60 protein-coding genes, 3 tRNA genes and 1 pseudogene (2 of these 64 running past the window's edge) are annotated in these 55988 nt (G+C 58.6%); 32 read left to right on the top strand and 32 right to left on the bottom strand.

Translation table 11 applies throughout. From position 1 onward, the window contains the following. Window positions 1-341: the 5' end (the start) of an exodeoxyribonuclease III gene (locus tag KQI82_RS02155; RefSeq protein ID WP_216558066.1), read on the bottom strand. It extends 418 nt beyond the left edge of the window; 341 of the gene's 759 nt are visible here — the first part of the coding sequence; its start codon is at window positions 339-341; its stop codon lies off the left edge, out of view. 138 nt (window positions 342-479) lie between these two features. On the opposite strand from KQI82_RS02155, the gene KQI82_RS02150 reads away from it, so the two are divergent. Both KQI82_RS02150 and KQI82_RS02145 read left to right on the top strand, forming a co-directional pair. After that, a complete protein-coding gene (locus KQI82_RS02150; RefSeq protein WP_216558063.1) occupies window positions 480-1832 on the top strand; it encodes an MATE family efflux transporter in 1353 nt (450 codons plus the stop codon). A gap of 11 nt (window positions 1833-1843) precedes the next feature. Further along, the gene (locus KQI82_RS02145; RefSeq protein ID WP_216558060.1) at window positions 1844-2350 is read left to right on the top strand and encodes a YcxB family protein; all 507 of its coding nucleotides are present in this window, start codon (window positions 1844-1846) and stop codon (window positions 2348-2350) included. Between the two features lie 53 nt (window positions 2351-2403). Here KQI82_RS02145 and KQI82_RS02140 read toward each other — a convergent pair whose 3' ends face one another. After that, entirely contained in the window at window positions 2404-2757 is a 354-nt protein-coding gene (locus tag KQI82_RS02140; protein WP_241426590.1) for an RNHCP domain-containing protein, read from the bottom strand. A 112-nt stretch (window positions 2758-2869) separates the two neighbouring features. Then, on the bottom strand, window positions 2870-3109 hold the full coding sequence (locus tag KQI82_RS02135; protein WP_216558056.1) for a hypothetical protein: 240 nt from the start codon (window positions 3107-3109) through the stop codon (window positions 2870-2872). A gap of 162 nt (window positions 3110-3271) precedes the next feature. On the opposite strand from KQI82_RS02135, the gene KQI82_RS02130 reads away from it, so the two are divergent. From KQI82_RS02130 to KQI82_RS02110, 5 genes are all read left to right on the top strand, one after another. After that, window positions 3272-3601 carry a helix-turn-helix domain-containing protein gene (locus KQI82_RS02130; RefSeq protein ID WP_216558053.1) on the top strand — a complete coding sequence of 110 codons (330 nt, stop codon included), beginning with the start codon at window positions 3272-3274 and terminating at the stop codon, window positions 3599-3601. A 158-nt stretch (window positions 3602-3759) separates the two neighbouring features. Beyond that, entirely contained in the window at window positions 3760-5739 is a 1980-nt protein-coding gene (metG, locus tag KQI82_RS02125) for a methionine--tRNA ligase (protein WP_216558050.1), read from the top strand. 37 nt (window positions 5740-5776) lie between these two features. Continuing rightward, window positions 5777-6403: a DUF4352 domain-containing protein gene (locus tag KQI82_RS02120; RefSeq protein WP_216558047.1), complete on the top strand. Its 627-nt coding sequence runs from the start codon at window positions 5777-5779 to the stop codon at window positions 6401-6403. 123 nt (window positions 6404-6526) lie between these two features. After that, window positions 6527-7309: a TatD family hydrolase gene (locus KQI82_RS02115; RefSeq protein WP_338148932.1), complete on the top strand. Its 783-nt coding sequence runs from the start codon at window positions 6527-6529 to the stop codon at window positions 7307-7309. Window positions 7310-7315: 6 nt separating this feature from the next. Beyond that, window positions 7316-7945: a TatD family nuclease-associated radical SAM protein gene (locus tag KQI82_RS02110; protein ID WP_216558044.1), complete on the top strand. Its 630-nt coding sequence runs from the start codon at window positions 7316-7318 to the stop codon at window positions 7943-7945. Between the two features lie 71 nt (window positions 7946-8016). Here KQI82_RS02110 and KQI82_RS02105 read toward each other — a convergent pair whose 3' ends face one another. Further along, complete coding sequence (locus KQI82_RS02105) at window positions 8017-8712, bottom strand: peptidoglycan DD-metalloendopeptidase family protein (protein WP_216558041.1); 696 nt, start codon at window positions 8710-8712, stop codon at window positions 8017-8019. Window positions 8713-8836: 124 nt separating this feature from the next. Between KQI82_RS02105 and spoIIP the strand changes: the two genes are divergently transcribed. Together spoIIP and KQI82_RS02095 are read left to right on the top strand one after the other, a co-directional pair. After that, complete coding sequence (spoIIP, locus tag KQI82_RS02100; RefSeq protein WP_216558038.1) at window positions 8837-9997, top strand: stage II sporulation protein P; 1161 nt, start codon at window positions 8837-8839, stop codon at window positions 9995-9997. A 189-nt stretch (window positions 9998-10186) separates the two neighbouring features. Continuing rightward, window positions 10187-11707, top strand: coding sequence for a gluzincin family metallopeptidase (locus tag KQI82_RS02095; protein ID WP_216558035.1), 1521 nt, complete (start codon window positions 10187-10189; stop codon window positions 11705-11707). A gap of 178 nt (window positions 11708-11885) precedes the next feature. Here KQI82_RS02095 and prfB read toward each other — a convergent pair whose 3' ends face one another. The 5 genes from prfB to glsA all read right to left on the bottom strand — a co-directional run bounded on the left by prfB (window position 11886) and on the right by glsA (window position 18141). Further along, window positions 11886-13004: a peptide chain release factor 2 gene (prfB, locus tag KQI82_RS02090; RefSeq protein WP_216558033.1), complete on the bottom strand. Its 1119-nt coding sequence runs from the start codon at window positions 13002-13004 to the stop codon at window positions 11886-11888. A gap of 103 nt (window positions 13005-13107) precedes the next feature. Next, window positions 13108-14466 (bottom strand): MATE family efflux transporter, encoded by a 1359-nt coding sequence (locus KQI82_RS02085; RefSeq protein ID WP_216558030.1) that lies wholly within the window; start codon window positions 14464-14466, stop codon window positions 13108-13110. A 33-nt stretch (window positions 14467-14499) separates the two neighbouring features. Further along, window positions 14500-15447: an AEC family transporter gene (locus KQI82_RS02080; RefSeq protein WP_216558027.1), complete on the bottom strand. Its 948-nt coding sequence runs from the start codon at window positions 15445-15447 to the stop codon at window positions 14500-14502. Between the two features lie 188 nt (window positions 15448-15635). Further along, window positions 15636-17063: an alanine/glycine:cation symporter family protein gene (locus KQI82_RS02075; RefSeq protein ID WP_241426589.1), complete on the bottom strand. Its 1428-nt coding sequence runs from the start codon at window positions 17061-17063 to the stop codon at window positions 15636-15638. Window positions 17064-17217: 154 nt separating this feature from the next. Beyond that, window positions 17218-18141, bottom strand: coding sequence for a glutaminase A (gene glsA, locus KQI82_RS02070; RefSeq protein WP_420908120.1), 924 nt, complete (start codon window positions 18139-18141; stop codon window positions 17218-17220). A 303-nt stretch (window positions 18142-18444) separates the two neighbouring features. Between glsA and KQI82_RS02065 the strand changes: the two genes are divergently transcribed. Further along, window positions 18445-19383 carry a LysR family transcriptional regulator gene (locus KQI82_RS02065; protein ID WP_216558021.1) on the top strand — a complete coding sequence of 313 codons (939 nt, stop codon included), beginning with the start codon at window positions 18445-18447 and terminating at the stop codon, window positions 19381-19383. 49 nt (window positions 19384-19432) lie between these two features. Here KQI82_RS02065 and KQI82_RS02060 read toward each other — a convergent pair whose 3' ends face one another. Beyond that, window positions 19433-19870 carry a hypothetical protein gene (locus tag KQI82_RS02060; protein WP_216558018.1) on the bottom strand — a complete coding sequence of 146 codons (438 nt, stop codon included), beginning with the start codon at window positions 19868-19870 and terminating at the stop codon, window positions 19433-19435. 81 nt (window positions 19871-19951) lie between these two features. Then, window positions 19952-20025: transfer RNA gene (locus KQI82_RS02055), tRNA-Gly, on the bottom strand. Window positions 20026-20158: 133 nt separating this feature from the next. Here KQI82_RS02055 and KQI82_RS02050 point away from each other — a divergent pair. The 4 genes from KQI82_RS02050 to hpf all read left to right on the top strand — a co-directional run bounded on the left by KQI82_RS02050 (window position 20159) and on the right by hpf (window position 24230). Then, window positions 20159-21286 carry a D-alanyl-D-alanine carboxypeptidase family protein gene (locus KQI82_RS02050; RefSeq protein ID WP_216558015.1) on the top strand — a complete coding sequence of 376 codons (1128 nt, stop codon included), beginning with the start codon at window positions 20159-20161 and terminating at the stop codon, window positions 21284-21286. A 102-nt stretch (window positions 21287-21388) separates the two neighbouring features. Further along, the gene (locus KQI82_RS02045) at window positions 21389-22717 is read left to right on the top strand and encodes a glucose-6-phosphate isomerase (protein ID WP_216558012.1); all 1329 of its coding nucleotides are present in this window, start codon (window positions 21389-21391) and stop codon (window positions 22715-22717) included. A 177-nt stretch (window positions 22718-22894) separates the two neighbouring features. Beyond that, the gene (locus tag KQI82_RS02040) at window positions 22895-23305 is read left to right on the top strand and encodes a hypothetical protein (RefSeq protein WP_216558010.1); all 411 of its coding nucleotides are present in this window, start codon (window positions 22895-22897) and stop codon (window positions 23303-23305) included. Between the two features lie 379 nt (window positions 23306-23684). Beyond that, on the top strand, window positions 23685-24230 hold the full coding sequence (gene hpf, locus KQI82_RS02035; RefSeq protein WP_216558007.1) for a ribosome hibernation-promoting factor, HPF/YfiA family: 546 nt from the start codon (window positions 23685-23687) through the stop codon (window positions 24228-24230). Between the two features lie 64 nt (window positions 24231-24294). Here the strand turns inward: hpf and KQI82_RS02030 are convergent, their stop codons facing one another. From KQI82_RS02030 to recJ, 16 genes and pseudogenes are all read right to left on the bottom strand, one after another. After that, a complete protein-coding gene (locus KQI82_RS02030) occupies window positions 24295-25146 on the bottom strand; it encodes a hypothetical protein (protein ID WP_216558004.1) in 852 nt (283 codons plus the stop codon). Window positions 25147-25243: 97 nt separating this feature from the next. Then, entirely contained in the window at window positions 25244-25711 is a 468-nt protein-coding gene (locus KQI82_RS02025; protein ID WP_216558000.1) for a S1 RNA-binding domain-containing protein, read from the bottom strand. Between the two features lie 64 nt (window positions 25712-25775). Continuing rightward, window positions 25776-26075: an FtsB family cell division protein gene (locus KQI82_RS15555; protein ID WP_241426588.1), complete on the bottom strand. Its 300-nt coding sequence runs from the start codon at window positions 26073-26075 to the stop codon at window positions 25776-25778. Window positions 26076-26292: 217 nt separating this feature from the next. Further along, window positions 26293-26541: pseudogene (gene yabQ / locus KQI82_RS15930) on the bottom strand (spore cortex biosynthesis protein YabQ); the annotation flags it as partial. Beyond that, on the bottom strand, window positions 26542-26814 hold the full coding sequence (locus tag KQI82_RS02015; RefSeq protein ID WP_216557994.1) for a YabP/YqfC family sporulation protein: 273 nt from the start codon (window positions 26812-26814) through the stop codon (window positions 26542-26544). Window positions 26815-26876: 62 nt separating this feature from the next. After that, on the bottom strand, window positions 26877-27116 hold the full coding sequence (locus KQI82_RS02010) for an RNA-binding S4 domain-containing protein (protein ID WP_216557991.1): 240 nt from the start codon (window positions 27114-27116) through the stop codon (window positions 26877-26879). A gap of 177 nt (window positions 27117-27293) precedes the next feature. After that, window positions 27294-27569 carry an HU family DNA-binding protein gene (locus KQI82_RS02005; protein WP_187332720.1) on the bottom strand — a complete coding sequence of 92 codons (276 nt, stop codon included), beginning with the start codon at window positions 27567-27569 and terminating at the stop codon, window positions 27294-27296. Between the two features lie 77 nt (window positions 27570-27646). Then, a complete protein-coding gene (mazG, locus tag KQI82_RS02000) occupies window positions 27647-28450 on the bottom strand; it encodes a nucleoside triphosphate pyrophosphohydrolase (protein WP_216557988.1) in 804 nt (267 codons plus the stop codon). A 56-nt stretch (window positions 28451-28506) separates the two neighbouring features. Then, window positions 28507-30123 (bottom strand): putative polysaccharide biosynthesis protein, encoded by a 1617-nt coding sequence (locus KQI82_RS01995; protein WP_216557985.1) that lies wholly within the window; start codon window positions 30121-30123, stop codon window positions 28507-28509. Between the two features lie 104 nt (window positions 30124-30227). Further along, complete coding sequence (locus KQI82_RS01990; RefSeq protein WP_216557982.1) at window positions 30228-30638, bottom strand: zinc ribbon domain-containing protein; 411 nt, start codon at window positions 30636-30638, stop codon at window positions 30228-30230. 37 nt (window positions 30639-30675) lie between these two features. Continuing rightward, window positions 30676-31608 (bottom strand): uridine kinase family protein, encoded by a 933-nt coding sequence (locus KQI82_RS01985; protein ID WP_216557979.1) that lies wholly within the window; start codon window positions 31606-31608, stop codon window positions 30676-30678. Window positions 31609-31623: 15 nt separating this feature from the next. Further along, window positions 31624-33117 carry a coproporphyrinogen dehydrogenase HemZ gene (hemZ, locus tag KQI82_RS01980; protein WP_216557976.1) on the bottom strand — a complete coding sequence of 498 codons (1494 nt, stop codon included), beginning with the start codon at window positions 33115-33117 and terminating at the stop codon, window positions 31624-31626. Window positions 33118-33159: 42 nt separating this feature from the next. Then, the gene (locus KQI82_RS01975) at window positions 33160-33783 is read right to left on the bottom strand and encodes an MBL fold metallo-hydrolase (RefSeq protein ID WP_216557973.1); all 624 of its coding nucleotides are present in this window, start codon (window positions 33781-33783) and stop codon (window positions 33160-33162) included. A 17-nt stretch (window positions 33784-33800) separates the two neighbouring features. Continuing rightward, window positions 33801-34250, bottom strand: a complete 450-nt coding sequence (dtd, locus tag KQI82_RS01970; protein WP_216557971.1) for a D-aminoacyl-tRNA deacylase — start codon at window positions 34248-34250, stop codon at window positions 33801-33803. Window positions 34251-34517: 267 nt separating this feature from the next. Beyond that, the gene (locus KQI82_RS01965; RefSeq protein WP_216557968.1) at window positions 34518-36725 is read right to left on the bottom strand and encodes a RelA/SpoT family protein; all 2208 of its coding nucleotides are present in this window, start codon (window positions 36723-36725) and stop codon (window positions 34518-34520) included. 13 nt (window positions 36726-36738) lie between these two features. Then, window positions 36739-38826 (bottom strand): single-stranded-DNA-specific exonuclease RecJ, encoded by a 2088-nt coding sequence (recJ, locus tag KQI82_RS01960; protein ID WP_216557965.1) that lies wholly within the window; start codon window positions 38824-38826, stop codon window positions 36739-36741. Between the two features lie 188 nt (window positions 38827-39014). Between recJ and KQI82_RS01955 the strand changes: the two genes are divergently transcribed. Further along, window positions 39015-40532, top strand: a complete 1518-nt coding sequence (locus KQI82_RS01955; RefSeq protein WP_216557962.1) for an S-layer homology domain-containing protein — start codon at window positions 39015-39017, stop codon at window positions 40530-40532. Window positions 40533-40594: 62 nt separating this feature from the next. Here the strand turns inward: KQI82_RS01955 and gap are convergent, their stop codons facing one another. Beyond that, complete coding sequence (gene gap / locus KQI82_RS01950) at window positions 40595-41617, bottom strand: type I glyceraldehyde-3-phosphate dehydrogenase (RefSeq protein ID WP_216633591.1); 1023 nt, start codon at window positions 41615-41617, stop codon at window positions 40595-40597. A 383-nt stretch (window positions 41618-42000) separates the two neighbouring features. Between gap and KQI82_RS01945 the strand changes: the two genes are divergently transcribed. The 4 genes from KQI82_RS01945 to KQI82_RS01930 all read left to right on the top strand — a co-directional run bounded on the left by KQI82_RS01945 (window position 42001) and on the right by KQI82_RS01930 (window position 44322). Further along, entirely contained in the window at window positions 42001-42804 is an 804-nt protein-coding gene (locus KQI82_RS01945) for a sensor histidine kinase (protein ID WP_216557959.1), read from the top strand. A 35-nt stretch (window positions 42805-42839) separates the two neighbouring features. Further along, complete coding sequence (mnmA, locus tag KQI82_RS01940) at window positions 42840-43898, top strand: tRNA 2-thiouridine(34) synthase MnmA (protein ID WP_216557956.1); 1059 nt, start codon at window positions 42840-42842, stop codon at window positions 43896-43898. Window positions 43899-44127: 229 nt separating this feature from the next. Further along, window positions 44128-44214, top strand: a tRNA-Leu gene (locus KQI82_RS01935). A 32-nt stretch (window positions 44215-44246) separates the two neighbouring features. Continuing rightward, window positions 44247-44322 (top strand) — tRNA-Met (locus KQI82_RS01930). Here KQI82_RS01930 and KQI82_RS01925 read toward each other — a convergent pair. The 4 genes from KQI82_RS01925 to KQI82_RS01910 all read right to left on the bottom strand — a co-directional run bounded on the left by KQI82_RS01925 (window position 44301) and on the right by KQI82_RS01910 (window position 46872). Beyond that, on the bottom strand, window positions 44301-45287 hold the full coding sequence (locus KQI82_RS01925; RefSeq protein WP_216557953.1) for a recombinase family protein: 987 nt from the start codon (window positions 45285-45287) through the stop codon (window positions 44301-44303). The two genes, KQI82_RS01930 and KQI82_RS01925, sit on opposite strands and share 22 nt — an antisense overlap. A gap of 38 nt (window positions 45288-45325) precedes the next feature. Next, entirely contained in the window at window positions 45326-45778 is a 453-nt protein-coding gene (locus tag KQI82_RS01920; protein ID WP_216557950.1) for a recombinase family protein, read from the bottom strand. A 345-nt stretch (window positions 45779-46123) separates the two neighbouring features. Further along, the gene (locus tag KQI82_RS01915) at window positions 46124-46453 is read right to left on the bottom strand and encodes a hypothetical protein (RefSeq protein WP_216557946.1); all 330 of its coding nucleotides are present in this window, start codon (window positions 46451-46453) and stop codon (window positions 46124-46126) included. Window positions 46454-46458: 5 nt separating this feature from the next. Next, window positions 46459-46872 (bottom strand): helix-turn-helix domain-containing protein, encoded by a 414-nt coding sequence (locus KQI82_RS01910; RefSeq protein WP_216557943.1) that lies wholly within the window; start codon window positions 46870-46872, stop codon window positions 46459-46461. 138 nt (window positions 46873-47010) lie between these two features. On the opposite strand from KQI82_RS01910, the gene KQI82_RS01905 reads away from it, so the two are divergent. From KQI82_RS01905 to KQI82_RS01845, 13 genes are all read left to right on the top strand, one after another. After that, a complete protein-coding gene (locus tag KQI82_RS01905) occupies window positions 47011-47205 on the top strand; it encodes a helix-turn-helix domain-containing protein (RefSeq protein ID WP_216557940.1) in 195 nt (64 codons plus the stop codon). Window positions 47206-47225: 20 nt separating this feature from the next. After that, window positions 47226-47423 carry a hypothetical protein gene (locus KQI82_RS01900; RefSeq protein WP_216557937.1) on the top strand — a complete coding sequence of 66 codons (198 nt, stop codon included), beginning with the start codon at window positions 47226-47228 and terminating at the stop codon, window positions 47421-47423. A 15-nt stretch (window positions 47424-47438) separates the two neighbouring features. Further along, complete coding sequence (locus KQI82_RS01895; protein WP_216557935.1) at window positions 47439-47636, top strand: hypothetical protein; 198 nt, start codon at window positions 47439-47441, stop codon at window positions 47634-47636. Continuing rightward, complete coding sequence (locus tag KQI82_RS01890; RefSeq protein ID WP_216557934.1) at window positions 47633-49423, top strand: bifunctional DNA primase/polymerase; 1791 nt, start codon at window positions 47633-47635, stop codon at window positions 49421-49423. The genes KQI82_RS01895 and KQI82_RS01890 overlap by 4 nt, the downstream gene beginning before the upstream one ends. Before the next feature lie 136 nt (window positions 49424-49559). Beyond that, a complete protein-coding gene (locus tag KQI82_RS01885) occupies window positions 49560-49796 on the top strand; it encodes a hypothetical protein (protein WP_216557931.1) in 237 nt (78 codons plus the stop codon). Between the two features lies 1 nt (window position 49797). Further along, the gene (locus KQI82_RS01880; RefSeq protein ID WP_216557929.1) at window positions 49798-50007 is read left to right on the top strand and encodes a hypothetical protein; all 210 of its coding nucleotides are present in this window, start codon (window positions 49798-49800) and stop codon (window positions 50005-50007) included. A 15-nt stretch (window positions 50008-50022) separates the two neighbouring features. Then, on the top strand, window positions 50023-50310 hold the full coding sequence (locus KQI82_RS01875) for a hypothetical protein (protein ID WP_216557927.1): 288 nt from the start codon (window positions 50023-50025) through the stop codon (window positions 50308-50310). A 176-nt stretch (window positions 50311-50486) separates the two neighbouring features. Beyond that, window positions 50487-50903 carry a hypothetical protein gene (locus KQI82_RS01870; protein WP_216557924.1) on the top strand — a complete coding sequence of 139 codons (417 nt, stop codon included), beginning with the start codon at window positions 50487-50489 and terminating at the stop codon, window positions 50901-50903. Between the two features lie 134 nt (window positions 50904-51037). Beyond that, on the top strand, window positions 51038-51775 hold the full coding sequence (locus KQI82_RS01865; protein ID WP_338148931.1) for a hypothetical protein: 738 nt from the start codon (window positions 51038-51040) through the stop codon (window positions 51773-51775). Window positions 51776-51838: 63 nt separating this feature from the next. Then, window positions 51839-52048 carry a hypothetical protein gene (locus tag KQI82_RS01860; protein WP_216557918.1) on the top strand — a complete coding sequence of 70 codons (210 nt, stop codon included), beginning with the start codon at window positions 51839-51841 and terminating at the stop codon, window positions 52046-52048. A gap of 2 nt (window positions 52049-52050) precedes the next feature. After that, entirely contained in the window at window positions 52051-52785 is a 735-nt protein-coding gene (locus tag KQI82_RS01855) for a sigma-70 family RNA polymerase sigma factor (protein ID WP_216557915.1), read from the top strand. A gap of 807 nt (window positions 52786-53592) precedes the next feature. Continuing rightward, window positions 53593-55053: a sigma-54 interaction domain-containing protein gene (locus tag KQI82_RS01850; RefSeq protein ID WP_216557912.1), complete on the top strand. Its 1461-nt coding sequence runs from the start codon at window positions 53593-53595 to the stop codon at window positions 55051-55053. A gap of 303 nt (window positions 55054-55356) precedes the next feature. Continuing rightward, window positions 55357-55988 carry the 5' end (the start) of a glycine/sarcosine/betaine reductase component B subunit gene (locus KQI82_RS01845; protein WP_216557909.1) on the top strand. The gene runs 640 nt beyond the window's last position, so the window shows 632 of its 1272 coding nt (coding positions 1-632); the start codon lies at window positions 55357-55359; its stop codon lies off the right edge, out of view.

The raw sequence follows: 55988 nt of genomic DNA, 5'->3' as shown, positions 1-55988 counted from the left end.
TTGAGGGCGTCCTGAGAGTTGGGCGTGTAGCAGCACACCAGGTAGAACGAGGGGTATTCGGCCGTGAGAACGCGCCCTTCGTGGCGGTGGAGGTCCTCTCCAAAGTCCCGGGTGACGCGCAATGGCTCGGTTTTGGTGAAGATGGCGGTACCGGAGTAGCCCTTTTTATCGGCGCTGTTCCAGTAGCGGTGGTAGCCGGGCAGGTCGAACTCCGCCTGCCCCTCCTGCATTTTCGTCTCCTGCAAACAGATCACATCCGGGTCCGACAGGGTGCAGAAGTCCAAAAAGCCCTTGCCCAGGCAGGCGCGCAGGCCGTTGACATTCCAGGAGATCAGTTTCATTGGGATAAGCCCTCCCTTGGCGTTTTTCTTCATTTTACCCGAAAACGGCCCAAAAAACAATCTCCTCCCTTGCCCAACGGGAAAAAGAAGAGTACACTGTAAGGGAATTTGTACATCGGAAAGAGAAAGGGCGTTTTCATGGAACAATCCGGAATGCGGAACATGACGGAGGGCAGCCCCGCGCGGCACATCTTCTTCTTTGCCCTCCCCATGTTTTTGGGAAGCCTCCTCCAGCAGCTCTACAACATGGTGGACAGCTGGGTGGTGGGCAACTACGTGGGCGACGCCGCCCTGGCCGCGGTGGGCATCGGCTTCCCCGTGATCTTCATGTTCACCTCGCTGTTCACCGGTATGGCCAACGGCGGCACGGTGGTCATCTCCCAGTTTTACGGCGCCGGGAAGATGGATCGGGTCCGGGACGCGGTGGACACGGTCTACACCACCTTTGTGGTCTCCGCCATACCGCTGACGCTGCTGGCCCTAATGCTGGTCAAGCCGCTGCTGAGCCTTTTGCAGGTGGACCCGGCGGCCTACGACGAGGCGTGGCTCTACCTGATGATCGTCTGCGGAGGACTGGTGGGCACCATCGGCTACAACACCAACGCCGGTATTTTGCAGGGCTTGGGAAACAGCCGCACGCCGCTGCTGTTTTTAGCCGTCGCGGCGGTGATGAACATTGTGCTGGACCTGGCCCTTGTGCTGATCTTCCACTGGGGGGTCATGGGCGTGGCGGTAGCCACCATCTTCTCCCAGGCCTTCTCCTGGATCTTCGGCGTGTTCTACATCAACCGGGTCTATCCCCAGATCGGCATCCACCCCTTCTGCTTCCGGTTTGACAGGCAGCTCTTCGCCGACGTGATGCGCATCGGCCTGCCCGCCGGGGTCCAGATGGCCATGGTATCCGTGGGCATGATGATGGTGATGGGCAAGGTCAACACCTATGGCAAGGCCTTCACCGCCGGATACAACGTGGGCAACAAGTTGGACGCGGTGGCCTTTTTGCCGGTGCAGAGCCTGTCCAACGCCGTCACGGCCTACGTGGGCCAGAACATCGGCGCCGGCGCCTCCGAGGGCCGGGTCCACCAGGGCATTCGGGTGACGGTGGCCATGGGCGTGGGCTGGTGCCTGGCCATGCTGGCGCTGCTCATGCCCTTCCGGAGCGAGTTGGTGGGCTTCTTTTCCCCCAGCGCGGAGGTGGTCTCCGCCGGGGCCGTGTACCTCAAGTCCATCCTCCCCTTCTATCCCCTGTTCGCGGTGATGTTCTGCCTCAACAACGCCATGCGGGGCGCCGGGGAGAGCATGTTCCCCCTGATCTGCGTGGTGTTTTCCCTGATCCTGGTCCGGGTGCCGGCGGTGTACCTGCTGGCGGAGCACGCGGGCCGGGAGATGATGTTCTACGGCTTCGGCGTGGGCTGGGCCGTGGGCTTCGCCGTGTCCGTGATCTACTACCTTGCCGGCCGGTGGAAACGCCACGGCAGTCTTGCTTCATAGGAGGAAACCGAATGGTCGTTTCGTTTCAGTATACCAGGGAGGAGTGGGTGCGCTGCCACCGCAAGTACCTCTTCCTCTCCCGGACCCTGACCCAGATCGAGCTGTGGCTGGCGGCGGTGCTGTGCGTGCTGTGTGTGGCGTATCTGGTGTATTTTGGCCCCGCCTGGAAGAGCGTGTCGCTGTGCATCCTGTGCGCGGCTGTGGTGGGTATGTTCTGGTTTATGTATTTCCGCCAGCCCCACAGGATTTATGACAAGACCCCGGGCTTTGACCTGCCCCACGTCCTGGACTTCAACGAGGACGGGGTGGACTACCGGACCGAGGGCTTTGTCACCTCCACGCCATGGGAGAAGTTCGTCACCTATGTGGAGACGGACGAGGCATTTTTCCTTGCGGAGAGCCGCTCCGTCTACACCATGATCCCCAAGCGGGCCCTTGTGAGCGCCGAGGAGAAGAACCTGCGCGGGATATTAAAGGACCATCTGCCCAAGAACCAGTTCCCCAAGGGCAGGAGATAAGGCGGCGGAAACTGAATAAAACAGCAGGCCGCGATTTTTCGCGGCCTGCTGCTTTATTTGTCTGCCATCCGGTCTAAATATTCTATGGGGAAGGGCGGATTGGCCAGGGGCTTGACGGCGATGGACAGCAGCCGGAAGGGGTTGTCGTCCGCCGCCACCCGGTTTGAGTGGAGCACGCCGCACCGGCGGCACCGGTGGATGACGGCCCATTCCCCGTCCTTGCGCACCCATACGCCGATGGGGTCCATCACACCGCCGCAGCGGGAGGCCCGGTCGCCCGGCGTCTCGTCCAGGTGGATGCTGGCAAGGCAGTGGGGGCAGTGATTGCGGTGGGCGGTTCCGGCGCCCTTGGGCGCCGCTGTGCCGCCGCAGACGCGGCAGATAAAGTGGTTTTCTGTGGTTTTCAAGGGAATCCTCCTAAAAGATGGTTTGCTCCAAACGCATCTTGGGGAGGCTTGGCGGGAGCTTATCGCCTGCAAACCTCCCGGCTGGCGGCAAGCTCCGAATTACGATAGAATGTCATACGCTATCTCCTTTGTCTTTGACCCGGTTGTGCGGGTCTAACGGTATGATAGCACAGGAGCCCTTGCGGCGCAAGGGGCGCAGGAAAATCTCCACCTCCGTCCCGTCCCGCAGGGCGATGTAGTAGGCGCGCTTTTTAAAGTCGGCGTCGATGTCCACGATGTCCGTCAGGTCGCTGTCGTTGAGCAGGTCAAAGAGCGTGGTGTAGAGGATGTCCATGCAGCTCAGGTCGTCCATACTGGTCTCTCCTTTTTGTGTGTTTTCTACCCACTTAATATGTTAGCAAAAATAAACCTGGAATCCAGCGCCTATCCGGGGTTTTATCCTCTAATAGATCGTTTACGAAATTTTGCCAGTTTTGTAAAATAGAGTCTATATAGAGAGATAAGTGGTGGGACTGTGGATACCAAAGGCCTGGGAAAAAAACTAAAATCCTATCGGGCAAAGCGCGGTTGGAGCGGCGCGGACTGTGCGGAGCGAATCGGAATCAGCAGTAGGTATTTGTCCGATATTGAGCGCGGTGATAAAGTTCCCACTCTGGAGACCTTTGTGTTGATTCTCAACACCTTACAGGCATCTGCCGATGACGTGCTCCAGGACAGCCTAGTCATTGGCTATGAGCCGAAGAGTAACGAATTGCTGAAACGATTGTATGTTCTTGATATCAACCGGAGAAAACAGGCATTGGAGCTCCTTGAAAGCATACTCTCCTCACTTGAAAAAATTTAGACGCCTCTGAGCTTTCGGCTCAGGGGCGTTTTGCCCAACTGCTTCCGCCCCAACGGAAAGCAAGTTGCAAAATTGGAAGCATTTGTGATATAATACATAGTTACACGAGTCATTACCGGCGCTCTTCCATTCGGAGCGCCGTGAAAAAGGAGAAGCCCATGGAAGAGAAAAAAACATTCTATATCACCACCCCCATTTACTACCCGTCGGACAAGCTTCACATCGGCCACACCTACTGCACCGTGGCCACCGACGCCATGGCACGCTACAAGCGGCTTCAGGGCTATGACGTGATGTTCCTCACCGGCACCGACGAGCACGGCCAGAAGATCGAGGATCGGGCCAGGGCCGCCGGCGTGACGCCCAAGGAGTTTGTGGACGCAATTGTGGAGGGCGGCGGCGGCGTGCTGGATTTGTGGAAGCTGATGAACATCTCCAACGACCGCTTCATCCGCACCACCGACGACTACCACGTGTCCGCCATCCAGAAGATTTTCAAGAAGATGTACGACAACGGCGACATCTACAAGGGCAAGTACGTGGGCAAATACTGCAAGCCCTGCGAGTCCTTCTGGACCGAGTCCCAGCTGGTGGACGGCAAGTGCCCCGACTGCGGCCGGGAGGTGGTGGACGCCGAGGAGGAGGCCTACTTCTTCCGCCTGTCCAAATACGGCGACCGGGTCCGGGACCTGCTGGAGAACACCGACTTCCTCCAGCCCCACAGCCGGGTCAACGAGATGGTGAAAAACTTCATCGACCCCGGATTGGAGGACCTGTGCGTCTCCCGCACCAGCTTCACCTGGGGCATTCCCGTGGACTTTGACCCGGGCCACGTGGTCTATGTGTGGGTGGACGCCCTGTTCAACTACACCACCGCCCTGGGCTTTTTGAACGACGCGTACCACGACTACGACAAGTACTGGCCCGCGGACGTCCACTTTGTGGGCAAGGAGATCGTCCGCTTCCACTCCATCATCTGGCCCGCTATGCTCATGAGCATGGGTATGCCCCTTCCAAAGCACGTGTACGGCCACGGGTGGCTCCTGCTGGAGGGCGGCAAGATGAGCAAGTCCAAGGGCAACGTGGTGGACCCCTATATGCTGGCCCAGCGCTACGGCGTGGACGCGCTGCGCTATTTCCTGCTGCGCTCGTTCCCCTTCGGCTCCGACGGAACCTTCTCCAACGAGCTGCTGATCTCCACCATCAACACGGACCTGGCCAACGACCTGGGGAATCTGGTCTCCCGCACCACCGCCATGGTGGAAAAGTACTTTGCCGGAAACCTGCCCACCAACCACAAGATGGAACCTATGGACCATGAGCTGATGGAGATGGCCGGGTCCCTCCGCCGCCGCTACGAGGAGCAGATGGAGAAGTTCGCCTTCCAGTCCGCCCTTAGCGAGGTGTTCTCCGTGGTGGCCCGGGCCAATAAGTATATTGATGAGACGGCGCCCTGGGTGCTGGCCAGGGACGAGGACAACAACCCCCGCCTGGCCATGGTCATGTACAATCTGCTGGAGACCATCCGCATCTGCGCGGTGCTGCTGACGCCCTTCATGCCGGAGTCCATGGCCAGGGTTTTCGACCAGATCGGCGCTTCCGGCAAGCTGACCACCTGGGAGTCCGCCGGAAGTTGGGGCGTGCTGCCCAAGGACGCCTCCGTCCGCAAGGGCGAGGCCCTGTTCCCCCGCATCGACATGGAAAAGGAGCTGAAGGCATTGGAAGAACTGGAAGAACAGAAAAAAGCGGAGGCGGAGGCCGCCTCCAGGCCCGCGCTGGAGATTGAGCCCCTTGCCGGGGAGAACGTGGACTTTGACACCTTCTGCAAAAGCGATTTCCGGGCGGTGAAGGTGAAGGCCTGCGAGGCGGTGCCCAAGTCCTCCAAGCTGCTGCGCTTCACCTTAGACGACGGCACCGGCACGGACCGCCATATCCTCTCCGGCATCCACAAGTGGTATGAGCCGGAGGACTTGGTGGGCAAGACGCTGGTGGCCATCGTGAACCTGCCGCCCCGCAAGATGATGGGCCTGGAGTCCTGCGGCATGCTGCTCTCCGCCGTCCACACCGAGCGCGGTGAGGAGTGCTTGAACCTGATGATCGTGGACGATAAAATTCCGGCCGGAGCAAAGCTCTGCTAAAAAGAGAAGAGAACTTGAAAAAAGGAAGGAACTGATCATGAAACATCGTGTTGCACTCCTCTTGCTTGCCCTGGCCCTTGCCGTCTCGCTGGCCGGCTGCGGCGGCTCCGGTTCCTCCGGGAACAAGGGTTCCTCCTCCTCCGGCGCGTCCTCCTCCGGCGTCCAGGTGGACCTGCGGGACGGCGTGGAGTATGAAGAGGGCGGCGAGAGCGGTTACCTGGGCGATGTGATGCACACCGCGTTTTTGAACTTTGCCGTCACCGACGCCTACACCTGCCCCACCTATGGCGGCTATACCCCCGCCGAGGGCAATCAGGTGCTGGTGGTTTCCGTCTCCATTTTGAATACCGGCATCTCCAGCCTGCCCATGTTTGACACCGACTTCCAGATTCAGTGGGGCAGCGAGAACGACGAGGACTATGGCTGGCCCATCACCACCTCTGAGGAGCCCTGGGAAAAGCAGCCCCAATCCGGTGAGGCCCTGGACGACAACCAGCTGCCCGGCGAGTATGAGATCGGAATCAATAAAGAGCGCAGCGGCCTGCTGTTCTTTGAGGTGCCCGCCGACAGCAAGGACTTCTCCGTCAGCTTTGAGGAGTTCTTTGAGGATGAGACGGTGGGAGACCTGTATTTCGTGTATTTTACCGCTGAGAAAAAAGCCTGATCGGATCAGCGGTCAAAAAAGAGCGGTTGGTTGGGTCCAGCCGCTCTTTTTGCGCCTTGCGCCGCCGCGGGATTTGGATTATACTGATCCAACAAGGGATGGGCGCGGCGATTGTGCCGCGCCGTGAGAGAGGGGGATTGCCGCCTGTTTGATTCACATGCACACTATGACGACGAAGCCTTTAATGAGGACCGTGACCGGGTGCTGTCCGGACTGGTGAGCCGGGGCGTCACCCATGTGGTGAACCCGGGCTGCACCGTGGCGTCCTCCCGGGCGGCGATTGCGCTGGCGGAGCGCTACGCCCACGTCTACGCCGCCGCGGGCATTCACCCGGAAAACTGCGCCGGCGCCGGCAGGGAGGAGTTTGAACAGATCCGCGCCCTGCTCCGCCATCCAAAGGTGGTGGCGGTGGGCGAAATCGGGCTGGACTACTACTGGAAGGAAAACCCGCCCCGGGATTTCCAGCGCCAGGTGTTCCGCCGCCAGCTGGCCATGGCCGGGGAGGCGGGGCTGCCCGCGATCGTTCACGACCGGGACGCCCACGGCGACACGCTGGCCATTGTTCGGGAGTTCCCCGGGGTGCGGGGTGTGTTCCACTGCTACTCCGGCAGCCTGGAAGACGCCAGGGAGATAGTGAAGGCGGGATGGTATCTGGGCTTCAACGGGGCCATCACCTTCAAAAACGCCCGCAAGGCGCCGGAGGTGGTGACTTGGGCGCCGATAGAGCGCATCCTCATTGAGACGGACTGCCCCTATCTGACGCCGGTGCCCTTCCGGGGCAAGCGGAACGACTCCGGATACCTCCCCTATGTGGCGGAGAAAATCGCCCTGTGGAAGGGCCTCAGTGTGGAGGAGGTGGAGGAGGCCACCACGCGCAACGCCAAAAATTTCTATGGAATTGAGTGATTTGATATGAAAAAAGCAATGACCATCACCTATGAGTACGAGGGAGCGCTGTATGTCAACCTGACCAACCGGTGCGACTGTGCCTGCGTCTTCTGCCTGCGCCACAACGGAAACGACGGCAGCATTTACGCCGACGACCTGTGGCTGGAGCATGAGCCCAGCCGGGAGGAGGCGTTGGAGAGCTTCTTCACCTGGGGCGATCTGACCAAATACCGGGAGATCGTCTTCTGTGGATTCGGCGAGCCCAGCTACCGCATGGACGACATCTGCTGGCTCATCGACCAGTTGCGCGCCAAGGTGCCGGGCCTGCCCCCCACCCGCATCAACACCAACGGCCACGCCAACCTGATCAACGGCCGGGACGTGACGCCGGACCTCCACGGCCGCATGGACACGGTCTCCATCTCCCTTAACGGGGCCGATGAGGAGGAGTATCTGGCCGTCACCCGGCCCCAGAGCGGGAAGGCGGGCTGGGACGCCATGCTGGACTTCACCCGGAAGGCCGCGGCCCAGGTGCCCCACGTGGTCATGACCATCGTGGACAAGGACAAGACCCCGGAGGACATCATAAAGTGCCGGGCGCTGGCGGAGTCCCTTGGGGCCACGCTACGGGTCCGGGCCTACATCCCCGATTGATCGCGCGCTCTGCTTGGATGCGGAAGAATGCATATGAAAAAAGGACTGCGGTCATACCGCAGTCCTTTTTTCTACCGGTTCAAAAACTCCTCCGGGTCGATGGGGACGCCTTCCCGGGTGACGCCGAAATGAAGGTGCGCTCCGGCCTCGGCAATGGCGCTCTCCCCCACACAGCCGATGACCTGGCCGGTGGTCACGCTGTCTCCGGCGCTGACGGTGGGCTGGCCCTGGAGGCAGGCGTAGATGGTCTGATAGCCGCCGCTGTGGGAGAGGACCACAGTGGTGCCCAGGAGGGGGTCGTCGTAGACGGAATCCACCGTGCCCGCGGTGGCGGCCATCACCTGGGTGCCCTTGTCCGCCTGGATGTCCATACCGTTGTGGGTGCGCCAGTCCTCCATGGTTTCATCGTACTGAAGGTCCTCCATGGAGAAGGCCGCCACGGTTTCCCCGGAGACGGGCTTTACCGTCAGCCGGGGCTGCTCCGCGCTTACCTGCACCTCCGGCATCTGTGCCACGGTGACCACATCCGGTTCTTTTTCCGCCACCGGGTCGGAGGGCGGCGCCTCCTGCGTCTGCGGCTCCAGGTCCACCGGCTCCGGATCGCTGACCTCCACCGGCTCCGGAAGTCCCACCGGTTCCACCGGCTCTTCACTGTTTCCGGAAAACAGGACAAAATAGCCCGCCACACCAACTGCGGCCACGCACAGGAGCAGGGCTATGTAGAAGCCCGCTCCGCCAAATACGGATTTTACGCTGCGTTTTCCCATAGTGTTCTCCTTTCGTTCGTTCTTCCGTCAGTATGGCCCCGGGGAGGGAAATTTATACAATCTCCAAAAAATTTTCTGTTCTGGTGGTGGGACAGGCCGCATAGGTTGTCTCAGAGGTGATCCCATGAACAGCAGACGACCGAAAAACACTCAGCGCATCCGGAGAATCCTGGCCATCGGCGCGTGCGCCGCCACGCTCTGGACCGTGGCGGTCACGGCCAACAGCGAGTCCCTTCTGGGCGCGGTCACCGCCCTGCGTACCCAGGGGCCGGTGCAGGCGCTGCGGTGGGAGTTGGGGGACTTTTTCTCCCTGAGCGACCTCTCTCCCGCCACGGTGCTGGCCATTGCCGAGTCGCCCCTGCTCCTCTCCGCCCGGGAGCAGATTCTCCGCCGCCAGGAGAGCGACTCCGGCGAGCAGCCCCAGCCCGCTGACACAGGCACGGAGCCGGTGACGGAGGAGCCCGTGGAGCCGGAAACGCCGCCAGGCGTGGATAACGGCATCCCCGCCCGCACCCTGATTCCCTCCTCACCGGCGGGCTACACGGTGGTGGGCGGCGTGTACATCAGCAATTCCACTGACCACGTCCTGGACACGGCGGAACTGGGCAGCGGGACCTTTGACGCGTCCCTCACCGACGAAGAGCCCCAGATCCTGATCCTGCACACCCACGGTAGTGAAGCCTATACCCTGCCCCCCGGGCAGAGCTACGAGCCCTCGGGCAACCACCGCACCACCGACACCAAGTACAATGTGGTGCGGGTGGGGGATGAGATGGCCGACATATTCGCCGAGGCGGGCATCTCCGTGCTCCATGACAGGACGCTGTACGACTATCCGGAGTACTCCGGCGCCTATGGCCGGGCGCTGACATCCATTGACGCCTACATGGCCCAGTATCCCTCTATCCGATTCATATTGGACGTGCACCGGGACGCCATCGAAGACGGCGCCGGCAACCAGTACAAGGTGGTGTCGGTGGTGGATGACGTGGGTACGGCGGCCCAGGTGTCCATTGTGATGGGCAGCGACGGCTCCGGGCTGCCCCATGACCACTGGATGGAAAACATGAAGCTTGCGGTGGCGGTGCAGCAGAACATCGTGGGCGTCTATCCCACGCTGATGCGCCCTGTGGTGCTGCGCAACTCCCGCTACAACCAGCACGTCACCACCGGCTCCATGCTGGTGGAGATGGGGGCCGCCGGCAATTCCTTGGACGAGGCGCTGCTGGCCGCCCGGCTTTTTACAGAGCAGTTCATCCAGGTGTTGGAGGCCAAAAACAAGTGACGCGGTGCAGCCCGGGCCGCAAAATTTATCATCTTCTGAAGATGTCCGGCTCCGGCAGAGTTTTCTTGCGGAATTGTCCGCCATTTATTTACTATTGGACAAATTGTGTGTATAATGAATGCAAGATCACTTGCGAAAGCTGCGGGCGGGTTTTTCCGGACCCGCCGCAAACTTGAAAGGAGTATGGAAATGACGACACTGACCACCCGGGAGGCGCTGGAGCGCGCCAAGGATCTTCTGCGCCAGAGCAGGATGTATGACCACATCATTGATTTGATGAAGTGGGACAGGATTACATACATGCCCAGCACCGGCCGGGCCTACCGCGCCAACACCAGCGTGTATTTTTCAGACAAGCGGGTTGAGCTGTTTTCCACAAAGGAGTGCCACGAGTTAGCGGATAAATTCCGCTCCCTGGACGCCTCCGACTATGAGACGGACCTGGAGCGGGCCGTTGCCCGCCGTTTCCTCTTCAACTTCAACAACGCCAACGGCACCCCGGCGGAGCTTCAGTCGGAGATCACCCGGGTGCAGTTTGAAAACGACGCCGCCTGGCTGGAGGCCCGCCGTCAGAACGACTACTCCATCTGGAAGCCGGTGCTGAAGAAATATTTCGACCTCAAGTATAAGGCCGCGCAGATCGCCGACCCCAACAAGCACCCCCTCCAGGTGCTGATGAACTTCTACGACGAGGACCTGTCGGTGGATGAGTGCAGCCGCCTCCTTGGAGAGCTGAAGACGGAGATGAGCAAGCTCATGTTCAAGGTGCTCCCCGCCTCCCGGGATGTGGACGACTCCATTCTCAACATCTTCTACCACCGTGAAAAGGATATCGACGAGCTCAGCGCCTACGCCTGCAGCCGCTTTGGCTACACCGCCGACAAGGCCTCCTTTGCCAAGGTGGTCCACGGCTGGTCCGCCATGCTCAGCCCCCGGGACTCCCGCGTGACCGTCAGCAAGTCCGACACGGGCATCGACAACTTCTTCACCTACATCCATGAGATGGGCCACTCCCTTTACAGTTTGGGCTCCAACGACGAGGTGGTGGAGGCCGGCGTCTGGGGCGGCATGAAGGGCAGCGCCCACGAGTCCCAGTCCCGCTTCTATGAAAACGTCATCGGCCGCTCCCCCGAGTACTGGGAGTTCTTCTTCCCCTTCTTCCAGGAGCGCTTCCCGGAGCTGCGCGGCTGGAATGCCAAGGATTTCTTCAAGACCCTCATCAAGGTCAATCCCCAGTTCAAGCGTACCAGCGCCGACGAGCTGACCTACAACCTCCACCCTGTCATCCGCTTTGAGCTGGAGCGCGACCTCTTTGAGGGCAAGCTGAGCTTCGACCGCCTTCCCGAGGCCTGGAACGACAAGTACGAGGAGTCCCTGGGCATTCGTCCCACCAACGATCTGGAGGGCTGCCTCCAGGATATCCACTGGACCGAGGACTTTGGAAAGTTCCAGTCCTACGCCATGGGCAACATCTTCGACGGACAGCTGCTCCAGGGCGTGCTGCGGGATATCCCCGATTTCCATGCGCAGGTGGCGGCCGGCCAGTTTGAGGACATCCACAACTGGATGCACGACAAGGTCCACCAGTTCGGCTTTACCTATCCCACCATGGCGGTGATGGAGCGGGCCACCGGCGAGAAGATCACCAGCAAGTACTACATCGACTACATGAAGAACAAGTACTATTCCATCTACGGCCTTCAGGACTAAAAAAGCGGATCAAGTGTGATGCAAAGCGCCCGCCCAACTTTAAGTTGGGCGGGCGCTTTCAAAGATACCGCGCGGCGCAGCGGGCGTTGGGACAGCCGCACAGAAGCAGCGGCCATTTTTCGCAAACCGGGCGGGACAACAAAAAAGAGGGAAAATCCGTTCTCCCTCTTTCTGTCTGCTATTTTTTCAGCTCGCCGGTGGCTTGGGCGGTCAGGTAGGCGTTGATAAAGCCGTCGATGTCGCCGTCCATCACCGCGTTGATGTTGCCCATCTCATAGCCCGTGCGGGTGTCCTTGGCCAGGGTGTAGGGCATGAACACATAGGAGCGGATCTGGCTGCCCCACTCGATCTTCATCTGCACGCCCTTGATGTCGGAGATCTTCTCCGCATGCTGCTGGGCCTTGAGCTCCATCAGCTTGGCGCGGAGCATCTTCATGCAGTTGTCCCGGTTCTGGAACTGGCTGCGCTCCGTCTGGCAGGCCACCACCACGCCGGTGGGAATGTGGATCAGCCGCACGGCGGAGGAGGTCTTGTTCACGTGCTGGCCGCCTGCGCCGGAGGAGCGGAAGACCTGCATCTCAATCTCCTCGGGCCGGATTTCGATGGTGTTGTCGTCGGGGATTTCCGGCATGACCTCCACCGCGGAAAAGGAGGTCTGGCGGCGGGAGTTGGCGTCGAACGGCGATACGCGGACCAGCCGGTGGACGCCGTTTTCGCTCTTCAAAAAGCCGTAGGCGTTCTCCCCCTCGATGGAGATGGTGGCGGACTTGATGCCCGCCTCGTCTCCGGCCTCATAGTCCAGCGTCTGGTAGGAGAAGCCGTGGCGCTCGGCCCAGCGGGTGTACATGCGGTAGAGCATCTCCGTCCAGTCCTGGGCCTCGGTGCCACCGGCGCCGGCGTGGAGGGTCAAAATGGCGTTGTTGGAGTCGTACTCGCCGGAGAGCAGCGTCTCCAGCCGGGCCTCCTCCACTTTGGTCTCTAATTTGGTGTAGCCGTCGGTCAGCTCCGGAAGAAGGGACTCGTCGTCTTCCTCCAGGGCCATTTCCACCAAGGTCTTCAGGTCCTCCCACTCGCCGATGAGCTTTTCCTGCCGCCCCACCTTGTTCTTGAGCTGCTTGAGCCGCTGCTGCACCTTCTGGGAGCGCTCCAAGTCGTTCCAGAAGCCGTCCTGAGCCGTCTCCTCCTCCAGTCTGGCGATCTCCGCCCGGGCGCCGTCCAGGTCCAGCGCCGCGGAAAGATCGGTGATGACCGGTCCCAAAGCGGTGAGTTTTTGTTTATATTCGTCGTATTCGATCATAGTTGATTTCTCCGTCTATCAGAATTACGTTCGCAAATTTAAATTATATCGGACAGATGGGGCCTTGTAAAGCAAAATTACGCACTTTTTTGAAAAAGTCCATCTATAGGGCCGCCTCCATGCCGTCCAACTCCCGCAGAAATCTGCGCATCATGACGGCGGCGATGACCGCCGAGAGCACGTCGGACACCGGCTGGGCCAGCTGCACACCCAACATTCCCCAGACCGTGGGGAAAATCAAAACCGCGGGAATGAAGAAAATCCCCTGCCGGGACATGGCCAAGAACGTGGCCGGGACGGTGCGGTTGACAACCTGAAGCACCATGTTCCCCATCACAACCCAGCTGTTGACGCAGAGCGTCAGACACTGAAGCCGCAGAGCCGTGGTGCCATAGGCCACCACGGTGGGATCGTCCCGGAATACACCGATGACCGTGGGGGCGAAACAGAGTCCAACGGCCGCAATGACCAAAAGGAAGCCGAAGGAGGTTTTCACGCAGAACCAGTAGGACTCCTTCACCCGGCGGTAGAGCCTGGCGCCAAAGTTGAAGCCGCACACCGGCTGGAGGCCCTGGCCAAAGCCGATGAGGGAGGAGTTGGCAAACTGCATCACCCTGGCCACCACGCCCATGGCGGCAATGGCCGCGTCGCCATAGGGGCCGGCTCCCCAGTTGAGGCACACGGTGGAGAGCCCTCCCAGTCCTTGCCGGGCCAGGGACGGCAGTCCGCCCTGAATAATCTCCTTGAGGTAAAAGGGCGTCAGCTTGGCATTGCGCAGCGAAATGCGCAGGTTGCCGCCCCGGGAGCACTGGAACAACAGCACAAGGAAGCTGACCAGCTGGCTGATGATGGTGGCCAGCGCCGCCCCGGACACGCCCATGTTCAGACCGAAGATGAGCAGCGGGTCCAGCAGGATGTTCAGCACCGCGCCGGCGGTGATGCCCACCATGCCGTAGATCGCGCTGCCCTGGAAGCGCAGCAGGTTGTTGAGCACAAGGGAGGCGCACATGTGGGGCGCGCCGATGAGAATGATGCGCATGTAGCTCATGGCGTAGGGAAGGATGGTTTCCGTGGAACCCAGCAAAATGGCCAGGGGCTCAAGGAACAAAAGGCCCCCGGCCAGAATGACGGAGCCCAGGACAAAGGCGCACACAAAGCCGTTGGCGGCCATGCGGGAGGCCTCCTCAATGTTCTGTTCCCCCATCTCCCGGGAGACATAGTTCCCGGAGCCGTGGCCGCAGAAAAATCCCACCGCCTGGATGATGCTCATGATGGAGAACACCACGCCCACGGCGCCTGTGGCGCTGTTGCTGTTGAGCATACCCACAAAAAAGGTGTCCGCCATGTTGTAAAAGGAGGTGACCAGCATGCTGATGATGCAGGGCGCCGCCATGGAGCAGACCAGGGTAGGGATCGGCGTCTGGGTCATGCGTATGAATTTTGCCTCCTGTTTTTCGTCCATAAAAGCCTCCTTTGCAAGCGCTGGCGCAGTGGATCAGATCAGTCCCAGGTGGGTGAGCGCAACCTCTCCCACGAAAATAGACAGGCAGGAAACGCAGGTGGTGGTGACGATCAAAGAGCTGGCCAGATTGTCGTCGGCGCCCATCATCCGGCTCATGGCAAAGGCGGACACGGCCATGGGCGTGCAGAACATGCACATGATGACGCCCAACTGATAGCCCCGGAACCCCAGCGCCGCCGCAAGAGCCGTCATCACGGCGGGGATCACCGCCTGGCGCAGCAAATTGCCCAGGGCCACCTGGCCTATATATTTGCGGGCATAGGTAAAGTCGAACTTGCCGCCCAGGGCGATGAGGGCAAAGGGCGTGGCGATCTTCCCCACGTCGTTGAACGCCGTGTCGATGGCCGTGGGGAAGCGCAGGCCAAGGAAGTTGCACAAAAGACCCACCAGCGGGCCAATGAGCAGAGGGTTTTTGATCACCCGGGGCAGGGTTTTGAGCAGGGGCGTCCTGCTGCCGCCCTCCTGGCTCACAAAGTACTCCAGCGCCACCGCTGCCAGAAAGTTGTAAAGCGGCACCAAAAATCCGGCCAGAATGGCCGTCAGGGAAGAGCTCTCCTCCCCCAACAGCCGGACGCAGACGGACATGCCGTAGATGACGAAATTACCCCGATACATGGCCTGGATCCAGACCGGCCGGCGCCGGTTGTCCGGCTCGAACAGGGGGACAAGGAGAAAGGCGGCAAGGAACACCGCCACTGTGGCGCCCAGACCGAATATGATTGCCGCCGTGTCGCCGGAGGAAAACTGGCTGGACCGGCTGGAGTTGAAGAGGCTGACCGGCAGCAGCACCTGAAAGCACAGCTGATTGGCCTTGTCGAAGAACGCGGCCGAGAGGTACTCGGTCCGCTTGAGCACATATCCAAGGGCAATCAGCAGGACCATCGGCAAAACGGCGTTCAGCGCCAGGGTAAAAGCGTTCATGGATCCCTCCGTCCTCCGGGCCGCCGAAGGTCCGGAACTAAGTAGTTCCAGTATAGCACGATTTTTTTTACTTGACAAAGGGGAGAGGAAGAAAATGATGGGAATTTTGCAAATAGGCACAGGGCTTGACCCGTGAACTTGCGAAAAAAGACCCGGCCCACAATGGGCCGGGTCGTAAAAAACAGGGGTTATTTCCAATATTCCAGGTTGGAGTCGTCCAGTCCAATGTCCTTAGCGCGGAAGACGGGGTTTTTCCCCTCCGCCTTTTGCTTTTCATAGTCCTTGCAGGCCCGGATGGCCACGCCGCCCAGCGCCACGCAGGCGGGCAGGTTGATGAGGCACATCACGGCCATGAGGATGTCGGCGATGGCCCACGCGGCGTCCATGCTCAGCCCGGCGCCCAAAAGGATCACCGCGGCGCACAGCACCCGGAAGCAGGTCATGAAGGTCTTGGAGGGCATCTTGCGGTGGATAAAGGCCAGGCAGTTGTCCACATAGTAGAGGTTGCCAAGCAGCGTGGTAAAGGCAAAGAGCACCATGGCGATGGTGACGAACACGGGGCCAAAGCCGCCGAACACGCTGGAGATGGACTGCTGCACATAGGGGGCGCCGGCGATGTCCGCGGTGGGGGTCACGCCGGAGCACATGCACATCAGGGCCGTTGCGGTGCAGATAAGCAGGGTGTCGATGAACACGGAGAGCATCTGGACCAGGCCCTGCTTCACCGGGTGGCTCACGTCGGCGGCCGCCGCGGCGTTGGGAGCGGAGCCCACGCCGGCTTCGTTGGAATAGAGACCCCGCTTGATGCCATACATCAGGCAGGAGCCGGCGATGCCGCCGAAGATGGCCTGGAAATCAAAGGCCTGCCGGAAGATCTGGGCAAAGACGGCGGGCACAAGCTTGATGTGGAACACAATGATAATCAGGGAGACGGCCACATACAAAAGGCCCATAATGGGCACCAGGGTGCTGGTGACCTTGACGATGTTCCGTCCCCCGCCCATGACGCACCAGCCCACCAGAATCGCAAGGATGACGCCGATGATCCAGGGGGTGACAGAGGGATTGTAGAAGCTGTAGGCCTTAAAGGTGTCCTGAAGGTTGTAGGAGGCCAGCATGTTGAAGCCGCCGGCATAGGTCAGGATCAGTGAAACGGCAAACACCACCGCCAGAGCGCGGTTGTGCAGGGCGGACTCTATGTAGTAGGCGGGGCCGCCGTAACTGTCGCCGGTCTCGGCGTTGCGGCGCTTGTAAATCTGGGCCAGGGTGCTTTCAATGAAGGCGGAGGCGCCGCCGATGAGGGCGATGATCCACATCCAGAAGGCCGCGCCAAATCCGCCCAGGCAGATGGCGGTGGACACGCCCACGATGTTGCCGGTGCCCACCCGGGAGGCGGTGGAAACCATCAGCGCCTGGAAGGAGGAGATGGCTCCCTCCTTGGAGGGCTTCTCCGACACCACGCGGATGGACTCGCCGAACATGCGCAGCTGGACAAAGCGGGTCTTAAAGGAGAAATAAAAGCCTGCCGCCAGCAAAACGATGATCAGGACGGGGTAGTACAAAAAGTCGTCGATGGATACCAGGGTCTCGGTTACGGAGTTCATAAATGCTTCCATACTCTCTCTCACTCTCTTCTCAAAAATATACGGGCGCCGCAGCCCGCGCCGGCGCCGGCCGCTCCCTGCAAAGACCGGCGCCTCCCCGCCGCACACCCGGCAGGGAAAAAGACTCTCTCCTGTTGATCAAAGCGCAACTGCGCGCTTTCCCGCGCTACAAATCCTTGCCCGCAAAATAGTGCAGCCGCAGGGTCTGGGACAGATACTCAAGAACCCGGTAGGCGCCCACGCTGTTGCCCTTGGCGTCCAGGGCGGGGCCGAAGGCGGCAATGCCCATCCGGTCCTCCACCGAGGCCATGATGCCGCCGCCCACGCCGCTTTTGGCGGGGATGCCCACCTTCATGGCGAATTCGCCGGAGCCGTCGTACATGCCGCAGGTCACCATCAGCGTCTTGACAATGCGGACGATCCAGTTCTCCACCAGCCTCTCCCCCGTGGCGGGATCGACGCCGTCGTTGGCCAGCACCACCGCGTAGCGGGCCAGGTCCTCTGTGGTGACGCTGACCGAGCACATCCGGAAATAGAGGTCCAGTGCCAGCTCCGCGTCGCACTCAAGGATGTTGTCGCTCTGCATGAGGTAGGCCATGGAGCGGTTGCGCATACCGGACTTTTTCTCCGAAAGGTAAACAGACTCATTGAGCTGAATGCTCTCCCGCCCGCAGAGCCGCCGGGTCAGGTCCATGAAGGAGCCAAAGGGGTCCTCCAACTCCATACAGCAGCTTGCCGTGGCAATGGCCCCGGCGTTGATCATGGGGTTGAGGGGATGCAGCGTCTTGGTCTCCAGTTTCACAATGGAGTTGAAGGCGTCGCCGGTGGGCTCCACCCCCACCTTGCTGAACACCTTTTCATACCCTGCGGTCTGGAGGGCAAAAATCAGGCATATGGTCTTGGAGATGCTTTGGATGGTGAACTCCTGGCGCCAGTCCCCATCGTGATAGACCGTACCGTCTTTGGTGATCAGGCAGACGCCAAGCTGGTCGGGATCGCCATGGGCAAGCTCCGGTATGTAGGTGGCCACCTTCCCCTCCGGCAGAAAGGTGCGGGCATAGCGCATGGCCTCGTCAATGGCCTGTTCAATGGAAATCACGGAAGGGCACTTCCTTTCGTCGCGCCGGTCTTCGGCAAACTGACCTGTTTTCTGCTTCCATTGTATCATGAAACTGTGCAATGCGCTCATCCGGGTTCAAAATAACATTATTGGTTTCTGATATAGGAAAACTGTGCAACTGAGCCCCAGCGGTTTTGTGCAGATTACACAAAAATGCGAAAAAGAGGAAAGCCTATCGCGGGATTTTCTCAAATAGTATATAATAAAAAAGAACGAAAAGAAACTGGATATTGGAAAAAAGTACAATGCCGTGGCATCAAGGAGGCCGTTTGCTTGAATGTAAAACACCTGGAATTTTTCTGTGCCGTAGCGCAGTATGGTTCCATCAACAAAGCTGCCCAGGCGCTGTACATCTCCCAGCCCCACCTGAGCCACATCATCCGGGATTTGGAGGAGGATGTGGGCTTTGCCCTGCTGGAGAGGTCCAAGCAGGGGGTGTCGCTGACGCCGGAGGGACAGCGGTTTTTGGAGCACGCCAGGGTGATTTTGCAGGAGATGGAGAACCTCAAGCAGTTTTCCCGCCGCCCCCAGCCGGACAAGGACCGGCTCAGCGTGTCCATGACCAAGTTCTCCCATACTATGGAGAGCTTTAACGACGTGTGCGTGCGCAACCAGCAGACCCAGCGCTTCTCCTACAGGCTGAACGAGGGCACCGCCATCGACGTGGTGGATGACGTGTGCAGCGGCGTGGCGGATGTGGGCGTCATCCATGTGGCCCAGCATGCGCAGGAGAGGCTGCTTGCTATGCTGAAGGAAAAAAGCCTGGAGTTTCGCCCCCTGGCGGAGCTGACGCCTCACATCGTCATCTCCCGCAATCATCAGCTGGTCCGCCAGGGCAAGCCAGTGACGCTGGAGTCGCTGCGGGACTACGGCTTTGTACGCTACTTCGGCCAGTACGAGGACTTCATTTACAACATCTCCACCGACAGCCGGCAGCTGGACCTCAACGGCTCGCCCAAAATCATCTACGTCTACGGCCGGGCGGCGCTGCTGCATCTGATCGCACACAGCAATTTCTACACCATCGGCATTCAGAGCTTCCTGACCCAGGACTCCATGTACCAGATCATCTCCGTGCCCATTGAAAACTGTACCGAGCGGCTGACCTTTGGCCTGCTCACCCGCAGAGGCGCGAACCTGACGCAGTCGGAGCGGGAGTTCATCGATGACGTCACCGCCCGGTATCGGAAGATTCAGGCCATGGAGACGTAGAAAAAAGGCCGGCGCGCTATTGCGTGCCGGCCTTTTTAAAGCGGATAGCTCAGGTCAGAGCGGTTTCAACTTCCTCATCGGCCGAGTCGGCGCCGCCTAACTGTCTGCCCTCCAGCAGGGCCCAGAGCCGCATGAACGAGGCGGCCAAAACCAGGCCGCTGGCAGTCAGATTCACGTCTGATAGCCTGCGCTCCAGGCTGGAGTCCTTCTCCTGGACGCTGCCCTGCTCCGACAGGCGGAAAAAGAACACCAGGGCGCAGATCGTCAGGATGCTGGACAGAACTTGATAGGGAAACAGGGCCTGGGGGTCACTTTCGCCGCAGATAAGCTGACGTTTTTGCTGCCAGAGGACACCATAGGAGATGAGGACGGCCGCGATGATGAAAATCAGGTAGTGCCGGGACTGATTCAAAGTGGAGACCGCCTGACTCAGCAGGCCGCTGTCGCTCTCTTCCAGAAAAACCGCCCCCTCCCGCGCCGCTGTCAAAAAAGTATATGAGAAATTTTTCAGATCAGCACAGAAACAAGGCGGGCAAAACGCAAAAAAACACCCCATTGGGTGTTTTTTTGGAGCGGACGATGGGAGTCGAACCCACCTATGCAGCTTGGGAAGCTGCCGTTCTACCGATGAACTACGCCCGCGAGACAAAAGTATTATAACAGATCCAAATCCATTTTGCAACTTGAAAAATGTCGCCCGGCCGGAACAGAGGAAAAAAGTCTAATCGGGGGACTTCCCTCATATCCTGTACCAAAGAAACAGGAGGGATGTCCAATGAAACGAATCATGGCTTTTGTCTGCGCGGCGCTGCTGATGACCACGGCGGCCCACGGGGCGGAGCTGAACCTGTCCGCCCCGTCCGCCGTGCTGATGGAGAAGGAGACGGGCACGGTTCTCTATGCAAAGGATGAGCACGCCAAGTTAGAGCCCGCCAGCGTCACCAAGGTGATGACGCTGCTGCTGGTGATGGAGGCCATTGACTCCGGCCGTCTCAGCTATGACGACATGGTTACCGGCAGCGCTCATGCCTGCTCCATGGGCGGGTCCCAGATCTGGCTGAAGGAGAACGAGCAGCTGAGCGTCCGGGATATGCTCAAGGCGGTGTGTGTGGTGTCCGCCAACGACTGCGCCGTGGCCCTGGGCGAGCACTTGTGCGGCAGCGAGGAGGCCTTTGTGGAAAAGATGAACCAGAGGGCCCGGGAGCTGGGGATGAACGACACCACATTTAAAAACGCCACCGGACTGCCTGCGGAGGGCCATGTCACCTCCGCCTGGGACATCGCCCTGATGTCCCGCGAGCTGATTTTAAACCATCCGGATATCCGCCAGTTCACCACCATATGGATGGATACCCTGCGCTCCGGCGCCTCCTCCCTGGTGAATACCAATAAGCTTGTGCGCTTTTATGATGGTGCCACGGGCCTTAAAACCGGCTCCACCGACTCCGCGCTCTATTGCCTCAGCGCCACGGCTGAGCGGGAGGGCATGGAGCTGATCGCCACCATCATGAAGGCCCCCACCTCCGCTCAGCGCTTTGAAGACGCCAAGGCCATGCTGAACTATGGCTTCGGCGCCTATACACTGGTCCACGTGACGCTGGATGAAGTGCTGCCCACGGTACCGGTCACGCTGGGCCGCCAGAACGCGGTGCAGCCGGTGCTCTCCGGGTCCAGCGCGCTGCTGCTGCCCAAGGAGCAGGCGGCCGGGCTGGAGAAGACCGTGCAGCTCTTGGAGCAGGTGGAGGCCCCGGTGGAGCAGGGGCAGAGCCTGGGCGAGCTGACCGTCACCTCCGGGGGGGAGACGGTGGCCACAGTGCCTCTGATAGCCGGCGAAGCGGTGGAGCGGATGAGCTGGGGCGGCATGCTGCTGGAGCTGCTGCGCCTGCCGTTTGTGAGCCGGTGACAGGATTCGCGGGAAAAGCAGGGGATTGCCCTGCTTTTTCTCTTGTTGATGCTTTGGAAAGATGCTATACTTTCCTCAACCAAACTGAAAGGGGTAGCTGCCATGCTGAATGTGCGTCTGTTTCAAATGAAATCCTTCATCCCCATGCCATACGAGGAGGCCCTGGCGCCCCGGCTGAAAATTGCCGACCAGTGGCTCCAGAACGGCAGCGGCAAGGGCGGCGAATTCACCGGCTGGGTGAACCTGCCCCGGGACTATGACCGGGAGGAGTTTGACCGCATCCGTGCCGCCGCGAAGAAGATTCAGTCCGACTCAAAGGCGCTGGTGGTCATCGGCATCGGCGGGTCCTACCTTGGGGCCCGGGGTGTGATCGAGTGTTTGTGCTCCCCCAACTACAATCTGAAGAAGAAGGACACGCCCAACGTGTATTTTGTGGGCAACGGCCTCTCCGGCGATGCGCTTTACGAGGTGATGGAGCTCATCGGCGACCAGGACTTCTCCGTCAACGTAATCTCCAAGTCCGGCACCACCACGGAACCCGCGGTGGCCTTCCGCTTTTTCCGGGATCGGCTGGTGGAAAAGTATGGCGCCGCCGCTGCGGGCAGGCGGATTTACGCCACTACGGACAAAGCCCGGGGGGCTTTGAAGTCGCTGGCCGACCGGCAGGGCTGGGAGACCTTTGTGGTCCCGGACGAGGTGGGCGGCCGCTACAGCGTGCTGACCGCGGTGGGCCTGCTGCCCATTGCCGTGTGCGGCGTGGATATTGCCAAGCTGATGGCCGGCGCCGCCGAGATGATGGAGGTATGCCGCCGGGGCGGCAGCGACTGCCCGGCCTGGCGCTATGCCGCCGCCCGGTTCCAGCTCTACCTCACCGGCAAAAAGGTGGAGATTTTGGGCTGCTTTGACCCCTCCTTCCGCTTCATGGGCGAGTGGTGGAAGCAGCTCTACGGCGAGAGCGAGGGAAAGGAGGGCAAGGGCATCTTCCCCGCCAGCGTGGAGTTTACCGCGGACCTCCACTCCATGGGACAGTATATTCAGCAGGGGGAGCGCATCCTCTTTGAGACGGTGGTCCGCATGGGCCCCTCCCAACATCCATTGTCCGTTCCCCGGGACGAGGCGGACGGCGACGGGCTCAATTTCCTGGCCGGCCGGGACATGGACTTTATCCGGGACCGGGCCATGGAGGGGACGCTGCTGGCCCACAGCGAGGGCGGAGTGCCCAACCTCATTGTGGAGACGGAGGACAAATCGCCCCGAAGCCTGGGCCAGCTGATCTACTTTTTTGAATATGCCTGTGCCCTGTCAGGGTATCTTCTGGGAGTCAATCCCTTTGACCAGCCGGGAGTGGAGTCGTATAAAAAGAATATGTTTGCGCTTTTGGGCAAACCTGGGTATGAGGAACTGGCCGGCGAATTGAAGGCAAGGCTGTAAAACCGGTGCCTGTGATACATGTGGGCGACCGGCACAAAACGATTTGGAAGAATTTTCCGTCAATGCACAATATGAACAAATAATTAAATCCGTTTTCTGCGTTGTTTTTTACGTGGATTTATGCTATGCTTAATCCACAATACATACCCAGCAATTGATGAACAGGAGTGATTTACTATGGTCAGACTTATTATGGGCGTGAAGGGCTCAGGCAAAACGAAGCAGCTGATCGAGCTGGTCAACGCGGCGGCAAAGGACGAGCCGGGCAACGTGGTCTGCATCGAAGCGGGCACCATTATGACCTATGACATTCATTATCACATCCGGCTGATCGACGCGGTGGAGTACAAGATCAACTCCTATGAGGTGTTCCGTGGATTTATCAGCGGCTTGTATGCCGGAAATTACGATATCTCCCATGTCTTTATCGATAATTTGTGCAAGATCGTGGGCGACGACGGCGGCCATGAGACAGAGCAGTTTTTGGCTTGGCTGGATCAGTTCGGCGAGAAGAACAATATGAAGTTCACCTGTACCATCAGCGCCGATGCCAGCACCGCCACCGACGGGATGCTGAAGTATCTGTAAAGAGACCATGCGGGGAGGAGTGTTCCTCCCCGCCTTTTTTCACCCCGGTATCCGCCAAAGGCATAAAAAGGAGCCGCACAGCACGCTGCTGCGCGGCCCAAGCGGGTGGGATATTGGAAAGCTTCCTTGATTATCTTAACCCCGCCCGCCGGGTTTGTCCATAGGAACCTTTGTGGAAAGGGCACTGCTTTTGCCGGATTCCGTCGACTGCGTTGGACGGCTCTGCGCCGGGGCTTGGCTGAAGGGCCGGCGCGGCCTTCTCTGGAAGTAAAAGGAAAACAATCTGTTACAAAATGCCCTTGTCCCTTTTCAAAAGCGGACAATCGTGTTATACTACTTTCATCAGGAGAGGTTTCCTAAGAACGAAAGGAGCGGTACTATGAAGTTCACATTTGCATGCAAGAAAGTTACGCTGAACGATTCGATCAAGGAGTACGCTACCAAAAAATTCTCCAAGCTGGACCGCTATTTTAAGGAGGAGGCGAGCGCTCATATCACCTTCTCTGTTGAAAAAGACCACCGCTGCGTGGTGGAGATCACCATCCGCGGGGGCAATACACTGTTCCGTGCCCAGACGGAAGCGCCCGACGGCGACATGCGCGCCGCCATTGACGAGGCCCAGAGCTATATCAACCGCCAGATTCGGAAGAATAAGACCCGTCTGGAAAAACGCCTGCGGGAGGGCGCATTCCCGGAGGCCGCCGTTGCGGACGCCTTTGATGTGGCGGAGGAAAAGGAGTTCAATATCGTCCGGACCAAGCGTTTTTCCGTCAAACCCATGAGCGCCGAGGAGGCCATTTTGCAGATGAACCTGCTGGATCACGACTTCTTTGTGTTCCGCAATGCGGAGGACGGGGCGATCTCCATTGTGTATCAGCGCAAGAGCGGCGGTTATGGCCTGATTGAGACCAACGACGCGGATTAAGCAATCCTTTTAAAAGAAAGAGATGGCGCCCGATGGCGCCGTCTCTTTTCCGCTGAAGGCGGGCTCAGAGGGTGAAGGGCGGCTGAGGCGGCTCCTCCCAGCTTACGGAAAACAGCTCCAACTCCAGCGGTCCGTCCATGGGCAGGGAGATATCCCCCGCCTCTATATAGGCAAACTCCCGGCTCACGGGATAGATAAACCCTAAGCCGGAGGAGCGGGGGGCCTGGGGACCGTCCAGATACTGCTTCAGATAGACTTGGGGCCGCAGCTCGCGGTCGGCATGGATGCGGCAGCTCAGCACCAGCCTCCGCCCGGAAGAAGCTCCCTCTTCCTGCGGCAGCTCCGCCAACTCCGCCTGCACCACCTCCAGAGCGCAGGAACGGCCCTCCAGGGGGAAGAGCACGGTGGCGGCGGGGTGATCCATCTCCAGGGAAAAAGACCGCTCCAGCAAAACAGTGCGCATCGTGGGCCGGAAGCAGAAGGTGATGGGCCCTTCCGGCAATGGTCCGACTCCCCGCAGCCCCAGACGGATCAGAAGCAGCTCGTCGCTGCGCCACTGCCGGGGCAGCAGGCCGGCTGCGGCCAGCCGGGCCCCAAAGGCGGCCGCCGCGGGGTCCCCCGCCCGGGGGTCGGTGTAGCTGCTGTGCAGGGTGCGCAGGAAAAACCGGGCGTTTCCCACAATCAGAAGGCGGGGCAGTGCCTTCAGGTTCAGCTGCCGGGCGATCCGCCACTCCAGAGCCGCCTGCTCCCGATAGGTGGCGCAGGGCCGCGTCCACTGGGGCGGAATGGGATAGCGGGCGGCGAACCACAGCACGGGGCCGCCGGGTTCCTCTTCGATGCAGAGAAAACGAAAGCATGTTCCGTCAAAGAAGCAGTCCCTGCCCACCGGCCGGGACAGAGGAAGGGCTGGATACATCTCCCCGCCTCCTCTCTCTTGAATGTAAAAAAGAGCCTATCACATAAACGGGTGAAATGCAAGAAAGACGGCGGACCATTTGGTCCGCCGTCTTAGTTTATCTCTTGCGCCGTCCGCCGCCCCGTTTTCCGTCCATGTTGCGGTTGAGGTCGGAGAGCTTGCCCTCCGAGGCGGACATAAATTGTTTCAGCTTGTCCTCAAAGGAGGAGTCTGCGGTAGGGGCCAGAGGCTGCTGAAACGACCGGCCCTCCGGTCTGGGACTGCTGTGAACCGGCCGGGGCGCCGCGCTGCGGGGCATGGCCGGACGCATCCCGCCGCCGGGACGGGGTGCGGGAGGCTGCAGCCGCTTGATGGAGAGATTGATTTTCCCATTCTCCGTGGACAGCACCTTGACCTTGACGCTCTGCCCCTCCTGCAGGAAATCGTGAACGTCATTGACAAAGGAGTTTGCAATCTCTGAAATATGTATCAGACCGGACTTGCCGCCCTCCAGTGCCACGAATGCGCCGAACTTTGTGATGGTAGTGACTTTGCCTTCCAGAATGCTCCCAACCTCAGGCTCCATATACTACGATTTTTCTCCCTTCCAAATCTCTTCGGTACGCACCGGCCCACACACAAAAGGCCGGTCAGTTGCTCACGTCGTAAAAGACCTTCTCCCCCGGGTTGACCATTCCCAATTCGTTGCGGGCGATCTCCTCCAGCGTCTCGGGGTCATCTCCGTTCTCAATGTCTTTTGCCAAAGCGGCGTTTTCCTGCTGCTTTGCCGCCACCTGAGCGGCCAGCTGCGCCCGGTTTGTCTCCGCTTCTGTGATCTGGCCCTGGAGGCGGTAAAGCTGGAAGCCCACGGCCAGCAGCAGCGCCAGAATCACCAGCTTGGTGAGAATTCCCGCGCCTGCCTTTTTCTGTTTCTTTCCCCTTGCGGCCAACGCGCCCGCCTCCCTTTCGTCGCACCCAGAGCAACGTCCATTTGTAATTCCATATTGTATCCCATTTTAACAAAAAATGAAAGAGATTTTTTCCATGACGGAGCGTTTTTTTGAAGAAATTTTTGACAATATGCAGGGGAATGGCGGTCAGTTTGACCAAATCCACCATATTGTCCACCCAAAAGGACCAAATGGGCCGTAAAAGTTCGGAGAGAAGGCAGAAGTAAAGCACCGCCCCGCCGGAAATGCCCAGAAGCAGATACAGCCGCAGCTCCCCACCGGAGGAGAGGCAGAAAAGGAATACGGCCACCGCCGCCAAAAGGCACATCAGGGCGTCCAGAGGCCGGGTGGTCCGGGGAAAGCGGAGCCGAACCGCCCGGAACAGGTCATACAGCAGGGCGATGGACAGCCCCAGGCCAATGGACACAAGGAACAGCTGCAGCTGGCCGGTGATAGTGATTTCCATTTATCCGAACAGCCGGCGGAAAAAGCCGCCCCCGCCGCGGCCCTCCTCCTCATAGGAGAGGGAATCGATCCGGCCGTCCACGTGGAGCTCCCCGCCGTCTAAGGACAGCTGGCCGATGTGGAGGCCGTCGCCGGTGATAATCAGCGTCCCGGCCGAGGTCTCCATGACGATGCCTGTCTCGTCAAACCGCTCCACATCCTCCACACCGGAGACCACCAGGCTTTCTCGGCCCCGCAGCTCCAGGTGATGGGGCATGGCAGAGTCGTATGGCATAAAAAACCGCCTCCTTTTTTTCCTGTTCCATCATATGGGAGGAGGCGGACAAATATGCGCGATCAGAGTTCGCGGTACATGGCGGCCGCATCGGCGCTTTTGACGTTCTCCGCCACGCTGATCACCTCTACACTGACGGTGCGCACGCCGAAGCGCAGGGAGATCTGATCCCCCGCCTTTACGTCGTAGGAGGCCCGCTGGGGCTTGCCGTTGACGCTGACCAGTCCGTTGTCACAGGCCTCGTTGGCCACGGTGCGCCGCTTGATCAGGCGGGAAACCTTCAGGTATTTATCCAGTCGCATAACGATCCCTCACAAATAGAAAAATTCAGCGGGTCGTCCAGATGGCCCCACGCCCGCCGCGCTGCCCGTGGCCCCGGGCCAATGGCAAACATAAGAATCCGACCTCCCCCACCTCTGGTGAAGCCGGGACAGAAAAACTGCCGGTGCAATTCCACACCGGCAGTTCAAAGCGCTTCCTTACTTGGCCACCGTGTCCTTCAGAGCCTTGCCGGCCTTGAAGACGGGAACCTGGGAGGCGGGAATCTTGATGGATTCCTTGGTCTTGGGGTTGCGGCCGATGCGCTCGGCTCTCTTCTTCACCTCAAAAGAACCAAAGCCAACCAGCTGAACCTTGTCACCGTCCTTTAAAGAAGCGGCAATGGTGTCCAGCATAGCGGAGATGACGGCCTCGGTGTCCTTTTTGGACAGTTCAGCCTTTTCAGCAACAGCGCTGATGAGTTCTGCTTTGTTCATTGGGATTCCTCCTGTAAAAAGTTTATTTGCACATAACGTGGTCTCTCTCTAAGTTTCCTAAAACGGGGTATCCCGTGTTAAGACTGTTCTTTGGCCCGCCGCCACAGCGCGGCCAGGTCTTCGCTGTTCATCTGGTTCAGGGGACGGTCCGCCTGGGATTCCACCTCCCGAAACCTCCTGGAAAACTTTTCGCAGGCGCTGTGCAGCGCCTCCTCCGGATCCACTCCGGCCCTGCGCACCACGTTGACCGCGGCAAACAGCAGATCGCCGGCCTCTTCCCTTGCGCCGTGGGGGCCGTCGGGGGGCAGTTCCGCCTCCTGGGCACGGCGCAGCTCCTGCGCCTCCTCCCACAGCTTGTCCGCCGCAGCGGAGCCGGCGGGCCAGTCAAAGCCGGCCTTTGCGGCCTTGGACTGAATCTTTTCCGCCCGCCATAAGGAGGGCAGCGCGTGGGCTACGGAGTCTATGGCGTCAGCGGTGGAGGCTTGTCCCTTCTCCGAGCGCTTCAGGGCCTCCCAGTTGACCAGCACGGTTTCGCTGTCCTCCGCCTGCATGCCCCCGCCGAACACGTGGGGGTGGCGGTAAATCAGCTTTTTGCACACGCCGTCCACCACGTCGTCCATGGTGAAGCCGCCTTGCTCCTGATCAATCTGGGCGTGGAGCACCACCTGCATCAGCACGTCCCCCAGCTCCTCGCAGAGCGCGTGGGAGTCGCCGCTGTCGATGGCGTCCACCGCCTCGTAGGTCTCCTCCAGAAAGTTCCTTTTCAGGGACTCGTGGGTCTGCTCCCGGTCCCAGGGGCATCCCCCCGGGGCGCGGAGAATCCGCAGAATATCGAGCAAATCCTTGTAACCGTAAGTTTCCCGATATTCAAAATCTATCATAAAGGCCTCCCTATTGCAAGCAATTTCCGCAAATTCCTGTCCGAACGTGTCAAAAATCATTTTAAATGCAAAATCCTGGAAATCCTGTCACCGCCCCGGAGATTCTTCAGGTCGTCGGCGGTGAGAATCCGAAGCACCGGGATCAGGATCACGTAAACCACCACGCCTGCGCCCACACCAGCCAGAGTGGCTAAGGCGTTGCCGGCGTATTCGCCCATCCGGCTGCTCAGGGCGCCATTGCAGGCAAGGTAGCTGATCCGCGCGCCCAGGCCCATAATGACCGAGGCCAGGGCGGGCTTAAAGAAAAGGCCCCAGTAGCCTGGCTTCTCCTCCAGCGTCCGGTAGACGAAAAAGAGGTTCAGCCCCGCGATGACCACATAGCAGCACAGCGTGGAGATGGGAGCGCCTTTGATGTTGATGTCCGGGTTGCCGATGAGCACATAGTTCATGGAGATTTTCACCAGCCCGCCGGCAATGATGGTGAAAATGGGAATCCGCTCCCGACCGTGGGATTGTAAGATGGCGTTGGTCAGCACCATCAGGCACACAAAAATGCAGGCCACGCCAAGCAGCTGGAGATGATAGGTGGCGGCCACGGCGTCCGCGCGCTGGGAGGGGTAGAGCATCAGCAGGATGGGACCGGCCAGCACAGACAGGCCCACCCCCGCGGGGATCACCAGTGTGGCGATCAAGCGGAAGGAGGAGCTTACCAGCTTGCTGACCCGGTTGTGGTCTTGCTGGGCCAGCGCGGCGGCCACAGCGGGAATCAGACTCATGGTGACGGGATAGACAAAGGAGGAGGGCAGGTTGAACAGGTTTTCGCTGAAGGTGTACTGCCCATAAAGCGCCGCGGCGGCCTTCTCGCTCATGCCCAGGGCATCCTGAAGCCGCCCCATGGCCACGCTCTGGTCGATGAGGGAGATGAGGCTCATGCCCGAGGAACCCAGGGTGATGGGAATTCCGATGACCAGAAGCCGCTTCAGGAGGCGGCCGGAGGACGGGGCAATGTCCGCACCCGGCGTACGGCTGCGGCGGCGCAGCAGATAGAGGGAGAGAAAGATCAGCGACGCGGCGGTGCCCACGGTGACGCCGAAGATGCCTCCGGCGGCGCCCACCTCCACGCCGTAACCCTGGCGCAGCAGCACCACGGCCAGAGTCAATCCCACCACAAGCTTGCAGAGGGCCTCCAGGATCTGGGAGATGGCGGTGGGCTTCATGTTGCCCTGCCCCTGGGTATAGCCCCGCATGGCGGACATGAGGCATACGCAGAATACCGCCGGGCTCAGCGCCCGGATGGCATAGAAGGCCAGGGAGTTGTTCATCAGCTCCGCCAGGGGCTCCGTGCCGAAAAACATGATCAGCGAGCCGGACAGGCCCAGGAGGAAGAAAAGCCCCAGCGCCACATGAAAGATCCGCCGCTTCTCGTTTTCCCGGCCCAGGGCGTTGGCCTCGGACACCAGGCGGCTGAGGGCCAGGGGCAGCCCCGCGGTGGAGATGGTCAGCAGCAGGTTGTAAATTTTGTAGGAGGTGTTGAAGTGGGTCATGCCCTCCGCGCCGATGATGTTGGTCAGCGGGATTTTGAAGATGGCGCCGATGAGCTTCACAACCGCCACTGCCGCCGCCAATATGGCGGCGCCGCCTAAGAAATTCTGCTTTGTTTCTTTTTTTGCCATGTGAGGAACCTCTTATTCATATTTGCCGCAAAGAGACCAAACCGCACGGCCTCCCGCCCGGCTTCCTGCTCCTATCCTATTTTGCTTGCGGCGGATTATGCGCCTTACAGCCGGGCGCCGCAGCCGCGGCAGTAGATATCGCCCTCCTGTGCGGCGGCGCCGCAGTTGGGGCAGCAGATCTCGGCCTGAACAGGTTCCTTCTCTTCACCTTGGGCGGAGGTTCCGGAGATCTGGGCGATCTCCGCCTTCAGCTCGTCGATCTCCCGCAGCTTGGCGAAAAGGACCTCTGAATCGGCGGGCTCGCCGGTGTGGGTGCCGTAGACCAGCTCCCCGATCTCCCGGAGCCGGAGGTTTACCTCCGCCTTCAGGTCAATGAGGCGGGCCTTCTGCCGGCCGGTTTCCACCAGCTCCTCCGCGCCGCGGACAGCGGAGGTGGCCAGGGCGGCGGCGGTGTTGCCGATGTCCACGGCGGCCATCTGTACCTTATACAGCAGTTCCTGTAACTTTTCGTCCATAAGATAGTTCCTTTCCAAAAGCGCCGGAAGCCCGGCCTTAATATGCGTAATCGCTGCCGCCGATAAACTCCCGGACCAGGGAGCGGGGGGCGACATAGGATTCGTCCAGAGGCTCAATGCGGTCAAAGGCGCGGAGCATGTCGTCCGCCACGTCGTACTTGCCCCGGGGCAGCTTTTCCAGCATGGGCACCACAAACGGCTTGAGCACCGAGAGCTCATAGGGAAGCGAGGAGTCGAACATCAGATTGGCGTTTTCCTTGTAGGGAGAGATATAGAGCTTTTCGCCCCGGCGGACGTTGGGCCAGAGCTTGATGGTAAAGGCTGCGTCGCTGCCGCGGAACTTGGCGTCCCGGACGATGCGGCGTACCAGGCGTAGCCAGGCGTGCTGGAAGACCACAGAGCCTTCCTCGTCCACCAGGTTGGACCGGGCGGCGATATAGAGCTTAAGGGCTCTGGGGTTCTTGCCTGTAATCACGTCGTTGAGGGCGTGGATGCCCTCGAAGATGGCCAGCTCGTCCTGGCCTAACTGAAGCGGGTGGGTCATGGTGGCGCTGCGGATCTGGCGGGCAAACTCGTACTTGGGGATGTGGATGGTCTCGCCCCGGTCCAGCATGGCAAAATGGCGGTTTAAAAGGTCGATGTCCAGGCAGAAAGGCGATTCGTAGTCAATGCCGCCCTCCCGGTTCCGGGGTGCGGTTTCCGGGTCCACGGACAAAAAGTAGTCGTCCATGGAGATGGTGTGGGTCTCCACGCCGGAATTGTCCAGCACCTCCTCGATCTTCATGGCTGTGGTGGTCTTGCCGGAGCCGGAGGGCCCGGAGAGCAGGATGATGTGGGACTCGGTCCGGTGGTCGGCGATTTTTTTTGCGGCGCTTTCGATCTTCTTCTGATAGGCGGCGTCGCACTCGGCCACAAAGGCCGCCGGGTCGCTGCGGATTGCCTCGTTGATCTCTTTCAGGGAATAGGCCATAAAAAACAGCTCCTTTCAGCGGGTGGAGCGATCCTCCGCCCCGTTATAAAACGCGGCGAACGCCGCCTGGTTGGCCTGGATTTTCTCCGGGCGCTCGATATACTCCTTGGGGTACTTCAGGTTGAAGACCCGCTCAATACGGCCCAGACGGGCGTCCACCATCTTGGTGGAGCCGCCGGCTCCAAGGGAGAGGATGGAGCAGAGCTCCTCCATAATGTAGATGTTGTACAGCCCTTCTGCCCCGGGAACGCACCAGCCTGTGTTCTCGAAACTGCCGGACATGTATTTCTGGCGGTAGAGATAATAGGGGGCCAGTCCCGCGCCGCGCAGACGCTCGATGGAGTAGTCCACCATCCTTCCCACCTCCTCCGACGAGGGGATGGCCCGGTTCTCAAGGGTGATGCGGCTGCCCTTTTTCAGGCTCAGGGTGTGGACGGTGATGTTGTCGGCGCCCAGGGTGAGCACCGTGTTCAGCGTGCGGCGAAAGCCCTCCGCGCTGTCCTCGGGAAGCCCCGCGATCAGGTCCATGTTCACGTGGTCAAACCGGGCCGCACGGACGTCCTCCATGGCCCGGAGAATGTCCTCCGCGCTGTGCCGGCGGCCGATGGCATGGAGCACCCGGTCCTCCATGGTCTGGGGGTTGACGGAGACCCGGGTGGTGCGGTGAGCCTTGAGGACCCCAAGCTTTTCCGGGGAAATGGTGTCTGGCCGTCCCGCCTCAATGGTGATCTCCAGGCAGCCGGAGAGATCAAAGGACCGCTCCACCTCCGTGAGCAGGCGGTCCATCTGCTCCGCCGTCAGGGTGGTTGGTGTGCCTCCGCCCATGTAGAAGGCCCGGACCCTCAGCCCCAGCCGCGCTGTCATCTCCCCCGCCGAGCGGACCTCCGACAGCAGGGACTGGAGGTACGGCTCCACCAGGGCAAAGGATTTTTCCACGCTGTTGCTGACAAAGCTGCAATAGGCGCAGCGGGTTGGGCAAAATGGGATGCCGACATAAAGGGCGATATCCCGGGGCGAGAGGGCGGCCGCGGCATTCAGCCCCTGCCGGGCGGTTTCAATGCACATCCGCCGCCGCTGGGGAGAGACAAAATAGACGTCCCTCAGAAGCCGGTCGGTCTCCTGTTCCGACTTGCCCTCCTCCAAAAAGCGGGCGGCTAACTTGCCGGGGCGGATGCCGGTCAGGGCCCCCCAGGGGGGTGTGACGCCGGTGACGGACCGGGCGGCCTGGAAAAAGCTGAGCTTGACGATCTTCTGCTTCTCCCGCTCCGCCTCAAAGGGGCCGCAGTCCTCCGGAATGGTCTCGCGGGAGACCCCTTCCTCCTCCTGATCGCCGTGGCGCAAAAGGGTGCGGGCCGTCCAGACGGGGCCCTCCTGAACGAGGCTGACCCGGGCCCAGCTGCGGTCCTCCGGCGCAATGGGGTCATAGAGGGGGCGCTCTTGGGGGAACAGGGCCAGCAGGCTCTGCTCCAACGCGTATTGATAGTCGTGTCCTTGAAATTGTAGCTTCATAGCCGGTTCTTTCTTCCGCCGCTTGGGCGGAGGGAGATGGAGTCAGTCCCGAAGGGCCTGGCGGAGATAGGGATTGGTTTCGCGCTCGCGATCCAAATCCGAGGGATCCATGTGGCCGGGAAGCACAACATGGTTGCCCTCCAGCCGGCCCAGACGGCGCAGAGAGGATAAAAGCTCAAAGGTGTCGCCGCCGGCCAGGTCGGAGCGGCCGCAGGAGCCGGCGAACAGCGTGTCGCCGCACAGCAGGACATTTCCACATTGGAGCGTCACCGAGCCCTTGGAGTGGCCCGGTGTCTCCAGCACCGTGACGACAAGGGAGCCCAGCATCACTTGGTCGCCCTCCTTCCAGTCCACAAGGTTGCCGAAAAGAGCGGGATAGAGCATTTTGATCCGGGGATCGGTCGTGTCCTTGTAGCGGTCCTTAATGCTGAGATACACGGGAATGTCCGGGTGGGCCTCCTGAATGCCGGCCACGCCGCCGGTGTGGTCGTAGTGGCCGTGGGTCAAAAAGATGCACTGGAGGGCGCAGCCGCTCTCCGCCACCTTGCGGAGGATGCGCTCCGGCTCCCCACCGGGGTCCACCACGGCGCACTTGCCCGATTCCTCGTCGCAAAGAAGATAGCAGTTGGTGCCCAGTGGCATCACCTGAAGCGTCTCAAGTTTCATATCCGTCCCTCCCTTTCCTATGCCAGCTGATCGGTGTCGATGACCAAGGTAAAGGGCCCGTCGTTGAGGGAGGTGACCTCCATATGGGCGCCGAACTCGCCGGTCTCCACATGATAGCCCTTGTCCCGGCACAGCCGGATGAAGGTTTCATACAGGGGGATGGCCGTCTCCGGCCGGGCGGCGGCCAGAAAGTCAGGCCGGCGGCCGTGCCGGCAGTTGCCGTAGAGGGTAAACTGGGAGATGATCAGCAGCTCTCCGTCCACGTCTTCCAGTCCCTTGTTGATCTTCCCGTTTTCATCGTCAAAAATCCGCAGAGAGCAGACCTTGTCGCAAAGCTTTTTGGCCTGGATCTCCGTGTCCTCGTGGGTGACGCCCAAAAGGATCAGAAATCCCTGGCCGATCTTGCCCCGCACCGCTCCATCGATGACCACGGAGGCATGCTGAACCTTGGTAACCACTGCGCGCATAGAAAAAACCTCTCTTGTATGATGTGAAAAAGTTTGTTGAATTTGTGGAAAAAGTCTGTAGAGATATGGAGGATTCCACGAAAACATGAATGCATGACAAACTGAATCAGTGTCCGCCGTCAGGCGGAGGCGGGGATGTGGAGCTTGCGAATCTTATCCACGTCCCTCGGGGCAAAGACCTTGTCTTTGTCCCGAAAAGGCGGAGCAGCGGAACGAGTAAGCGTCCGCCGTCAGGCGGAGGCGAAGGATGTGGAGCTTGCGACGCCGTTATCCGGCGGGCCGCGTCACCTGCATGACGCCGGAGATCTGGTTCAGCTTGCGCATCACGGCCTGAAGCTGCTCGCCGTCCCGGACGTCGATCTCCAGGCTGATGACGGCAAAATTGTCCTCCGTGGTGCGGCAGTTCATGGAGGAAACCCGGGTCTGGGTGGTGGACAGGGCGGCGGAGATGTCCAGGACCAGATTGTTTCGGTCTTTGGAGAAGATCTCCAGAGAGGTGGGGTAGGTCTCCTTGGTGTCGGTTCCCCAGGAGACCTTGATCCAGCGGCCCTGCTGGTCCGGCGCGCTGCGGCGCTCCGGCGAGGCGTTGGGACAGTCGCAGCGGTGCACGGACACGCCGTAGCCCCGGGTGATGAAGCCGATAATCTCATCGCCGGGCACAGGGGTGCAGCACTTGGAGAATTTCACCAGACAGTTGGAAAGGCCTTCCACCACAATGCCCTGCTCGCTCTTGGCGCGGCGCGGCACCGCGGGGCGCACCACCTCGCTCTTGCCGTCCACTGGCACGGTGGAGGCTTTGTCCAGCTGATGCTGTTTGGAAATGCGCTGCAGCTCGCCCTGCATCCGGTTCACCGCCTTTTGGGCGGTAAAGCCGCCGTAACCGATGGCGGCGTACATCTCATCCAGAGAGCCGAAGGAGACCCGCTTTAAAAGCCCGGGCAGGTTTTCCGGGTCCAGTACGTCCTTCAGCGGGATGTTGCAGTGCTTCAGCTCCGCTTCAAAGGCGGAGCGGCCGTTGACGATGTTCTCGTCCCGCTTCTCCTTTTTGAACCACTGGCGGATTTTGCTGCGGGCCTCGGAGCTTTTTGCGATCTTCATCCAGTCCCGGCTGGGGCCCTTGGCGCTCTTGGAGGTGATGACCTCCACAATGTCGCCGTTTTTCAGAGGGTAGTCGAAGGTGACGATACGGCCGTTGACCTTGGCCCCCACCATGTGGTTGCCCACGGCGGAGTGGATGGCGTAGGCGAAGTCGATGGGCGTTGCCCCGGCGGGCAGGTTCTGCACGTCCCCGTTGGGCGTGAACACAAAGACCTCGTCGGAGAACATGTCGATTTTCAGGGAGTGGATATAGTCCTCGGCGTCAGCGCCCTCCTGGTTTTCAAGAAGCCGCCGCACCCACTCGTAGCGGCCCTCGGTGCCGCCGCCCTGGCCGTTCTGTTTGTACTTCCAGTGGGCGGCCACGCCGTATTCGGCGATCTCGTGCATCTCCTGGGTGCGGATCTGCACCTCAAAGGGGATGCCGGACTCCCCTACCACGGTGGTGTGGAGGGACTGGTAGCCGTTGGGCTTCGGGGTGCCGATATAGTCCTTGAACCGGCCCAAAATGGGCTTGTAGATGTCGTGGACCACGCCAAGGACGTTGTAGCAGTCACCCACCGAGTCCACGATGACCCGGAAGGCGAAAAGGTCAAAAATCTCGTCAAGCTGCTTGTTCTGGTTGAACATCTTGCGGTAGATGCTGTAGGGATGCTTGATGCGGCCGTAGACCTTGTGGGGAATGTTCAGCTCCTCCAGGCGCTGGTGAATCTGGTCCTGGGTGCGCTGCATAAAGGCGTTGTACTCGGTCTCCTTGGAGCCAATGGTGGTGACGATCTCCGTGTAGGCCACCGGGTCCAGGTATTTTAAGGACAGGTCTTCCAGTTCCCACTTCACCCGCTGCATGCCCAGCCGATGGGCGATGGGGGCGTAAATCTCCATGGTTTCAAGGGACTTCTGCTTCTGCTTGGGCGCGGTTTGGTATTCCATGGTCCGCATGTTGTGCAGCCGGTCGGCGATCTTGATGAGGATGACCCGGATGTCCTTGGACATGGCGATGAGCATCTTGCGCAGGTTCTCCATCTGCTCATCCTCTTTGGTGGCGTACTGAATGCGGGTCAGTTTGCTGACGCCCTCCACCAGGTCGGCCACAGTGGGGGAAAAGAGCTTGGAGACCTGTTCATGGTTGGCGGCGGTGTCCTCAATGACGTCGTGGAGCAGTGCGGCAATGATGGACTCCGAGTCCAGGTGCAGCTCCTCCGCCACGATCTGGGCCACGGCCAGGGGATGGATGATATAGGGCTCGCCGCTTTTCCGCTTCTGCCCGGTGTGGGCCTTTTCCGCGAACTCAAAGGCGGCGCGTATCTGCTGGAAGTCGGCGCCCGGGTTATAGGCGGCCACGGTCTTTTCCAGCCGTTCATATTGTTCATACACGGTCATTGGGCGATTCACCTCAGTTTCGGGGAGTGAGTATGGAAGAGAGCCGGTCCAGATAGGGACAGGCGTACAAGTCGACTTTGACGCCGCGGTCAGTGAGCCGCAGCAGCAGGTATTCCTCCTTCCGCCGGACGGACAGGAGGCCCCGCTCGGAGAAGACCGCCAGGCCCAAAGAGGCCCGCAGGAAAGATTCGCAGCCGGAAAGGTCCGAGGCCAGCGCCCGCAGCAGGGGCAGGGCCGGGGTCTCCAGGTCCCCGTTGCCCACGCGCTGGGCAAGGGACCGCCACAGCCGCACAAACTGCTCCCGGCTGCCTAACATCCGGGAGGCTTCCTGGGCGGAAATGGGGCCGTTCTCCATCAGGCGCTGCACCAGGGCGGCAGACTCCGCTTCGCTGCGGCTGGGGTAGCGGGAGGGGCGGATGTCGATCATCTGAAGCTGGAGGTTGGTGATGCCCCGGAAGGTGTTGAGCTGGAGGTGGAAGGCGGCATCCACCCTCTGTCCGGCGCATATGCCGCACTGATCGGCCGTGGCAGAGAAAAAGATGGCGTCGAATTTCTGGCAGCCCTTACTCAGGCGCAGCTTCAGATGCTTGCCCTGGCCCACGCTCTGCATGGAGTCCACCACCGCGCCGAAAAGGGCAAACACCGGCCGGGCGTTGCCGGAGCCATAGGGCTCCAGCTGGGAAAGGGCCTCGACCTCCGCCGTGCTGAGGCGGCCGGGCCGGGCAATCACCGCGTCCACCTCCAAAGAGGAGACCGGCAGCTTCCCGCCCCAGGACTGGCGGACAAAGTCGTTCATCCGCTGGCGGAAGGCGGGGATGTTCTCCTCCCGGATGGTGAAGCCGGCGGCCAGCTCATGGCCGCCGAAGCCCTCCAGCAGGTCGGAGCAGAACTCCAGGGCGGCAAAGAGGTTGAACCCGCCGTAGCTGCGGCAGGAGCCCTTTCCGCATCCGTCCTGAAGGTGGATCATAAAGCTTGGGCAGGAGTACTTTTCGCTGAGGCGGGAGGCCACAATGCCCACCACGCCTTGATGCCAGTCCTCGCTGGCCAGGACCAGGGCGCTGCGCTCGCTCTCAGGCAGGGCCTGGATTTTTTCGATGGCCTCGGTGCAGATGCTCTGCTCCACCGCCTGGCGCTCCCGGTTCAGCTCGCACAGCTGGCGGGCCAGCTCCTCGGCCCGGGCGGGATCGTCGGTCATCAGCAGCTCTGCGGCCAGATCGGCCGCCCCCATGCGCCCCGCGGCATTGATCCGCGGGGACAGGACAAATCCGATCTGGATGGAGGTGACGGCCTTTCCCGTCAGGCCCGCCTCCTTCAAAAGGGCGTGAATGCCCACAAAATCCGTGTGGGGTAGGGCCTCCAGCCCCCGGTAGACGATGGTGCGGTTCTCCCCCTCCATGCGCATCACGTCGGCTACCGTGCCGATGGCGGCCAGGGTGGAGTAGCGGGCAAAGAGGGCGTCCTCCCGGTTTTCCCCGCCTAAGGCCAGCACTAACTTCAGCGCCACGCCCACGCCGGCCAGGGATTTGAAGGGATAGGGGCAGTCGCTGCGGTGGGGGTCCACCACGGCCACGGCGTCGGGCAGAACATCCTTGCACTCGTGGTGGTCGGTGATGACCACATCCATGCCTAACTCCCTTGCAAAGGCCGCCTCCTCCACGCCGGTGATGCCGCAGTCCACGGTGATGAGCAGCGTGGCCCCCTGGCTGTGCAGGGAGGCGATGGCGTCACAGCTGAGGCCGTAGCCGTCCTCAATACGCCGGGGAATATAGCGCAGGCACCGCCCGCCCGCGTTTTTCAAATAGTCGATGACCAGACAGGTGGAGGTGATGCCGTCCACGTCGTAGTCGCCGTAGACCGCGATGAGCTCGCCCGCGGCAATGGCCCGCTGAATCCGCTCCACGGCCCTGTCCATGTCCCGCATCAGCAAGGGGGAATGGCTCAGTTGGCGGTCCCGTTCCAAATGGGCGGCGGCCTGCTCCACCGTGTCCACGCCCCGGGAAGCCAGCACCAGCGACAACAGATACGGATATCCGTTTTCCACCAGACGCTCCGCGGCCAGGCCGTCACAGGCCCCGGCCACGTTCCAGCGCTCATACTTCATTTCCGCCGCCTCCCCTCTCAAAGCAGTGCTATTACTCCACAATAACTAAATAAGTATAGCAAATTTTGTATCGCACGTAAAGGGAAAACTGCTCATCTTTGCACCAAAATTTGACGAACGGGCCATAATTTGCTAAAATGTGGGACAGACTATCTCCAAAAGCCGCTTTGCGAAAGGAGAATGAACGCATGAAAAAACGGATTTTATCCCTTGCCCTGGCGCTGGCCCTGACTGTATCGGCGCTGAGCGTAAGCGCCTTGGGCGCGGCGCGCTTCGGCGACGTGCCCGCCGGCAGCTGGGCGGAGGAGAGCATTGCCCGGGCCGTGGAGGCCGGGATCCTCTCCGGCTATGACGGCGCCCGCTTCGGCTACGGCCACCAGATGTCCCGGGCCGCCTTTGCAACCGCGCTGGTCCGGCTGTTCGGCTGGACGGAGGTGCGTCCCGCCGCACCCACCTTTTCCGATGTGAAAGACACGACGGCCTGGTATTACGGCGCTGTGGAAGCCGCTTATGCCCACGGGGCCGTCACGCTGCAAAGCGAGTACTTCCGCCCCGGCGACCCCATCACCCGGGAGGAGATGGCGGTGATGATCGTCCGGGCCCTGGACTACGAGGCCTTGGCCGGACTGGTGCAGCAGCTTCCCTCTCCCTTCACCGACCTGACCACCAACAGCGGTTATATTGCCGTGGCCTACAACCTGGGGCTGGTCAACGGCACCTCACCCACTACCTTCTCTCCCGGTCAAAAGGCCACCCGGGAACAGGCGGCGGTGCTGCTGATGCGTGTGTATGAAAAGTACCATCTGAACACCTCCTTTGTGGGCGGCCTGGCCAGTCAGGACACCAGGGCCCTGCCGGTCAGAATGAATGCCGTGGCGGTGGAGATGGCCGAGCTAAAGGGAATCGACGCCACGTTCCAAGGGGACCCAACCGTTCGGGACATGGTCCGCGGCGCCGGGAGCCGGGCGCTGATGCACGCCGTATGCGGCAAAGAAGTGGTGGAGGAAGACACCATGAGCAGCATGCAGGCGGTTGCCTGGACGCTGGCGGACAACATGGAGCTCTCCGGCTATGACGGCATTTTGCTGGATGTGCCGGGCTTGAGCTCTGCGGGGAAGGAAAAGCTGGTCAAACTGGCGGAGGAGATCAAAGGCCGCATGGCAAAGGGAAAGCTCCTCTATGTGATGGTGGACGCGCCCGCCTGGAACGACGAGGCCCCGGCGGGCTACGACTACGAGGCCCTGGGTGAAACGGCGGACAGGGTGATCCTCCGCCTGGCCTCCTATGAGCAGACGGAGAGCGGATTCCCCATCGCGCCTCTGGAGCCGCTGGAGGAGCTGTACTACGCCCTTGCCGAGCTTCAGGGCAAGGTGCCCGCCTGGAAGACCACCGTGCTGCTGACCACCACCGGCTCCGCATGGAAGGGCGAAGGAGACCAAATCCGCCCGGACGGAAGCCGGACCGCGGCACAGATTGAGGAGCTGCTCAAAAAGGGCGCCGGGTATCATGCCGGCCGCTACGCCAGCGCCTACGCCGTCTCCGGCAGCGGCGCCGGACAGACCACCGTCTGGTACAACGATGAGGACGCTGTGGCCGCCCGGCTTCAGCTGGCCCGGTTCTTCGGCGTCACCTCCGTGATGCTCAGCGATGTGAACTCCGTGGCGGACTACTCCGGCTATGATGTGGCCGGCAAGCTCTGGAGCTGAGAAAAAAGAAAAGAGGACCGGGGAAGCAATCCGCTTCCCCGGTCCTTTTTTCCAATAAAATATTATTCAGCGTTGTCCACCCCGTGCATGTGGGCCAGCAGGTCCAGCACCTTGCTGGAATAGCCCCACTCATTGTCGTACCAGGCGATGAGCTTGACAAAATTGTCCTCCAGCATGATGCCCGCCGTCTCGTCAAAGATGCAGGTGTTGGGATTTCCAATCAGATCGCAGGAGACCACCTGCTCGGACACATAGTCCATAATACCCTTCATGGGTCCCTCGCAGGCCCTCTTGATGGCATGGCATACGTCGGCATAGGTGGCGCTGGTTTTCAGCCGGGCGGTAAGGTCCACCACAGACACGTCATTGGTGGGGACCCGGAAGCTCATGCCGGTCATCTTGCCGTTGAGAGAGGGGATGACGCGGCCCACGGCCTTGGCCGCGCCGGTGGTGGAAGGAATGATATTGCCCAGGATGGAGCGGCCGGTGCGCCAGTCGCGGCCGGCCCGGGAGTCCACCGCCTTCTGCTTGGCGGTGGCGGAGTGAATGGTGGACATGAGGGCCTGCTCAATGCCGAAGGCGTCGTTGACCACCTTGGTCAGCGGGGCCAGGCAGTTGGTGGTGCAGGAGGCGTTGGAGACAACGGTCATCTCCCTGCGGTATTCCATGTGGTTGACGCCCATGACAAAGGTGGGGGTGACGCCGTCTTTGTCCGGGGCGGTGATGAGCACCTTTTTCGCGCCGCCCATAAAATGGCGGGAGGCTTTTTCCGTGGAGTTGTATGCCCCGGTGGACTCGATGATGTACTCGGCGCCGCACTCGTGCCAGGGGATCATGGCCGCGTCGCTTTCGGAAAACACCTTGATTTTGTTTCCGTTGACGTAGAGATAGCCGCCCTTGTGCTCCACGGTGCCGGCAAAGGCGCGGAACACCGAGTCGTACTTGATCATATAGACCATATAGTCCAGGTCCGCGTTGCGCAGGTTGATGCCCCTTAAGTCAAACTGATCCCCGCGCTCCATCAGAATACGCAGAACATTTCTGCCGATGCGCCCGAATCCATTGATGCCCACTTGGATTCCCATTGTAATCAAATCCCTTCCATCCTGTTTTTATCAGCCGCCCCAGTAATTTAGGCAAAAGCAAACTATGCTTACGTCCATTATAACAGAACCATTCGATTTGTCTTTAGATTTTGCGCAAAATTGCGTATAAAATTACGTAAGGTTTATTGTGACGATTGCACAGTGAAAAACTGTATGGGAAAGAATGCGGAACTGTCATGTGCAAAGACCTGTTCGACAGAAATCGAAAAGTCTCTTGAGTTTTCTTCCTGATTTTGCTATTCTTAAGGAGAGAAAAGGCCGAAAGAATCAGCGGACTGCGCGGCAGGGGAAGTTTTCCATGGTTGAGTGTGGCGTTGTTGCAAAACCTATGGGAATGATGAGCAGGAAAGAGGATTCAGTATATGGAAGAGAAGCTGCTGGCCGAATTGCTGCCCGGGGTGGCGGCACAGCTCCGCGGCGCGATGGGAACTATGGGGGGCGCCCTGGAAAATATTGCCCCCCCTGAGCTGCGTGCGCAAAATCCCGCTCTGGACGCGGAGGCCGCCAAACTGTATCAGGCATACTATCGTCTGGTGCGGTTGGTGATTAACTTGTCCGAAGCGGACTCAATGGAGTCTGCGAACCCGCTGCCGCTGAAAAACTATGAAATTGTGCGGATGGTGCAGGACCTCTATTGGCGGGTGAAGCCGCAGGCGGACCTGCTTGGCCTGGAGTTTCAGTTTACCTGTCGGGAGAGCGAACACGTGGTCGCCATGAACCAGCGGGGGCTGGACCGGATGGTTCTGAACCTGCTGTCCAACGCCTTTAAATTTACGCCAAAGGGCGGAAATGTGGTCATGGATCTGAAATTTGTCCGGAGGATGGGCATTCTCTCCATCTCCGATAATGGGACCGGTATCAATGAAGAGAGGATGGAAACGCTCTTTTGCCGCTATACGGATACGAACCGTATGGAGCCATATCCCCACGGGATGGGCCTGGGGCTTCCCGTCTGCCGCAGGATCGCCCGGGGATTGGGCGGCAGTTTGCTGGTGGAGTCCAAGGAGGGGTTGGGGACAAGGGTAACCTGTTCCTTCCCGGACAGGCGTGTGAACATGGAAGTAAGTGATTCGGGGGCAGATTATACCGGTGGGAAGAACCCCACCCTTGTGGAGCTGGCGGATGCGCTGCCGGAGGCGGCGTTTTCCTGCCGGAACATGGATTGAACCGGGAAACCCGGCGTTCACGGAAAGGAAACGGAATGGACAGAGTATATGTTGCCATGAGCGGCGGCGTGGACAGCGCTGCTGCCGCCGTGCTGCTCTGTCGGGCGGGCTATGACGTCACCGGTGTGACGCTGCGGCTCCACGGATATAAGGACCGGCCCGGCGTCTGCGGCTCTGCCGACGATATAAAAGACGCCGCCGCGGTGGCGGCGGCGCTGGGGTTTCCCCACCGGGTGATGGACCTGACGGAGCGGTTCCGGGAGCGGGTGATGGAGCGCTTTGTGGAGGAGTACCGCGCCGGGCGTACGCCCAATCCCTGCATTGACTGCAACCGGGAGGTCAAGTTCGGGGCCCTGTTTGACGCGGCTATGGCGGAGGGCGCCGATTATCTGGCCACAGGCCACTATGCCCGGGTGGGCTATGACGAGGCATCCGGCCGATGGCTGCTGCTGCGGGGCCTGGACCGGAAAAAGGATCAGAGCTATGTGCTCTATCAGCTGGCACAGCGCCAGCTGGCCCACCTGCTGCTGCCGGTGGGTGAATATGAAAAGCCGGCCATCCGGGCCATGGCGGAGGGGTGTGGGCTGGTCAATGCCCATAAGCCCGACAGCCAGGATATCTGCTTTGTGCCCGACGGCGACTACATGAAGTTTTTGGAGAGTTTCGGTGGCGTCGTGCCGGAGCCGGGTGATTTTGTGGACCGGCAGGGCCGGGTGCTGGGCCGTCACAAGGGCCTGGAGCGCTATACCACCGGCCAGAGGAAGGGCCTGGGTGTCAGCGCCGCGGAGCCACTTTACGTGTTGGGTAAGGACCTCCCGACGGGGACAGTCCTGCTGGGCCGGGACGCGGAGCTCTATACCGACACATTGATTGCCGAGCGGGTAAACTGGATTTCTGTGCCCGGTCTGGACGCGCCCATGGAGGTGACGGCCAAGACCCGCTACAGCCAGAGCGAGGCGGCCGCCACCGTGGAAGAGCTTGCCGACGGCAGAATCCGTGTGCGGTTTGAAAGGCCCCAACGGGCGATCACCGCTGGTCAGGCCGTGGTGCTCTACGACGGCGAGAGAGTTGTGGGCGGGGGGACGATCGTCTAACGGTCGCTGGGAATCCATTCGTCCTGAAAGATCATATCGTCCAAATCGCCGCAATACTGCTTGTTCATAGTGTACCTCCTTTCAGTATCTAAGCAGTATATGCGCCACGAGCGGAAAAATTGCATGAAACCGTGCACACGAATTCTGGCGAAAAGTTTTTTGAAAATTGTTTTTAAAAAACCTTGACAGATGGGAGGATATCGTGGTAATCTAATTGTTGCCGATATCTGCCGGTGTGGTGGAATTGGTAGACACGAGGGACTTAAAATCCCTTGGTAGCAATACCGTACCGGTTCGAGCCCGGTCACCGGCACCATTCGGACTTGGTGGGAGGCTGCAAGTGAATATCGCGGAGTAGAGCAGTTGGTAGCTCGTCGGGCTCATAACCCGGAGGTCGCAGGTTCAAGTCCTGTCTCCGCAACCAATCAAATGTACGCCTACATTGACGGTAAAAGACCCGTCGGTGTGGGCGTATATTTTTGTTATATTCTGCTTGATGATATTGGGGAGATCGGTGTCCCAGTTATCAAGGGAGGATTGAAAGACTTGGAAAATATTCTCGGGATCAACCGGGCGGCGATTTGCGGTGCGGCGGCCGATGATGTCCTCCAGCTCGCTTTTGCGGACGCGGAGTCGATCCATTTCATCCCGCAGTTCAGGAATATCCATTCCGTTCAAAATGGCCTTGAGTCCGTTGTTGATCTTAGCTGTAACGTCGGCCAGCTCCGCCCGCTCCGCCACCAGATCGGGCGAGGAGTGATTCACCTGGTCGGCGATCTTTTGAGATTCCGTCCTGAAGTCCGTAGCAAGAAGATACGCCTTTAACTGCTGGACAACAAATGTTTCCACCTCATCCGCATTGATGTTCTTTGCATGACAGGTATGCGTCCGGTATCTGTTCCCGCAAACATAATATCTGGTTTCATAGCCCTTGGAGCTGGTCGAGGTGTGGCCGACATAAGCGCCCCCGCACTCCTCGCATTCGATCAGCCCGGATAATAAATATGCGCGCTTTGCCTTATTGGAAGCATTCCTCTTATTGTCACACATTCTTTTTTGCACCCTCTCCCACAGCTTTTCGTCAATGATTGCCGGTATCTGGTTTTCAATGCGAACACAATTCGGATTCGGAGCGCCTCCCGCCCATTTCCGGAATAACTTCACTCTGCGCTTATTCCATGTATAGGTTCCAACATATCGTTCATTGCTCAAAATAGAATGCAGGCTATTCTTCCCCAGAGGGCGGCCACGCTTTCCTACGGTGCCTTTTACAGCCTCAAGGATTGCGTTATAGCTCTCCCCTTCCCCATACATCCGGAAGATGGTTCTGACCGCTCTGGCCTCAATAGGATTGACGACATAGGCCCCATCAACCACATTATACCCCAATGGGGGCACGCCGCCAAGAAATTTTCCCTCTTTGGCCTTTACGGCAACGCCCTTAATGGACTTTTGACGGTTTTCCAGGACTTCCTTTGGCCCATGCCGACGGAAAGTAGCTCCACAAGGAAATCATTGCTGTTCGTAATATCGCCCAAATTCTGAGTTGCGGCGATCACTTGAACGCCAAGCATCAGCATAGCCTTCCTGAAGCTGAACCAGTCTCCCACATCACGCGATCCGCGTGTGATATCGTATACAACAACAGCCTCAAATTCTCCACGCCCCGCTGCTTTTACCATGGCCTGAAAGCCGGGCCTGTCCATGTTCGTACCAGTCTCAGCCTCGTCTGTATACGTAGCTACGACTGTAATCTCGTGCTCTTTGCAGTACTTCCCTATTTCCGTCAGCTGGTATTCAATAGAGTTCCTTGTCTGCTTATCTGTACTGTATCTTGCATAGGCTGCGGCCCGCATGGCGTTCACCTCCGTTTTCCCCATTGTGAAAAAGGCACGATTTTGTTGCTTTTTGTCGGGCATTATGATATTTTGTCTATGGCGCTGCACAACGGCAGGCGGTTAGCACTTCCCGGAAGGGAGGTGATGCCAATGGTTACATATTCCGATCTGATTCAGATTGGTATTTTAATCGTAGGCGTTGCATCTCTGGTTTTCCAGATTTGCAAAAGAAAATGACCGCCCCTTGCCCGAGCGGTCATTTCGCAAGAAATTAGACTGTAGAGGCTAACCGCTTGTCGCAGCGCCCTTTTGTATTTTCAGTATAACCGCCTTATATGAAATTGTCAAGCTGCTCCGTGTTGGGGCGGCTATTTTTTTTGCCCCGGATTACTGCGCTTTCTTCAGCTCCGCGATCTCCCGGCTATGTTTCCTCACAATTGCTTCCAGAGCGTCAATGCGGAGTTCAAGCGGCTCCAAATCCTCTTTCGTAGGCATTGTGTCCAGCTTCTCATTAATGGCCATGATGCTGTCTGCCAACAGGTCAAATTTGGGTTCAAAATAAGCCTCCATCATGGCGATGGATTCACTTTTTGTACGTTTGATTTCTTCCTGCAATGGTTCCACTTTATTTTGGATCAGTTTGATTTCTTCCCGTAGTGGTTCTGTCTCAGCTTTAATCAATGCCGCGATTGCCTGTAAATCTTTCTCGTCCAACATGTGTGTCACTCCTTATCTGTTTTGTCTTTGGGGGCTGACCTGATCTCCTCCGCAAGTTTGACCAGTCGGTCAATTGGAACTTTAAGCTCTTCTGCCTGTGGGCCGAGCGCTTCTATTAAAATCTCGAGCTGAGACAGTGTCAAATCATCTACGTCAATTGTGATCTTTTTCCCGGAGCTATTCGGTTTTTGTGTGGCTACAAGTTTTCCATCCCAAGCATTTGGGGCTTCCTTTCCAAGCAGATAATCAACAGTTACGCCAAAGTATTCAGCCAGCTTTTTGAGCGTGTCATATTTGGGCGTTGTCCCCTGCTTTTTCCACATGGAAACAGTTGATTGTCTAATGCCAATATCTCTTGCAACCTGAGTTGGAGTTATCCCCCTTATCTCACATTGGGAATAAAATTGGTCATAAAACATGAATCCATCTCCCGTATTTTGGAATATTTGACAAATATCAGAAATATGGTTGACAATACCAGATAAATGGTGCTACACTTAAACCAGACTTCTGATACACACACTATATCACAGAAACGAAAGGAGATCAACAAAAAAATGAAAGTCAACACACGAAAGATCGATATCATCCTTGCAGAGCGATTCATGACCAAAACTGAGCTTGCTAATCTGTGCGGCATTTCCACGCAGGTCCTGTATACCGTCGTGCGCAGAGGCGCGGCAGAACCCCGGACAGTCGGCAAGATCGCCGCAGGACTGGGAATCCCCGTGGATGACATCATGGAGCATTGAACACAAAAGGAGGACAAGCCATGAAAATCGAAATTTCCCCGGAAGACCTTGGAGCTGTTATCGAGCTTCTGGACGATCTACAACGGCGGCTTGAGCTGGATGCTGTAGCATATGCGTCCATGATTAAAGACAGCGTAGAGGCGCGAAAACTGGCCTTTGAACGCGTTCAGCGGGCCGCAGAGACGAGAATCCTCGTGGACAAGCTCGTTAATATTTGATGGGAGGGATAGATCATGCAGGGACGGCCAAAAGACTGTTACTTCTACGCTGAGGACGTGGAGAAGGGCTTCCGATTTGTCGCATGGAATCCGCCTCCCACGGAAGGGGACGAGTTGTGCCTTGGGACTGTCGGCTGCACAGAGCAGCAGCTTGTGCAGGACATCCTTGACGGGAAGTATGACCGCTTTTTTGAAAAGGCGGTGGGAGAGTGAGCAGAGAGAAGCTCCTGAAACGCGCGAAGGATTATGCCTCTCCAATGGGATTGCGCGTGTTCCCATGCCGCCCGAAGGAGAAGGCCCCGGCTACCGCTCACGGATGCAAGGACGCAACCACAGACTTGGAACAGATCGCAAAGTGGTGGGACTGCCCGTATAATATCGGAATCGCCACGGGAAACGGTATTGTGGTACTGGATGTGGACATAAACCACGATGCGGGAAAGTATGGGGATGAAACCCTTGCCGATTTGGAGGGGCAATACGGCCCGCTGCCTGAAACTTGGATGTGCCTGACCGGAGGCGGTGGAGTCCATTACTATTTCCAGTGTGATGACCCGGCTTTGACAGTGGGCGTAGAGTTTGCTCCCGGTTTGGATTATCGAGGAAATGGCGGCTATGTTATAGCGCCTCCCAGCGTCCATCAGAACGGGCGTACATACGAATGGGAGGCAGGCCACACACCTACTAACTGCGCCCTTGCTCCGCTCCCAGACTGGCTGCACAGGCTTATGCTTCAGGGCAAAACAAAGGACAAGCCAACCAACAGCGCCGCCCCGGAGAAGGTCACAGAGGGGAAACGCAACGATGAGATGTTCAGGCTCGCAGCATCTCTCCGGGCGAAAGGATTGACTGTGGAGGAGATCACCGCCGCCATGATGGAGGCTAACAAGAGCCGCTGCGACCCGCCGTTGAGTAAACAGGAGATTGAAACCATTTGCAAGAGCGTTGGGCGCTATAAGCAGGGAACGGCAGATATGCCACCGGAAAAGAAAAGTACCTTTGATTCACTTAACTTTTATACGATCCCCAGTCTGACGGAAGAAGAGCGGAGACCGCCGGAATTTATTGTTGACGGTATGATTCCGTGTGGACTGTCTTTCTTATCTGGGGCGCCTAAAATCCGCAAGACATTTTTGGGATTGCAACTTTCCTTTTCCGTTGCAGATGGTCGGCCATTTTTAGGGCGGAAAACAGTAAAATGCGACGTGGCCTATCTTGATTTGGAGGGCTCGAAGTCACGGGCGGCGTCAAGAGCGGAAAGAATGTCTACGGATATTCCCGAAAATGTCTTCATCACGAACAACATCAAAGAACGCCTTGCAGACGGGCTCGTGGATAAGCTGCGGGAACTCCATAGGGAAAACCCAAAAATCAGGATGATAGTTATTGATACATACAGCAGGGCGCGCGGAAATTTTAAGGCGGGGAGCTCCAATGCCTACGATGCAGAAATAATCCTCTTAGAACCTGTTCAGCGCATGGCAATAGAGGAAAAAATTGCAATTTTGTGTATCCATCACGACAAAAAAGGCGCAGGCTTTGCCTTGGATTCTTTTGAGCGTATGTCTGGCACAATGGGAATTTCCGGTTCTGCCGATTCAGTATTAAACCTTATTGCAGACGGGAAACGGTTTGACGGAAAGGCGATTCTGGAATACACCCCGAGAGACGCAAAGGGAGGCGAAATGAACCTTGTATTTGATGATCGGCTTGGAGAGTGGCAAGAGGTTGTAAACCTTCCAAAGGAAGATATCAGAGGGAACCCGATTTGTGATTGGATTATTCGTAATGTACCTGAAAAGAGAAGTGCGGGGATGTTCCTACCATATGAGGATGTTTTTAAATACGCTTATCACTGCCAAATCAAAAATTCTGGCGATGAGGTGCGTAAGCAGCTTGAATCTCGCCGTGATGAACTCTATTCGGGCTATGGTATCGGTATTCAGATGGGCGTTAAATCGAATGGGGACCGTGGAATTAGAATTATCAATTTACTATAGGGGGTGTCCCTTGTCCCTTCTGAAGGGGCGCTATCGGGGGAGAATAGTTCCGCCCCTCTCTATGAGAAAGACATGCAACGTCCCTCCTGAAGGGGCGAGGGACAGGGGGTGCCCATATATGAAAGGAGAAAAGCAAATGGACGAGAAAATTTTACAGATTATCCCCGCGCCTGATGATATGTGGATAAGGGTGGACGGCTACGGCGGTATATTCCACACACGCGTTATTGGCCTCGCATTAGTTGAACATGCAGACGGTTACAGGGATGTCCAGCTCATGGATATTACAACCGGTGACGGATGTATTGATCTAAGTGGCTCTGCCAAAATCGTATATAGTGACACCTGTCCAGACGATAGAAAGGAGGACTAAAATGAGCTACTACAGAAAATGCCCTGAGTGCGGAGCAGCACTTGATCCGGGCGAGAAGTGTGATTGTGAGCTTGAACCCCGAGGGAACCCCGAGAAAAACGCCCTTGAACCAAGAGGGAACAAAGAAAAAACCGCCCCTGATGGTGCAAACATCAAGGGCGGGCGCGAGGTGGAACAAACTGACTCTGCCTCCAATTATAACGGAAGATGAGGGAGGATGTCAAGTATGAGCAGGTTAGTACATAACCCCGGAGACAAGGACATGCTGTCAAGCATTGATTTGGCAGATACTTATGTGAATTCTCTGGAGCTGCGCCGCTGCCCATTTTGCGGGGAGGAGGCGGAAGTGTACGCTGGCAGTATGTGCGGACGTATCCGTGTTGTGGTGCTCTGTAGTAAATGCAAATGCTCCACACCAAGCGAGTTCACAGGCCATGAGCTGATCGGCGGAAAGGATATCATGGTCTACGATGCGATCAGCGCTGCCGCGGCCCGTTGGAATCGGAGGCAGTGAGCGAAGAAATCTCCAACATAAAAAAGAGGAAAGCAAGGGGGCTTTGCCCCCTGTTTTCTTTTCCGTAGATTGACATAATACTATAATTATTGTAAACTAAAGATGCGGGATGTGTGGTCGGGACACATGTCCCGGCAACAAATTAGCCGGACTCACGGCGTAAAACGGAGGTTTTTATGGACGACACCAATGTGAATACGCAGCCCAACAACGCAGCCACGGCGGAAACCAGTGGGCAGGGCGAGCGGACATTCACGCAAGACGATGTAAACCGCATTGTCTCCGACCGGCTGGCACGGGAGCGGGAGAAGCTCACCAAAGCAGAGCCAGACGAAAAAGAACAGGCTTTAAAGGCCCGTGAGGCCCGGCTTGACTGCCGGGAATATCTTAACGGCAAACAGTATCCGGCGGCACTGCTGGATATTTTGGATACGACTGATAAAGACCGGGTCTGCGGGATTGTGGATGCTCTTGCAAAAGAGTTTCCGCTAATGCTTGCGAAAGTCAGGGGCGCTGATACGCCCAAACCGCCGGTAATAATGAGCGAGTCTATTGACAGCAGGATTGCCGAAGCCTTTAAGCCTAAAATTTAAAATTTTAGGAGTGATTTATAATGTCTATCGCACTTGCAACCAAATTTGCACCCTATACCGATGAACAGTTTAGCACTGAGAGCAAGAAAGCCCTCCTGACTAACCACGACTTTGACTGGACCGGTGCGCATACAGTGAAGGCCTACAAGGTCACAACGTCCAAGATGAACGACTATGGCCGTTCCGGCCCTGCTGAGGGGAATTGGAGCCGTTACGGGGCCGTGTCCGCCCTGGACGCTACCACGGAGGAGTTCACCTTAAAGAAGGATCGGTCCTTCACGTTCGCGATTGATAAGCTGGATACCGATGAGACCGCCCGGCAGCTGGCCGCTGCTTCCGCTTTAGCTCGGCAGAACCGCGAAGTCGTGATCCCCGAAGTAGATACCTACACCTACGGCGTGATGTGTGAAAACGCAGGCCACAAACCCACTGCTCTGGCCCTGACCGCTTCAAACATCTATACAGAAATCCTAAATGGCTCCCTGGCTCTGGATGATTCCCAGGTCCCCGAAACCGGCCGCGTTCTGGTGGTGACACCGGCGATCTACACCATCATGAAGAAATGCAAGGACATCGTGATGGAAACTGACATCGGCAACGATCTGCGATTGAAGGGAGCAATTGGTATTCTGGACGGCATGACCGTGCAGAAGATTCCCGCTAACCGCCTTCCCGCTGATTTCGGATTTCTGATTGCACATCCTGTGGCGACAGTGGCCCCGGTGAAGCTGGAGGACTACACCATTCACGATAACCCGCCGGGCATCTCCGGTGCTCTGGTAGAAGGCCGCATTTGCTATGATGCATTCGTGCTTGAAAACAAGGCTAAGGCAATCTACTATCAGGCTGTGGCGGCAGAGTCCGCCGGTTAAGACACCACGGCAGGGGGCGTGTGGGCAGGAGTCCGCGCGTCCTCTGCGCTTTGAGGAGGCAGTATGAAAAACAGTTATATTTTTACAAGATCGGCATTAAGAGCCATTGCGCCGGAACTGTCGGCAGAACAGGAAAGCGCCGTGATTGAGCTGTATTTAACGGCTTCCTATCACTTCAAAAACCGAATGATTGAGCTTGAATCCGAGAACGAAGAATTGAAAGAGCGTGTCGCCCATCTGATTAAACGAATCTATGGCGAAGGGGATGCTTAAGATTGACCAATGAGGAACTGGCGGTGAGGATACAGCAGGGTGAGCAGGACTGTATAGCGGCCTTGTGGGACGGTGTAGAGCGCTTTGTCTCCATGCAGGCCGGGAAGCGGTTCCGCGCTCTGGGCGGCTGCGGAGGCGTAACGGAGGAAGACCTCTACCAATCCGGCTTTCTTGCCATGATGAGCGCTGCAAGCAGCTATAACCCGTCAAAAGGCATGTCCTTCATTGGGTGGCTGGACATAGCCTTGAAAACCTCATTTGCAGAGGCCGCAGGGCATCTCAGCACAAGGCGCGATGCGCTTGACTACTCTATGGGCCTTGATGAGCCAATACACGGGGCTGACGGCCTCACCATTGCAGACAGCATAGAGGACCCATGCGACGGCTTTGAGGACGCAGAGGACCGGATATGGCGTGAGCAGCTGCACGCAGAGCTTGAGAAGAGCCTGTGCGCACTTCCTGAAGAGCAGGCGGACACACTGCGCCGCCGCTTCTATCAGGGGAAAACGCTTGCGGAGATTGGCGCGGAATACGGCCTCACTCCATACCAGGCGCGGAGCCTGGAGGAAAAAGCGCTGCGGACAATGCGCAGGCCGGAGATACGGAGGAGGCTTGAGGCATTTATTGATGAGAACACGCCCTATTATTTGAAGGTTGGCACAGCCCGCTTCCATTCCACCCATACTTCCGCAACTGAGCAGATCGTCCTCATTCGTGAGCGCCTTGCCACGCATTGAAACAGGACTGCCCATAACCGGACAGTCCTTATTTCCTATCATAGCGTCACCCTGCGCTCTCCTCGTCGGAATACTGTTCAACGGATTCCAAGTCACTGAGTAATTTTTTTTGATCCACATCGCAGTTGAACATGAATTTGAGCAATACCGGCGTAGAACATAAGGAGTGTCCGTGCTCCAATTCGACGTATGATCTGACATCAATCCCCAACAGCTCGGACATCTTCTCTTGTGAAATCTGCATGGTTCTTCTTGTCGTTTTGAAATGGTCGGACAAAATTTGACGCATTCTCTCTCTATAAGCGTTCATAAGTGTCTCCCTCACATGTAGTTTTTTCTTTCTATCTACATGTTATGTGCGGGAGGAGACCGCCCGGAAGGACTCCGGCGGCTCAGCATGACGCGCACCTATAGAACGTCGCACATATGATAGATTGCGTGTCTCCGCAACCAGAAAGCACCTGATTTCGTATGAAATCAGGTGCTTTTTTTGCATGCTCCTGAGAGAAAATAGACTGGGCCACAGGTTCCGCCATTCATGCTCCGGCGGCGAAACCGTTCCGCCAAGCTCTTTTTTAGCGCCAACTGAGACAAGCTGCACTTTGCCCGGGATATGGTGCACCGGATCATCGCGTCCCACGGGACTTTGCGGGTGCGGCCGCTGCCGTTGACTGGGGGGTGTGGCTGTGATATATTCAAAAAGTCCAATGCATGTCCGAACGCGGCGGCTGCCCGTGCCGCACCCGGTCTCCAAGAGCAGGAGGACGACGCCTCCGGAGGGCAAAATCGTCGACAAGGAGGAGTACCATGCTGAAGTTTGAGGACTACGCGATGTCCAATGTGGATGTGCTCCAGGTGGTGGACCGCAACTATCGCATTGTGTTCAATTCCCGATTTGAGAGCGCCTTCGGCACCGTGGAGCCGGGGTATCACCCGGAGGACTATCTGGGCCGTAATTTTTTTGAGGTTTACCCCGGCATCTCCAGAAACCACAGCTCTATCGTAAGGACCATGTCCACCGGAAAGGTCACCGTCCGCCGCCGCCAGCGGTACACCGACTATAAAGGCCGGAGCTTTCTCAGCGACAATGTGACCATTCCCATCATGTCCCGCGGAAAGATTCTGGGTGTCTTTGAGCTGAACAAGGACATCACCACCATCAAGGACCTGGAGGCACAGGGCGATCCCGACGACCAGAACCCGGAGCAGATCACCTTCGACTCGATCCTCACCCAGAACGCCGTCATGCGGGAGAATATCCACCGGGCCAAAATGTTTGCCACCAACAAGGCCCCCATCTTCATCTATGGCGAAACCGGGACAGGCAAGGAGCTCTTTGCCCAGGCGATCATCCACGCCTGCAATGTGCCCTACTCCAAGGTGGTGGCCCATAACTGTGCGTCCGTCCCCGAAGCGCTGATGGAGTCCGCCCTGTTCGGAAGCGTGAAGGGGGCCTACACCGGGGCGGAGAACCGCAAGGGCCTGTTCGAGGCCGCCAACGGCGGGATCCTCTTTCTGGATGAGTTCAACTCCATGCCGTACAGCGTCCAGGGCAAGCTGCTCCGGGTGCTGCAGGACGGCAGCTTCCGCCCCTTGGGCTCCAACACGGAGAAAAAGGTGGATGTGAAGGTGATCGCCGCCATGAACGAAGACCCCATGGAGGCCATCCGCCAGAAAAAGCTGCGCAGCGACCTGTTCTACCGTCTGGGGGCCAACATGATCAAGCTGATCCCGCTGCGGGAGCGGGGGGAGGACATCCAGTGGTTCACTTCCTACTATATCCAGCAGTTCAGCCAGCTGTATCATAAAAATGTGACCGGGCTTACCGCGGAGCTTCAGGACCTCTTTCTCCAGTACAGCTGGAACGGCAACATACGAGAGATGAAAAATGTGATCGACAGCATGGTGAATATCTGCGATGGAGATACCCTGAGCACCGACCATCTGCCCATCTATCTCTATGATATCCTTCAGGACTACCGGGTACGAAAGGTCTGGCAGGAGGACCTGGATCAGCTTGTGTCCCGCCGGATCGAGGTACCCCGGGCCGCTGTGTCCCCGGCCCCTGCGCCGCTGCCGGATCTGACAGACGGCGCAGAGGAGTGCCTGGACCTGAACCTGGCGCTGAAGCGGACCGAGAGGGAGTTGATCGGCCGTGCTCTTCAGCTGGCCAAGGGGAACAAGACCGCCGCCGCCGCGCTGCTCCGCATCCCCCGGCAGACACTGAATTACAAGCTCTCTCAGCTTAAGGAAGTCCCTGAACTCTGACGACGAATATTGGTCGGTTTTCTTTCGTGCGACAAAAAGCTGTCACCATTTTCCAATTAAAGTGACAGCTTTTTGTCGCACGATATTTTTTTGCACAATTTTACTCTGTTTAAACGGGAATAAATTTAGCAATATGCACAACGTTGGAGGGCTCGTTTTTGGCACACAAGTTGCTTATATAATTTTTGTCTGCAGTCATCCGGGAGTGCACGCCCGGTCACGGCACATGGCCCCACAGGAGGGAAGACGTTCTCGCCTGGTGGAGGAGTCGAAAAAGAAGGGTGTTTTTATATGGAACTACATATGAGGAATATTGCAATCCGGGACATCGCCTTTGCCGAACGTTCTGAGATTCGGGATCATGTCCTGTATCTCCGGACAGAGGAAATGAAGGAAGAGGTCATGAAGGATACCCGCGTGAAGGATGTGGTGTTCCACATCGCCCGCCCGGGAGAGTCCGTCCGGATCGTCCCCGTGAAGGATGTGATCGAGCCCCGGGCCAAGGTGGGGGGCGGTACCTTTTCCGGTGTCACCACTGACGAGCCCCAGGAACTGGGCAGCGGTATCACCTACGCCCTGAAGGGCTGCGCCGTGGTGTCCACCGGACCCATTGTGGGGTTTCAGGAGGGCCTGATCGACATGAGCGGCCCCGCCGCCGACTATACCATTTTCTCCAAGCTCAACAATGTGGTGATGGAGCTGACCAAGCGGGACGGCATCTCTCCCCACGAGCATGAGGAGGTGGTCCGGCTGGCCGGGATCCGGTTGGCGGAGCACATTGGCAGGCTGGCCCTGGACTACGCCGACTATACCGAGGAGGTCTACACCTGGGGGCCCGTCGGCGAGCGGTATGCCCAGCACCCCTCTCTGCCTAAGGTGGTCTATGTGGATCAGATCATGAGCCAGGGTCTGCTCCATGACACCTATTACTATGG

It is taken from the genome of Dysosmobacter acutus (assembly GCF_018919205.1).
In the GTDB taxonomy this organism is placed as follows: domain Bacteria; phylum Bacillota; class Clostridia; order Oscillospirales; family Oscillospiraceae; genus Oscillibacter; species Oscillibacter acutus.
Note: the sequence above shows the minus strand (reverse complement) of the source record. Positions and strands in the feature narration are given on the sequence as shown.

Coding starts and splice junctions, on each gene's coding strand:
- KQI82_RS02080 (WP_216558027.1), bottom strand. CDS start 15,447: ATGAACGCTTTTACCCTGGCGCTGAACGCCGTTTTGCCGATGGTCCTG.
- KQI82_RS01965 (WP_216557968.1), bottom strand. CDS start 36,725: ATGACCGTGTATGAACAATATGAACGGCTGGAAAAGACCGTGGCCGCC.
- KQI82_RS02150 (WP_216558063.1), top strand. CDS start 480: ATGGAACAATCCGGAATGCGGAACATGACGGAGGGCAGCCCCGCGCGG.
- KQI82_RS01870 (WP_216557924.1), top strand. CDS start 50,487: ATGGACGACACCAATGTGAATACGCAGCCCAACAACGCAGCCACGGCG.
- metG (WP_216558050.1), top strand. CDS start 3,760: ATGGAAGAGAAAAAAACATTCTATATCACCACCCCCATTTACTACCCG.
- KQI82_RS02030 (WP_216558004.1), bottom strand. CDS start 25,146: ATGTATCCAGCCCTTCCTCTGTCCCGGCCGGTGGGCAGGGACTGCTTC.
- KQI82_RS02005 (WP_187332720.1), bottom strand. CDS start 27,569: ATGAACAAAGCAGAACTCATCAGCGCTGTTGCTGAAAAGGCTGAACTG.
- KQI82_RS02120 (WP_216558047.1), top strand. CDS start 5,777: ATGAAACATCGTGTTGCACTCCTCTTGCTTGCCCTGGCCCTTGCCGTC.
- KQI82_RS02085 (WP_216558030.1), bottom strand. CDS start 14,466: ATGGACGAAAAACAGGAGGCAAAATTCATACGCATGACCCAGACGCCG.
- KQI82_RS02010 (WP_216557991.1), bottom strand. CDS start 27,116: ATGCGACTGGATAAATACCTGAAGGTTTCCCGCCTGATCAAGCGGCGC.
- KQI82_RS01920 (WP_216557950.1), bottom strand. CDS start 45,778: ATGGGGAAAACGGAGGTGAACGCCATGCGGGCCGCAGCCTATGCAAGA.
- spoIIP (WP_216558038.1), top strand. CDS start 8,837: ATGAACAGCAGACGACCGAAAAACACTCAGCGCATCCGGAGAATCCTG.
- hpf (WP_216558007.1), top strand. CDS start 23,685: ATGAAGTTCACATTTGCATGCAAGAAAGTTACGCTGAACGATTCGATC.
- prfB (WP_216558033.1), bottom strand. CDS start 13,004: ATGATCGAATACGACGAATATAAACAAAAACTCACCGCTTTGGGACCG.
- KQI82_RS02105 (WP_216558041.1), bottom strand. CDS start 8,712: ATGGGAAAACGCAGCGTAAAATCCGTATTTGGCGGAGCGGGCTTCTAC.
- KQI82_RS01880 (WP_216557929.1), top strand. CDS start 49,798: ATGAGCTACTACAGAAAATGCCCTGAGTGCGGAGCAGCACTTGATCCG.
- KQI82_RS02110 (WP_216558044.1), top strand. CDS start 7,316: ATGAAAAAAGCAATGACCATCACCTATGAGTACGAGGGAGCGCTGTAT.
- KQI82_RS02145 (WP_216558060.1), top strand. CDS start 1,844: ATGGTCGTTTCGTTTCAGTATACCAGGGAGGAGTGGGTGCGCTGCCAC.
- gap (WP_216633591.1), bottom strand. CDS start 41,617: ATGGGAATCCAAGTGGGCATCAATGGATTCGGGCGCATCGGCAGAAAT.
- KQI82_RS02025 (WP_216558000.1), bottom strand. CDS start 25,711: ATGGAGCCTGAGGTTGGGAGCATTCTGGAAGGCAAAGTCACTACCATC.
- KQI82_RS01910 (WP_216557943.1), bottom strand. CDS start 46,872: ATGTTTTATGACCAATTTTATTCCCAATGTGAGATAAGGGGGATAACT.
- KQI82_RS01895 (WP_216557935.1), top strand. CDS start 47,439: ATGCAGGGACGGCCAAAAGACTGTTACTTCTACGCTGAGGACGTGGAG.
- KQI82_RS01885 (WP_216557931.1), top strand. CDS start 49,560: ATGGACGAGAAAATTTTACAGATTATCCCCGCGCCTGATGATATGTGG.
- KQI82_RS01985 (WP_216557979.1), bottom strand. CDS start 31,608: ATGGCCTATTCCCTGAAAGAGATCAACGAGGCAATCCGCAGCGACCCG.
- KQI82_RS01955 (WP_216557962.1), top strand. CDS start 39,015: ATGAAAAAACGGATTTTATCCCTTGCCCTGGCGCTGGCCCTGACTGTA.
- KQI82_RS01905 (WP_216557940.1), top strand. CDS start 47,011: ATGAAAGTCAACACACGAAAGATCGATATCATCCTTGCAGAGCGATTC.
- KQI82_RS01875 (WP_216557927.1), top strand. CDS start 50,023: ATGAGCAGGTTAGTACATAACCCCGGAGACAAGGACATGCTGTCAAGC.
- KQI82_RS01900 (WP_216557937.1), top strand. CDS start 47,226: ATGAAAATCGAAATTTCCCCGGAAGACCTTGGAGCTGTTATCGAGCTT.
- KQI82_RS01945 (WP_216557959.1), top strand. CDS start 42,001: ATGGAAGAGAAGCTGCTGGCCGAATTGCTGCCCGGGGTGGCGGCACAG.
- KQI82_RS01975 (WP_216557973.1), bottom strand. CDS start 33,783: ATGAAACTTGAGACGCTTCAGGTGATGCCACTGGGCACCAACTGCTAT.
- mnmA (WP_216557956.1), top strand. CDS start 42,840: ATGGACAGAGTATATGTTGCCATGAGCGGCGGCGTGGACAGCGCTGCT.
- KQI82_RS02075 (WP_241426589.1), bottom strand. CDS start 17,063: ATGGAAGCATTTATGAACTCCGTAACCGAGACCCTGGTATCCATCGAC.
- KQI82_RS01990 (WP_216557982.1), bottom strand. CDS start 30,638: ATGGACGAAAAGTTACAGGAACTGCTGTATAAGGTACAGATGGCCGCC.
- KQI82_RS02045 (WP_216558012.1), top strand. CDS start 21,389: ATGCTGAATGTGCGTCTGTTTCAAATGAAATCCTTCATCCCCATGCCA.
- KQI82_RS01995 (WP_216557985.1), bottom strand. CDS start 30,123: ATGGCAAAAAAAGAAACAAAGCAGAATTTCTTAGGCGGCGCCGCCATA.
- hemZ (WP_216557976.1), bottom strand. CDS start 33,117: ATGAAGCTACAATTTCAAGGACACGACTATCAATACGCGTTGGAGCAG.
- KQI82_RS01850 (WP_216557912.1), top strand. CDS start 53,593: ATGCTGAAGTTTGAGGACTACGCGATGTCCAATGTGGATGTGCTCCAG.
- mazG (WP_216557988.1), bottom strand. CDS start 28,450: ATGATAGATTTTGAATATCGGGAAACTTACGGTTACAAGGATTTGCTC.
- KQI82_RS02015 (WP_216557994.1), bottom strand. CDS start 26,814: ATGCCATACGACTCTGCCATGCCCCATCACCTGGAGCTGCGGGGCCGA.
- KQI82_RS02040 (WP_216558010.1), top strand. CDS start 22,895: ATGGTCAGACTTATTATGGGCGTGAAGGGCTCAGGCAAAACGAAGCAG.
- KQI82_RS01915 (WP_216557946.1), bottom strand. CDS start 46,453: ATGTTGGACGAGAAAGATTTACAGGCAATCGCGGCATTGATTAAAGCT.
- KQI82_RS02135 (WP_216558056.1), bottom strand. CDS start 3,109: ATGGACGACCTGAGCTGCATGGACATCCTCTACACCACGCTCTTTGAC.
- KQI82_RS02095 (WP_216558035.1), top strand. CDS start 10,187: ATGACGACACTGACCACCCGGGAGGCGCTGGAGCGCGCCAAGGATCTT.
- dtd (WP_216557971.1), bottom strand. CDS start 34,250: ATGCGCGCAGTGGTTACCAAGGTTCAGCATGCCTCCGTGGTCATCGAT.
- KQI82_RS02050 (WP_216558015.1), top strand. CDS start 20,159: ATGAAACGAATCATGGCTTTTGTCTGCGCGGCGCTGCTGATGACCACG.
- recJ (WP_216557965.1), bottom strand. CDS start 38,826: ATGAAGTATGAGCGCTGGAACGTGGCCGGGGCCTGTGACGGCCTGGCC.
- KQI82_RS01860 (WP_216557918.1), top strand. CDS start 51,839: ATGAAAAACAGTTATATTTTTACAAGATCGGCATTAAGAGCCATTGCG.